At 44.7% G+C, this 54,530-nt stretch carries 61 protein-coding genes (1 of these 61 cut by a window edge); 28 read left to right on the plus strand and 33 right to left on the minus strand.

Annotation, left to right across the window (positions count from 1 at the left end; all coding sequences use genetic code 11):
• Positions 1–74 precede the first annotated feature (74 nt).
• Entirely contained in the window at positions 75–1,193 is a 1,119-nt protein-coding gene (gene malK, locus ATB76_RS01770) for a maltose/maltodextrin ABC transporter ATP-binding protein MalK (RefSeq protein WP_038867207.1), read from the minus strand.
• 670 nt (positions 1,194–1,863) lie between these two features.
• Between malK and malE the strand changes: the two genes are divergently transcribed.
• The 3 genes from malE (at position 1,864) to malG (ending at position 5,600) form a co-directional block, all read left to right on the plus strand.
• Positions 1,864–3,042: a maltose/maltodextrin ABC transporter substrate-binding protein MalE gene (malE, locus tag ATB76_RS01780; protein WP_038877780.1), complete on the plus strand. Its 1,179-nt coding sequence runs from the start codon at positions 1,864–1,866 to the stop codon at positions 3,040–3,042.
• A gap of 80 nt (positions 3,043–3,122) precedes the next feature.
• Positions 3,123–4,697: a maltose ABC transporter permease MalF gene (gene malF / locus ATB76_RS01785; RefSeq protein ID WP_061034480.1), complete on the plus strand. Its 1,575-nt coding sequence runs from the start codon at positions 3,123–3,125 to the stop codon at positions 4,695–4,697.
• Positions 4,698–4,709: 12 nt separating this feature from the next.
• Positions 4,710–5,600 carry a maltose ABC transporter permease MalG gene (gene malG / locus ATB76_RS01790; RefSeq protein WP_020194055.1) on the plus strand — a complete coding sequence of 297 codons (891 nt, stop codon included), beginning with the start codon at positions 4,710–4,712 and terminating at the stop codon, positions 5,598–5,600.
• Positions 5,601–5,974: 374 nt separating this feature from the next.
• On the opposite strand, the gene ATB76_RS01795 is transcribed toward malG, so the two are convergent.
• From ATB76_RS01795 to ATB76_RS01805, 3 genes are all read right to left on the minus strand, one after another.
• Positions 5,975–6,220 carry a hypothetical protein gene (locus ATB76_RS01795; protein WP_038867219.1) on the minus strand — a complete coding sequence of 82 codons (246 nt, stop codon included), beginning with the start codon at positions 6,218–6,220 and terminating at the stop codon, positions 5,975–5,977.
• 159 nt (positions 6,221–6,379) lie between these two features.
• Positions 6,380–6,865, minus strand: coding sequence for an acyl-CoA thioesterase (locus ATB76_RS01800; RefSeq protein WP_038867221.1), 486 nt, complete (start codon positions 6,863–6,865; stop codon positions 6,380–6,382).
• Between the two features lie 166 nt (positions 6,866–7,031).
• Positions 7,032–7,937 (minus strand): DMT family transporter, encoded by a 906-nt coding sequence (locus ATB76_RS01805; RefSeq protein ID WP_061034481.1) that lies wholly within the window; start codon positions 7,935–7,937, stop codon positions 7,032–7,034.
• Between the two features lie 98 nt (positions 7,938–8,035).
• On the opposite strand from ATB76_RS01805, the gene ATB76_RS01810 reads away from it, so the two are divergent.
• Positions 8,036–8,824, plus strand: a complete 789-nt coding sequence (locus tag ATB76_RS01810) for a helix-turn-helix transcriptional regulator (protein WP_005441149.1) — start codon at positions 8,036–8,038, stop codon at positions 8,822–8,824.
• Here the strand turns inward: ATB76_RS01810 and ATB76_RS01815 are convergent.
• Complete coding sequence (locus ATB76_RS01815; RefSeq protein ID WP_061034482.1) at positions 8,819–9,736, minus strand: M14 family metallocarboxypeptidase; 918 nt, start codon at positions 9,734–9,736, stop codon at positions 8,819–8,821. The genes ATB76_RS01810 and ATB76_RS01815 overlap by 6 nt on opposite strands.
• 173 nt (positions 9,737–9,909) lie before the next feature.
• Between ATB76_RS01815 and ATB76_RS01820 the strand changes: the two genes are divergently transcribed.
• Positions 9,910–10,818, plus strand: a complete 909-nt coding sequence (locus ATB76_RS01820; RefSeq protein ID WP_042600134.1) for a DUF808 domain-containing protein — start codon at positions 9,910–9,912, stop codon at positions 10,816–10,818.
• A gap of 105 nt (positions 10,819–10,923) precedes the next feature.
• Here ATB76_RS01820 and pyrC read toward each other — a convergent pair whose 3' ends face one another.
• Positions 10,924–11,952: a dihydroorotase gene (gene pyrC, locus ATB76_RS01825; RefSeq protein WP_061034483.1), complete on the minus strand. Its 1,029-nt coding sequence runs from the start codon at positions 11,950–11,952 to the stop codon at positions 10,924–10,926.
• Positions 11,953–12,107: 155 nt separating this feature from the next.
• Positions 12,108–12,272 (minus strand): YqaE/Pmp3 family membrane protein, encoded by a 165-nt coding sequence (locus tag ATB76_RS27030; RefSeq protein WP_005453437.1) that lies wholly within the window; start codon positions 12,270–12,272, stop codon positions 12,108–12,110.
• A 272-nt stretch (positions 12,273–12,544) separates the two neighbouring features.
• Here ATB76_RS27030 and ATB76_RS01830 point away from each other — a divergent pair, with 272 nt between their 5' ends.
• Positions 12,545–14,362, plus strand: a complete 1,818-nt coding sequence (locus ATB76_RS01830; protein WP_042600138.1) for a hybrid-cluster NAD(P)-dependent oxidoreductase — start codon at positions 12,545–12,547, stop codon at positions 14,360–14,362.
• A gap of 111 nt (positions 14,363–14,473) precedes the next feature.
• Here ATB76_RS01830 and nadE read toward each other — a convergent pair whose 3' ends face one another.
• Positions 14,474–15,304 carry an ammonia-dependent NAD(+) synthetase gene (gene nadE, locus ATB76_RS01835; RefSeq protein WP_042600139.1) on the minus strand — a complete coding sequence of 277 codons (831 nt, stop codon included), beginning with the start codon at positions 15,302–15,304 and terminating at the stop codon, positions 14,474–14,476.
• Positions 15,305–15,514: 210 nt separating this feature from the next.
• Between nadE and ATB76_RS01840 the strand changes: the two genes are divergently transcribed.
• Positions 15,515–16,048, plus strand: a complete 534-nt coding sequence (locus ATB76_RS01840) for a nicotinate-nicotinamide nucleotide adenylyltransferase (RefSeq protein WP_038867237.1) — start codon at positions 15,515–15,517, stop codon at positions 16,046–16,048.
• A gap of 14 nt (positions 16,049–16,062) precedes the next feature.
• Positions 16,063–16,548 carry a hypothetical protein gene (locus tag ATB76_RS01845; RefSeq protein WP_038867242.1) on the plus strand — a complete coding sequence of 162 codons (486 nt, stop codon included), beginning with the start codon at positions 16,063–16,065 and terminating at the stop codon, positions 16,546–16,548.
• A gap of 67 nt (positions 16,549–16,615) precedes the next feature.
• Here the strand turns inward: ATB76_RS01845 and ATB76_RS01850 are convergent, their stop codons facing one another.
• Entirely contained in the window at positions 16,616–17,224 is a 609-nt protein-coding gene (locus ATB76_RS01850) for an AraC family ligand binding domain-containing protein (protein WP_039975031.1), read from the minus strand.
• A 192-nt stretch (positions 17,225–17,416) separates the two neighbouring features.
• On the opposite strand from ATB76_RS01850, the gene ATB76_RS01855 reads away from it, so the two are divergent.
• Positions 17,417–18,523 carry a 1-acyl-sn-glycerol-3-phosphate acyltransferase gene (locus tag ATB76_RS01855; protein ID WP_042600140.1) on the plus strand — a complete coding sequence of 369 codons (1,107 nt, stop codon included), beginning with the start codon at positions 17,417–17,419 and terminating at the stop codon, positions 18,521–18,523.
• Between the two features lie 104 nt (positions 18,524–18,627).
• On the opposite strand, the gene ATB76_RS01860 is transcribed toward ATB76_RS01855, so the two are convergent.
• Positions 18,628–19,227, minus strand: coding sequence for a hypothetical protein (locus ATB76_RS01860; protein ID WP_038867245.1), 600 nt, complete (start codon positions 19,225–19,227; stop codon positions 18,628–18,630).
• 146 nt (positions 19,228–19,373) lie between these two features.
• On the opposite strand from ATB76_RS01860, the gene ATB76_RS01865 reads away from it, so the two are divergent.
• A complete protein-coding gene (locus ATB76_RS01865) occupies positions 19,374–19,646 on the plus strand; it encodes a YnjH family protein (protein ID WP_039975029.1) in 273 nt (90 codons plus the stop codon).
• A 76-nt stretch (positions 19,647–19,722) separates the two neighbouring features.
• Here ATB76_RS01865 and ATB76_RS01870 read toward each other — a convergent pair whose 3' ends face one another.
• Positions 19,723–20,022 (minus strand): YfcZ/YiiS family protein, encoded by a 300-nt coding sequence (locus tag ATB76_RS01870; protein WP_039975028.1) that lies wholly within the window; start codon positions 20,020–20,022, stop codon positions 19,723–19,725.
• A gap of 528 nt (positions 20,023–20,550) precedes the next feature.
• Here ATB76_RS01870 and ATB76_RS01875 point away from each other — a divergent pair.
• Positions 20,551–21,012: a TetR/AcrR family transcriptional regulator gene (locus tag ATB76_RS01875; protein ID WP_038867249.1), complete on the plus strand. Its 462-nt coding sequence runs from the start codon at positions 20,551–20,553 to the stop codon at positions 21,010–21,012.
• An 87-nt stretch (positions 21,013–21,099) separates the two neighbouring features.
• Here the strand turns inward: ATB76_RS01875 and ATB76_RS01880 are convergent, their stop codons facing one another.
• From ATB76_RS01880 to ATB76_RS01905, 6 genes are read right to left on the minus strand one after another with little or no spacing between them, the layout of a single operon-like run.
• Entirely contained in the window at positions 21,100–21,882 is a 783-nt protein-coding gene (locus ATB76_RS01880; RefSeq protein WP_042600143.1) for a heme ABC transporter ATP-binding protein, read from the minus strand.
• The gene (locus ATB76_RS01885; RefSeq protein WP_061034484.1) at positions 21,882–22,919 is read right to left on the minus strand and encodes an iron ABC transporter permease; all 1,038 of its coding nucleotides are present in this window, start codon (positions 22,917–22,919) and stop codon (positions 21,882–21,884) included. Before ATB76_RS01885 ends, ATB76_RS01880 begins: the two co-directional genes overlap by 1 nt.
• A gap of 9 nt (positions 22,920–22,928) precedes the next feature.
• Positions 22,929–23,798, minus strand: a complete 870-nt coding sequence (locus ATB76_RS01890; RefSeq protein ID WP_042600144.1) for an ABC transporter substrate-binding protein — start codon at positions 23,796–23,798, stop codon at positions 22,929–22,931.
• Between the two features lie 27 nt (positions 23,799–23,825).
• The gene (locus tag ATB76_RS01895) at positions 23,826–24,239 is read right to left on the minus strand and encodes a biopolymer transporter ExbD (RefSeq protein WP_042600145.1); all 414 of its coding nucleotides are present in this window, start codon (positions 24,237–24,239) and stop codon (positions 23,826–23,828) included.
• Positions 24,236–24,934, minus strand: a complete 699-nt coding sequence (locus ATB76_RS01900) for a MotA/TolQ/ExbB proton channel family protein (RefSeq protein WP_042600147.1) — start codon at positions 24,932–24,934, stop codon at positions 24,236–24,238. Before ATB76_RS01900 ends, ATB76_RS01895 begins: the two co-directional genes overlap by 4 nt.
• Entirely contained in the window at positions 24,934–25,686 is a 753-nt protein-coding gene (locus ATB76_RS01905) for an energy transducer TonB (RefSeq protein ID WP_061034485.1), read from the minus strand. The genes ATB76_RS01900 and ATB76_RS01905 overlap by 1 nt, the downstream gene beginning before the upstream one ends.
• Positions 25,687–25,854: 168 nt before the next feature.
• Between ATB76_RS01905 and hutW the strand changes: the two genes are divergently transcribed.
• The 5 genes from hutW to ATB76_RS01930 all read left to right on the plus strand — a co-directional run bounded on the left by hutW (position 25,855) and on the right by ATB76_RS01930 (position 29,563).
• The gene (gene hutW / locus ATB76_RS01910; RefSeq protein WP_061034486.1) at positions 25,855–27,225 is read left to right on the plus strand and encodes a heme anaerobic degradation radical SAM methyltransferase ChuW/HutW; all 1,371 of its coding nucleotides are present in this window, start codon (positions 25,855–25,857) and stop codon (positions 27,223–27,225) included.
• Positions 27,226–27,247: 22 nt separating this feature from the next.
• Positions 27,248–27,751, plus strand: coding sequence for a heme utilization cystosolic carrier protein HutX (hutX, locus tag ATB76_RS01915; protein ID WP_038867262.1), 504 nt, complete (start codon positions 27,248–27,250; stop codon positions 27,749–27,751).
• A 106-nt stretch (positions 27,752–27,857) separates the two neighbouring features.
• Entirely contained in the window at positions 27,858–28,388 is a 531-nt protein-coding gene (gene hutZ, locus ATB76_RS01920) for a heme utilization protein HutZ (RefSeq protein WP_005441121.1), read from the plus strand.
• An 86-nt stretch (positions 28,389–28,474) separates the two neighbouring features.
• Complete coding sequence (locus ATB76_RS01925; RefSeq protein ID WP_061034487.1) at positions 28,475–29,011, plus strand: ATP:cob(I)alamin adenosyltransferase; 537 nt, start codon at positions 28,475–28,477, stop codon at positions 29,009–29,011.
• A gap of 141 nt (positions 29,012–29,152) precedes the next feature.
• Positions 29,153–29,563: a hypothetical protein gene (locus tag ATB76_RS01930; RefSeq protein ID WP_061034488.1), complete on the plus strand. Its 411-nt coding sequence runs from the start codon at positions 29,153–29,155 to the stop codon at positions 29,561–29,563.
• Positions 29,564–29,569: 6 nt separating this feature from the next.
• Here the strand turns inward: ATB76_RS01930 and ATB76_RS01935 are convergent, their stop codons facing one another.
• Complete coding sequence (locus ATB76_RS01935; protein ID WP_039975021.1) at positions 29,570–30,484, minus strand: chemotaxis protein; 915 nt, start codon at positions 30,482–30,484, stop codon at positions 29,570–29,572.
• Positions 30,485–30,753: 269 nt separating this feature from the next.
• On the opposite strand from ATB76_RS01935, the gene ppiC reads away from it, so the two are divergent.
• Both ppiC and ATB76_RS01945 read left to right on the plus strand, forming a co-directional pair.
• Positions 30,754–31,032, plus strand: coding sequence for a peptidylprolyl isomerase PpiC (gene ppiC / locus ATB76_RS01940; RefSeq protein WP_039975020.1), 279 nt, complete (start codon positions 30,754–30,756; stop codon positions 31,030–31,032).
• Between the two features lie 487 nt (positions 31,033–31,519).
• The gene (locus tag ATB76_RS01945; protein WP_061034489.1) at positions 31,520–32,869 is read left to right on the plus strand and encodes an alpha-amylase family protein; all 1,350 of its coding nucleotides are present in this window, start codon (positions 31,520–31,522) and stop codon (positions 32,867–32,869) included.
• A gap of 66 nt (positions 32,870–32,935) precedes the next feature.
• Here the strand turns inward: ATB76_RS01945 and ATB76_RS01950 are convergent, their stop codons facing one another.
• Complete coding sequence (locus ATB76_RS01950) at positions 32,936–33,925, minus strand: zinc-binding dehydrogenase (protein ID WP_061034490.1); 990 nt, start codon at positions 33,923–33,925, stop codon at positions 32,936–32,938.
• A 74-nt stretch (positions 33,926–33,999) separates the two neighbouring features.
• Positions 34,000–34,503, minus strand: coding sequence for a lactoylglutathione lyase family protein (locus ATB76_RS01955; protein ID WP_005441115.1), 504 nt, complete (start codon positions 34,501–34,503; stop codon positions 34,000–34,002).
• Between the two features lie 235 nt (positions 34,504–34,738).
• On the opposite strand from ATB76_RS01955, the gene ATB76_RS01960 reads away from it, so the two are divergent.
• Entirely contained in the window at positions 34,739–35,518 is a 780-nt protein-coding gene (locus ATB76_RS01960) for an SDR family oxidoreductase (protein WP_061034491.1), read from the plus strand.
• Between the two features lie 9 nt (positions 35,519–35,527).
• The gene (locus ATB76_RS01965) at positions 35,528–36,526 is read left to right on the plus strand and encodes an AraC family transcriptional regulator (RefSeq protein WP_081094883.1); all 999 of its coding nucleotides are present in this window, start codon (positions 35,528–35,530) and stop codon (positions 36,524–36,526) included.
• Positions 36,527–36,616: 90 nt separating this feature from the next.
• Here the strand turns inward: ATB76_RS01965 and ATB76_RS01970 are convergent, their stop codons facing one another.
• A complete protein-coding gene (locus ATB76_RS01970) occupies positions 36,617–37,732 on the minus strand; it encodes a linear amide C-N hydrolase (protein ID WP_038867275.1) in 1,116 nt (371 codons plus the stop codon).
• 85 nt (positions 37,733–37,817) lie between these two features.
• Between ATB76_RS01970 and ATB76_RS01975 the strand changes: the two genes are divergently transcribed.
• Positions 37,818–38,711: a LysR family transcriptional regulator gene (locus ATB76_RS01975; RefSeq protein ID WP_038867278.1), complete on the plus strand. Its 894-nt coding sequence runs from the start codon at positions 37,818–37,820 to the stop codon at positions 38,709–38,711.
• A gap of 34 nt (positions 38,712–38,745) precedes the next feature.
• Here the strand turns inward: ATB76_RS01975 and ATB76_RS01980 are convergent, their stop codons facing one another.
• From ATB76_RS01980 to ATB76_RS01990, 3 genes are all read right to left on the minus strand, one after another.
• Complete coding sequence (locus ATB76_RS01980; RefSeq protein ID WP_061034492.1) at positions 38,746–39,189, minus strand: GNAT family N-acetyltransferase; 444 nt, start codon at positions 39,187–39,189, stop codon at positions 38,746–38,748.
• Positions 39,190–39,364: 175 nt separating this feature from the next.
• A complete protein-coding gene (gene sigZ / locus ATB76_RS01985) occupies positions 39,365–39,925 on the minus strand; it encodes an RNA polymerase sigma factor SigZ (RefSeq protein WP_061034493.1) in 561 nt (186 codons plus the stop codon).
• Positions 39,912–40,205: a metalloregulator ArsR/SmtB family transcription factor gene (locus ATB76_RS01990; RefSeq protein ID WP_005433559.1), complete on the minus strand. Its 294-nt coding sequence runs from the start codon at positions 40,203–40,205 to the stop codon at positions 39,912–39,914. Before ATB76_RS01990 ends, sigZ begins: the two co-directional genes overlap by 14 nt.
• 251 nt (positions 40,206–40,456) lie before the next feature.
• Here ATB76_RS01990 and ATB76_RS01995 point away from each other — a divergent pair, with 251 nt between their 5' ends.
• Positions 40,457–41,593 (plus strand): permease, encoded by a 1,137-nt coding sequence (locus ATB76_RS01995; RefSeq protein WP_038893537.1) that lies wholly within the window; start codon positions 40,457–40,459, stop codon positions 41,591–41,593.
• Positions 41,594–41,669: 76 nt separating this feature from the next.
• Here the strand turns inward: ATB76_RS01995 and ATB76_RS02000 are convergent, their stop codons facing one another.
• Positions 41,670–42,041 (minus strand): nuclear transport factor 2 family protein, encoded by a 372-nt coding sequence (locus ATB76_RS02000; RefSeq protein ID WP_061034494.1) that lies wholly within the window; start codon positions 42,039–42,041, stop codon positions 41,670–41,672.
• A 117-nt stretch (positions 42,042–42,158) separates the two neighbouring features.
• Here ATB76_RS02000 and ATB76_RS02005 point away from each other — a divergent pair, with 117 nt between their 5' ends.
• A complete protein-coding gene (locus ATB76_RS02005; protein ID WP_061034495.1) occupies positions 42,159–43,025 on the plus strand; it encodes a LysR family transcriptional regulator in 867 nt (288 codons plus the stop codon).
• Positions 43,026–43,177: 152 nt separating this feature from the next.
• On the plus strand, positions 43,178–43,471 hold the full coding sequence (locus ATB76_RS02010; protein WP_042600164.1) for a hypothetical protein: 294 nt from the start codon (positions 43,178–43,180) through the stop codon (positions 43,469–43,471).
• 51 nt (positions 43,472–43,522) lie between these two features.
• Here ATB76_RS02010 and ATB76_RS02015 read toward each other — a convergent pair whose 3' ends face one another.
• A complete protein-coding gene (locus ATB76_RS02015) occupies positions 43,523–45,481 on the minus strand; it encodes a monovalent cation:proton antiporter-2 (CPA2) family protein (RefSeq protein ID WP_061034496.1) in 1,959 nt (652 codons plus the stop codon).
• Complete coding sequence (locus ATB76_RS02020; protein ID WP_042604930.1) at positions 45,478–46,095, minus strand: NAD(P)H-dependent oxidoreductase; 618 nt, start codon at positions 46,093–46,095, stop codon at positions 45,478–45,480. Before ATB76_RS02020 ends, ATB76_RS02015 begins: the two co-directional genes overlap by 4 nt.
• Before the next feature lie 664 nt (positions 46,096–46,759).
• Here ATB76_RS02020 and ATB76_RS02025 point away from each other — a divergent pair.
• The 3 genes from ATB76_RS02025 (at position 46,760) to ATB76_RS02035 (ending at position 49,575) form a co-directional block, all read left to right on the plus strand.
• Positions 46,760–47,695, plus strand: a complete 936-nt coding sequence (locus tag ATB76_RS02025; RefSeq protein WP_038877812.1) for a LysR family transcriptional regulator — start codon at positions 46,760–46,762, stop codon at positions 47,693–47,695.
• A gap of 185 nt (positions 47,696–47,880) precedes the next feature.
• Positions 47,881–48,837, plus strand: coding sequence for a hypothetical protein (locus ATB76_RS02030; RefSeq protein WP_038877717.1), 957 nt, complete (start codon positions 47,881–47,883; stop codon positions 48,835–48,837).
• An 87-nt stretch (positions 48,838–48,924) separates the two neighbouring features.
• Complete coding sequence (locus ATB76_RS02035) at positions 48,925–49,575, plus strand: hypothetical protein (protein ID WP_061034497.1); 651 nt, start codon at positions 48,925–48,927, stop codon at positions 49,573–49,575.
• A gap of 113 nt (positions 49,576–49,688) precedes the next feature.
• Here the strand turns inward: ATB76_RS02035 and ATB76_RS02040 are convergent, their stop codons facing one another.
• The 5 genes from ATB76_RS02040 to ATB76_RS02055 all read right to left on the minus strand — a co-directional run bounded on the left by ATB76_RS02040 (position 49,689) and on the right by ATB76_RS02055 (position 53,213).
• On the minus strand, positions 49,689–50,120 hold the full coding sequence (locus ATB76_RS02040) for a YccF domain-containing protein (RefSeq protein WP_009704819.1): 432 nt from the start codon (positions 50,118–50,120) through the stop codon (positions 49,689–49,691).
• A gap of 193 nt (positions 50,121–50,313) precedes the next feature.
• Positions 50,314–51,528, minus strand: a complete 1,215-nt coding sequence (locus ATB76_RS02045; RefSeq protein ID WP_061034498.1) for an MFS transporter — start codon at positions 51,526–51,528, stop codon at positions 50,314–50,316.
• Between the two features lie 12 nt (positions 51,529–51,540).
• Positions 51,541–51,693: a hypothetical protein gene (locus ATB76_RS28025; protein WP_005535284.1), complete on the minus strand. Its 153-nt coding sequence runs from the start codon at positions 51,691–51,693 to the stop codon at positions 51,541–51,543.
• 172 nt (positions 51,694–51,865) lie between these two features.
• Entirely contained in the window at positions 51,866–52,588 is a 723-nt protein-coding gene (locus ATB76_RS02050) for a hypothetical protein (protein ID WP_061034499.1), read from the minus strand.
• Between the two features lie 106 nt (positions 52,589–52,694).
• Positions 52,695–53,213 (minus strand): cysteine hydrolase family protein, encoded by a 519-nt coding sequence (locus tag ATB76_RS02055; protein WP_038867299.1) that lies wholly within the window; start codon positions 53,211–53,213, stop codon positions 52,695–52,697.
• A gap of 120 nt (positions 53,214–53,333) precedes the next feature.
• Here ATB76_RS02055 and ATB76_RS02060 point away from each other — a divergent pair, with 120 nt between their 5' ends.
• Positions 53,334–54,257, plus strand: a complete 924-nt coding sequence (locus ATB76_RS02060; RefSeq protein WP_061034500.1) for a helix-turn-helix domain-containing protein — start codon at positions 53,334–53,336, stop codon at positions 54,255–54,257.
• On the opposite strand, the gene ATB76_RS02065 is transcribed toward ATB76_RS02060, so the two are convergent.
• Positions 54,258–54,530: the end of a Gfo/Idh/MocA family oxidoreductase gene (locus ATB76_RS02065; protein ID WP_061034501.1), read on the minus strand. Its footprint extends 660 nt past the window's final position; only the last 273 of its 933 coding nucleotides appear in the window; the start codon falls outside the window, past its right edge; it ends in the stop codon at positions 54,258–54,260.

The raw sequence follows: 54,530 nt of genomic DNA on the forward strand, positions 1-54,530 counted from the left end.
AATACGATAGTTTTGAAATAAAAAAATCCCTCTCGAATGAGAGGGATTGTTAGCAAGCAAAGGTTAAAGAGATTTTATTCTACGTCTACGCCATTTTCTTTATGTAGGCGACGACACGCGCGACCATCACTGTGGAACAAGTGGCATCGATGCGCTGGGATACCGATTTCAAGCTTGTCACCCGTATCAACTGGTAACGTGTCTGGCTGGCGATAGATAACATCTGCGTCAGCACCTTCAAGGTTCAAGTAAACTTGAGTCTCATTACCAAGTTTTTCAACAATCATCACTTCGCCGTGAATTGCTGCGTCAGCTTCTGTTGCTTCAATGAGGTGCTCTGGACGAATACCTAGTGACATACGGTCACCACGGTTAACTGTTGTGCCATCGACTGGAATCCAGAACGACACACCATTAGAAAGTTGTACTTTTACGCGCTCTGCTTCGGCTTCTTCAATGAATACACTCATGAAGTTCATTTTTGGTGAGCCGATGAAGCCAGCGACAAAGCGGTTTTGTGGGTAGTGGTAAAGCTCCAGAGGTTTACCAACCTGAGAAACGTAACCGCCATCAAGAACCACGATTTTATCTGCCATTGTCATTGCTTCTACCTGATCGTGTGTTACGTAGATCATGGTACAGCCTAGTTGGCGTTGTAGCTTAGTGATTTGCGCACGCATGTTTACACGAAGCGCGGCGTCTAGGTTTGATAGTGGCTCATCAAGAAGGAATACGTTTGGCTGAGAAACAAGCGTACGGCCGATGGCGACACGTTGACGTTGACCACCAGATAGTGCTTTTGGTTGACGCTCCAACAAGTGACCCAGCTGAAGAATTTCCGCTGCGTGCTCAACACGCTTGTCGATTTCCGCTTTGTCTGCTTTTGCCAGCTTAAGACCAAACGACATGTTGTCGTATAGATTTAGGTGTGGGTAAAGAGCGTAAGACTGGAATACCATACCAACACCACGTTTGGATGGTTCTACGTCGTTCATGCGCTCGTCACCAATATACAAATCACCTGATGTAATGTCTTCAAGACCGGCAATACAACGTAGAAGGGTAGATTTACCACAACCTGATGGACCAACGAAAACCACGAATTCGCCTTCGTGGATTTCTAGATCTACGTTTTTAGAAATCAGTACGTCGCCATACGCTTTACAAACATTTTTTAACGTGACACTCGCCATGTAGCTCGTCCTCGATCAATTTTTATTTTTCACCGCTCATCATTATATGAATTTTCTAGCGAGCAGTAACAGTAGGAATCGGTAAGTTATTGGGATTGGTAAGAAAAACAGGGTAACGCTCCAAAATGTCCTGAACAGGAGCGTTACCCACCATAGCCAAATACGAGTTTCTCTCCCCCACATTATTCGTGTTGTCTCCCCCGTGAAATAATTACCACAAACAACACCAATAATGACAATTCCGCTCGTATGGCAATGCAAAACCAGCAAATCTTTTAACCTATAGGGTAGGTACTGCTGGGAAAGGGTTCTTACCATCCACTCTTGGATGACTGCAGTTTCTAAGATTGTGCTCATTGCTACATCCTCCTAGTGGAAATAATTGTAGGGGGAGTAGGCGGGGAGGAGGCAAAAAGGAGGAGTAGAGGGAGAGTTGGGCGGAAATCACATTATTGCGTGACCTAAAGTTGAAACCGATCACAGGAAGTATTCATTTTGTGATTTGAGTCTCTAACCCTTGGCGATTCAGATCACGAAAATACGTCATAATTGCAAGGGCGTAGGGATTAGGAGGATGAGACATATGGGATTATTTCAGATGATATATGTCGAAATACGGCTGAACCTCAATGGACTAGCCCTACATCAAAAATATAAAAAGGATACGAACATGAAAAAATTAAGCGCTGCAGCACTAGGTACTCTTGTTGCTCTGGGCTCTTTCGGTGCAAACGCTGCCATCGAAGAAGGACAACTTACTATCTGGATCAACGGTGATAAAGGCTACAACGGCCTTGCAGAGGTTGGTAAGAAGTTTGAAGAAGACACTGGTATCAAAGTAACAGTGGCTCACCCAGACGGCCTACAAGACAAGTTTCCTCAAACTGCAGCGACAGGTGATGGTCCTGATATCGTATTCTGGGCTCACGACCGTTTCGGTGGTTATGCAGAAGCTGGTCTACTTGCTGAAATCAAACCTTCTCAAGAGGTTCAAGAAGGCATCGTTGATTTCGCATGGGATGCAGTTCGTTACGACGGCAAACTGATCGGCTACCCTGTAGCGGTTGAGTCTCTATCTCTTATCTACAACAAAGACCTTGTTCCAAACCCACCTAAAACATGGGAAGAGGTTGCAGCATTAGATGCGAAACTTAAGAAAGATGGCAAGTCTGCAATCATGTGGAACCTAAAAGAACCGTACTTCACATGGCCACTAATGGCGGCTGATGGCGGTTACGCATTCAAGTACACTTCAACTGGCTACGATGTTAAAGATGCTGGTATTGCGAACGAAGGCGTGAAAGACGCAATGAACTTCGTGAAAGGTCTTGTAGACAAAGGTGTTATCTCTGCAGATATGGATTACTCAGTATCTGAGTCTGCGTTCAACCAAGGCACTGCGGCAATGACTATCAATGGCCCATGGTCATGGGGCAACATCGAGAAGTCTGGTGTGAACTACGGCGTAACAACACTACCTAAATTCCAAGGTCAATCTTCTAAGCCATTCGTTGGTGTTTTAACTGCTGGTATCAGCACTGCATCACCTAACAAAGACCTAGCAGTAGAGTTCATCGAGAACTACCTACTAACTAACGACGGTCTACGTATGGTTAACAACGATAAGCCACTAGGCGCGGTTGCTCTAAACTCATTCCAAAAAGAGCTAGATTCAGATACTCGTATCGCTGCAACAATGGACAATGCGATGAACGGCGAAATCATGCCAAACATCCCACAAATGAACGCATTCTGGGGTGCTGCTAAGAACGCTATCATCAACGTTGTTGACGGTCGTCAAACTGTAGATGCTGCTCTAGCAGATGCAGAAAAACAAATGACTAAATAATTCAGTAATACCCTTTTTAAGGAGGGGGCAACCTCTCCTTACTTTTCTACTTTTATCCTATATTCGCTAGCAGGTTCCCTATGCAGTCAGTTCAAGGTACAAATGCTATGACAGCACCAGAAGCCAGCCTTCCGAGCAGCAAAAAAGTGTTTATCAAGTGGGCACTATTAGGCACAGTCGGCATTATCAATGGCTACGCAACAATCCTTATGTATTCTCGTGGTGAGATTGCGTTTGCACTCCTTACGCTCATTCTTACCGGTTTAGCGCTATTTATTTTTGGTAGTAAAAAGACCTACGCTCATCGTTATATCTACCCAGGTATTGCGGGGATGATCTTATTCATCCTTTTCCCTTTGGCTTATACCATAGGTCTCGCATTCACTAACTACAGCGCAAAAAACCAACTCTCTTTTGACCGTGCGCAGACCGTTTTAATGGACAGAACGTACCAAAGTGGTGATAGCTACCCGTTCACTCTGTACAAAACTGAGCAGGGTCATCAAATTGTAGTGAAGAAAGGTGAGGCGCTTTTAGCAACACTAACCTTTGAATTGCAAGGCTTCTCTGCGACAGACTTAGATTTAGCGCCAATCACAGAAGCGACGGGCGATAAAGAACCGATTAAAACGATCGTTAAAAACCGTAGCGCTTTGAGTGGTGTTGATCTACACCTGCCAAACGGCGATGACATCCGTATGAGCGGTCTTCGTAAGTTTGCGGCTGTTGTTCCGCTTTACACGCTGCAAGACGATGGTGAGACGCTATACAACAATCGTACCCAAGAGACACTACGTCCAAATATGGATGTGGGTTACTACCAACCAGTAGACGAAAATGGTCAGTTTGTTGGTAACACGGTTTCTCCAGGTTTCGTAGTAAACATCGGTACGCACAACTTTGAACGTGTTTGGAAAGATGATGGTATCAAAGAGCCGTTCATCAGCATCTTTATCTGGACGATTGTTTTCTCTGCGTTGACCGTTGTTTGTACACTGGTTATCGGTCTAGTACTTGCAAGTGTCGTTCAGTGGGAAGCCTTGAAAGGCCGCTCTGCATACCGATTACTGCTTATTCTTCCGTATGCGGTACCAGCGTTTATCTCTATCTTGATCTTTAAAGGTCTCTTCAACCAGAGCTTTGGTGAGATCAACATGTTGTTAGAAGGGTTGTTTGGTATTAGCCCTGCGTGGTTCTCTGACCCATTCATGGCGAAAACCATGATCCTAGTGGTTAACACATGGTTAGGTTTCCCTTACATGATGATTCTTTGCATGGGTCTACTAAAAGCCATTCCTGAAGACCTCTATGAAGCATCAGCTATTGATGGCGCAAACTTCATCACCAACTTTACTCGCATCACGCTACCGATGATGCTTAAGCCACTAACGCCATTGCTGATCGCTAGCTTCGCGTTTAACTTCAACAACTTTGTACTTATCCAGCTATTAACGGGTGGTGGTCCTAACATGATTGGCACATCGGAGCCGGCAGGTTACACGGACTTACTTGTAAGCTACACGTACCGCATTGCATTTGAAGGCGCTGGCGGTCAAGACTTCGGTCTAGCAAGTGCGGTTGCAACGCTTATCTTCCTATTGGTTGGCGCGCTAGCACTATTGAACCTACGTGTTACTAAAGTAGCTCAGGATTAAGGAGACAGAACAATGGCAATGGTACAAGGCAAGTCATTAAAATATCGTGTTTGGGCTACGCATATCGCAATGTGGGCGTTCTTAGCGCTGATTATCTTCCCTCTACTGATGATCATCGCGATCTCATTCCGTGAAGGTAACTTTGCAACAGGTAGCCTTATCCCAGACAACCCGACGCTAGACCACTGGAAATTAGCGCTAGGCATATCAGTCACAAACGCAGATGGGTCGGTTACACCGCCGCCATTCCCAGTCATGACTTGGCTGTGGAACTCAGTAAAAGTTGGTGGTATTTCAGCTATCTTGATTGTGGCTCTGTCGACCACTTCAGCGTACGCGTTTGCTCGTATGAAGTTCAAAGGTAAGAACACTATCCTGAAAGCGATGATGATCTTCCAAATGTTCCCAGCAGTATTGGCATTGGTTGCACTATACGCATTGTTTGACAAACTAGGTCAGTACATCCCGTTCCTAGGCTTGAACACGCATGGTGGTTTGATCTTCGCTTACTTAGGCGGTATCGCTCTTCACGTATGGACAATCAAAGGCTACTTTGAAAGCATCGATTCTTCATTAGAAGAAGCAGCAGCGCTCGATGGTGCAACGCCTTGGCAGGCATTCCGTCTGGTACTACTTCCACTGTCAGTGCCAATTCTTGCGGTAGTGTTTATCTTGTCATTTATCATGGTGATAGGCGAAGTTCCGGTAGCATCACTACTGCTATCTGATGTAAACTCGTACACTCTTGCGGTTGGTATGCAGCAGTACTTGTACCCTCAGAACTACTTATGGGGCGACTTTGCAGCAGCAGCAGTGCTTTCAGCTGTACCAATCACAGCGGTATTCTTACTGGCGCAACGCTGGCTTGTTGGTGGTCTAACGGCTGGTGGTGTGAAAGGTTAATCTTGGTTGGTCACTAAGATACAAAAGAATAACTAGAAAAGGGCGACCATTAGGTCGCCCTTATATTTAGCAATCGATATTACACTTTTGGTTTGGCCGCCGATCAGTAATATCTCGCTTTAATTGGCGTTACGCATAGCTGGCTGTTAGCTTAGTTCCTTACGCTTTAATCACTAACAGTTTCTTGTAACCATAACCTGAGTCTTGACTCAGGTTTTTTTATGCCCGTCGTTCACGAGGTTTATTTTCTTAATGCAGGTAGAGATTAGCGGCTTTGCAATGGATTACACAGTTGAGCCGGAATGCCATGCGTATCACTTCACATAAATAATCTGTGGGTATTTTCGAAAGGGCGATCAGGGAGTTGGGAGAGATTAAAGCTCTCGGCTTGAAGGAGCGCAACCTACGTACTGAAGCAAGGTATATAAGCTCTCTTGTTGCAGCGCAACGCGACGAAATAAATCAGCAAAAGTAGAATCACCACCAAAGCAAGCTTGAATGTAATGATTAATCTCTGTTTCGTTATATCCTTCGACATACATCGTTCTTACCCACTGGTATTCAACGGCTTTCAAATTAGTGAGTGTGTCTTCGCTTAATGTGGTCTCTTTCAATCTCAAGATCCAAACTCTATCCAATAGCAAAATTGTGCTTGGATTTAAGCAAATCAAAGTGAAAGATTTATGACAATTTGACGCTTGTGTGAAGCGAATGACACAACCATGACATTGCTTCACACAGCAAGGGGGCAAACGCTTACTTTTGTTGAGCGACGTGAGTTATTTGAGATACTTAACGTGCGCTTCCATCTCTTCGCCAATTTGCTTACGCATGTTCATCAAGCGAATAGCCGATTGTTCTAGTGCTTTGTCTTCATCCGACTCAGGAATCCACTTCGGTACATCGGTTGGTTTTCCGTCTTCATCGACCGCAACCATGATAACGATACAATGCGTCGTTAGGCGGTTTTTTAACTCTTTGGGATCGCAGGCTTGTACATCGATAGCAATGTGCATTGAACTGCGTCCTGTGTAGATAACTTTGGCACTGACTTCGACTAAGTTACCGACATGAATCGGCGCGACAAATCGAATACCACCCGCATACGCTGTGATGCAGTACTTGCCACTCCAAGCCGCGCTGCACGCGTAAGCGGCCAAGTCGATCCATTTCATTACGGCGCCACCGTGCACTTTACCACCGAAGTTTACGTCTCCGGGTTCAGCAAGAAAACGAAGGGTAATATCTCTTTGACCACTGCTCATCTGTCATTCCTTTATTGTTGTCGTTGTTATTAGACTCAATGTATCAGCAAGGAATTCATTCTGGAATAGGAGACGCAACAAAATATTAACTTTTCTGTCAGCCTGAGCAGTAAAAGGTGCGGAGCACAAAAAAGCCACGGAAGATACCGTGGCTTGAGGGATTGAATTACGATGTCGCAGGCGGTAAATCTGGGCTTGGCGATTGCACCTTCTTTCGAATCTTAACCTGCGACAAGATAACGCCAGAGATAACCAGCATGCCACCAATGATATGGTACACATGGATTTCTTCACCGAGCATAGTCGAAGCCAAAGCTACCGAGACCACAGGCATCAGGTTCATGAACATGGCACTAGAATCCGCGCCAATCAAATCGATGGCTTTCACCCACATCAATGGGGCAAAGATAGACGCCGCAATACCCGCGTAAGCAATGAGAGGTAGTGCGCTTTGGCTTGGAAGTAACTGGTCGCTGCTAAGCCAAAGTGGGGTAAGCATTATCAGCGTGAAAAAGCCCTGCATGTAAACCAGAGTCATACTGTTGAATGGCATTTTCCAACGCTTAAGTAACACGCAGTAAATCGCGTAACAAAGGGCAGCAAGAAGCATCAAGCTGTCACCTTGTGTCATATCTTGATGTAGGAAGTAGGTAATATCGCCATGACCAAGCATAAACGCCAAACCGCCAAGCGAAATCACGCCGCCCGCCACGCTCAACATAGAAATTGACTTACCTAACAAGGGTACGCTCAGAAAAACACTGATAAGAGGAACAAGAGAAGTGATTAGCGCCATATTGGAAGCCGTGGTAGTCAAGCCTGCGTAGTAGCCTAACGATTGGTTTAACACCATTCCGAGCAGAGCAAGGCAAGCTAGCTTCGTCATGTAAGGACGAATGACATGACGTTGGCGGATTACGGCAGGTAAGCAAAATGGTGTTAGAAGCACCATAGCGACAAACCAACGATAGAAACTCATTGCACTCGGTTCAATGGCACTTGCTGCCATTTTATTTACGATGGAATTCCCACCCCAAATCATGACAGTAAAAAACGGAAGCAAATAAACCATGAGAACCTCATCGCACAATAATTAATGGCGCTAGTCTGACAGGTCTTTATAATGAAAAGTATCTCTGGAAAGACATCGTAAGCGATAGGAAGACAATTTTGAAAAAGACCACTAGGAATCTTCATCCTTCATTATCAATTGAGCAGGCACCATCAGATGTGTTTATGAATTTTGAAGCCTTTCTGTCGAATACTGAGACTCGGATTCATAGTCACCCTTGGGGACAAGTGCAGTTGATAAGTGGCGGCATTCTAGAAATGGATGCAGAAGACACACGCTTTTTAGCACCACCACATCTGGCTATTTGGGTGCCGGCTGGAATTCGTCATACCAGCTATAACCGTAAGCCATTGGAATACTGCTCTTTAAATATCGCACCAGAGCTAACGCAGCACTTCCCGTCTAAAACCAGTCTGATCAAGGTAACGCCAATAGTGTCTGCAATTGTGGAAGACTTTCGTCAGCGCGACATTAACGTGGCAAAGAGTGAAGAAGACAAACGCATCGTACAGGTACTGCTTGATCAGTTAGCGAAGCAAGAGGTTGAGCATCACTTCTTGCCAACCACAGATAACAAATATCTGGAACCCATTCTTAAAGCCGTTGAAGAAGCGCCAACGGATGAAATTAGTTTGGGGGAGTGGGCGGAAAAGGTGCATACTACTGAACGAACGCTAGCTCGTCATTGCCAAAGTGAGTTAGGGATGAGTTTTACTGAATGGCGATTACGAGTTCGTTATCTGCACTCAATGGAGCTATTAAGAAAAGGGCAAACGGTAAAAGAGGTGGCGTTGACGTTGGGCTATAACCAAGCCAGTCCATTTATTGCCATGTTCAAGAAATACTCCGGCATTACACCGGAGCAATATAAGAACCGCTTGTTATAGCTGAGCGAGCACGTAGTCTAAACCGCCTACAACTGCTGCAACTTGAGCATCGTTACACTCCTCATCAGTCACTTTCGGGCTGTCTGGGTAAACTTCGGTTGTGGTGCCGTAAGTGCAGTTGGTTACGCCGCCACACAAACCCAGTTTCACCATTGGGTAATTAATGACGCCAAATTGCACCACTGGCGAGCCAATGATTTCGCCTTTATCGTCAGCAGGTGCAATGTGCGTTACCTTAGCTACTGACTCGATGACCGCTTTTTGGAACTCAGGTTGCGGGTTTTCTGTATCACCGACCGTGTAGAAACCGTCTGGGATCATGCCTTCGATGTATTCAAGGCCATCACGCGCCGCAAGTGCAGGGCGGAATTCAGTTTCATCAGAATCGGTGGTTTCGTGCAGGTCGATGTGCATTAGAACATCACCCAAGGTCGCAACCAGCTTCATCAAGTTTGCTGATTCTTCCGCATGGCTATCTGCATAGAAAGAGCGGTTTGGGTCGATCGCATTTGGGTTCCAGCGGTTAATCACTTCGTAACCCCAAGGGCTAACACATGGCGCAACGACAATGTTGAAGTGTTCTGCATAACGTTCTGCTTGTGTATCAACAAACTTCAGTGCGCCATGAACGCCACTTGTTTCGTAGCCGTGCACGCCGCCGGTGACTAAAACAACAGGTTTTGCTGCATCCCAGTTACGAGTCTTGATACAAAATAGAGGGAAGCGTGCCTCGTCGTAAGAAAGTGCGCCGTATTGCTCAACATCAAAACGCTCGCGAAGGGCATCAATTTTTGTCACGACTTCTTCTTGGTAGCTACGTTTTACGTCACGTTGCTCACACCAAGCTTTGCGTTCTGCTTCGCCCCATGGCTGATCTGGGGTACCGATTGGGTAAGTATATCCGCTTTTCATCTATACTTTTCTTTTGTGTGCTTGAAAGGTAAGACAAGACTAGTCCTGTCTCAAAGCCACATCAACACAAAACACAATTTGTGACCTTATTCTTTGCAGAATCATAACTTTGCTGAGTGATTTAATGGTGTTACATTTTGTTACTTATTCAATTCCATAAAAGAGATAAATAAATGGCTGGAGCAAGTTTACTGACACTGTTGGATGACATTGCAGCTGTATTGGATGATGTCGCATTGATGTCAAAGGTAGCGGCGAAAAAGACCGCTGGTGTATTGGGCGACGATTTGGCGCTAAACGCGCAGCAAGTATCGGGTGTTGCTGCCGAACGAGAAATTCCAGTGGTATGGGCGGTCGCGAAAGGTTCATTTAAAAACAAGTTGATACTAGTGCCTGCGGCGTTGCTTATTAGTGCGTTTATTCCTTGGTTGATCATGCCATTACTCTTGATCGGTGGTTTGTTTCTCTGTTTTGAAGGCGCAGAGAAGATCTTAGAGAAACTGTTCCCTCACGCTCATCAGCATGAAGATCACGCGGAAGAGTCCTCTGATACGGGGGAATCCGTGGAAGAGTATGAGAAGAGAAAAGTGGCGGGCGCGATCCGTACTGACTTTATTTTGTCTGCTGAAATCATCGTGATTGCGTTAGGTACGGTCACAGGAACAAGTATCGTGACGCAGATTTTGGTAGTAAGCCTGATTGCGATCTTGATGACCATTGGTGTCTACGGTTTAGTGGCTGGCATTGTTAAGCTCGATGATTTGGGCTTCTATCTAGAGCGTAAATCCAATGGCGAAGGTCTGAAAGCCAAACTCGGTGGGGCGTTAGTAGCGTTCGCACCGAAATTGATGAAGATGCTTGCGATTGTTGGTACTGCTGCGATGTTCTTGGTCGGCGGCGGTATTGTTGTTCATAACGTCCCTGCAATTCATCATCTGATTGAACCTATCATTATGGACTTCCGTGGTCACACGATTGCAACGGCGATCGTACCGACACTGCTTAACGGTGTGATTGGTGTCATTGCTGGTTTGATTGTGGTTGCTGCTTGGACGGTTGTTGAGAAGGTTCGCGGTAAATAAGCGCGAGTTCAGTTTGTTGAGGCTGTATTAGAGCCAAAAGAAAAGGGTCATGCCTTTTCATATCGAATATGGTGGCATGACCCTTTTCTCATTTCTTGAGGGTGATTATTTCACTTCCCATTCAATTTTTTCATTTGCACGGATTGGCACAACGATGTCGCTGCCAAATGGCATCGTTTCTGGTACATCCCACGCTGCTTTTTCTAGCTTGACTGTATCTGTGTTACGAGCGATGCCGTAAAAATCAGGGCCATTCAAGCTTGCGAATGCTTCTAGATTTTCTAGCTTGCCTTCGTTCTCAAAGACTTCAGCGTAAAGCTCTAGCGCTGCGTGTGCAGTGTAAGACCCAGCACAACCACAAGCCGACTCTTTTGCGCCTTTTGCGTGTGGCGCTGAATCCGTACCTAGGAAGAATTTCTTGCTGCCGCTTGTTGCTGCTTCGATAAGCGCTTGTTGGTGGGTATTGCGCTTAAGAATTGGTAGGCAGTAGAAGTGTGGCTTAATGCCGCCGACTAGCATGTGGTTACGGTTGAACAGCAGGTGGTGAGCGGTGATAGTTGCTGCAACGTTATCAGAAGCGTTGTTGACGAAATTAGCCGCATCCGCAGTCGTGATGTGCTCAAGAACGATTTTTAGGTTAGGGAAGTCGTTGACGATAGGAGCAAGAACCGTGTCTAGGAATTCCTTCTCACGGTCAAAAATATCAACGTGGTTGTGAGTCACTTCACCATGAACCAAAAGCAGCATGCCAACTTCTTCCATCGCTTCAAAAACGTGGTAGATGTTCTTTGCGTCGGTTACACCAGAATCAGAGTTGGTAGTTGCGCCTGCAGGGTAAAGCTTTGCTGCAACGATTTTCCCTGTCGCTTTAGCTTTGCGGATTTCGTCTGGCGTGGTGTTGTCTGTTAGGTACAGCGCCATAAGAGGTTCGAATTGCTCACCGTGTTGTTCAGCAAGGATGCGATCACGGTAGGCTAGCGCCATTTCAGTATTAGTCACTGGTGGGACGGTGTTTGGCATGATCAGTGCGCGGCCGTTATAACGGCTAATATCGCGAACGGTATCTTTTAGAACTTCACCATCGCGTAAGTGAACGTGCCAGTCGTCAGGACGAGTAATAGTCAGTGTTGTCATTAATTGCTCCCACCATTAATAAAGTTGTGATTGGAGCCTAAACGCTGCATTTACCTCAAGAGCAAACGCTTGCGCTTAGGCGACAGGATGATAGTGGAATTGCACTTTCATTTCATCCCATTTTTCACATTTCTTTACGATAGGAGCTCAGGTGGTTACTTCATCGTCAACCAAAGTGCGTGAATCGTACCTGGTAGGAAGAAGAAGAACGTCAGGATAAGGTTGATGAAGAAGTCTTTCTCTAGACCTTTTTCCATGTAAACCGCCACTGGTGGAAGGAAGATACAAAGTAGAATTAGAATCAGTTTATTAGTATCCATGGTCTATGCTCCGGATAGGTTATTTAAAGGTGTCAAAAAGTTGGCGAATTATGTGCACTATATCACTTTTTGGCAATCCTGTTTCGTCAGGAATATGCAAATTTATGGGACTCTGTTCATAAAATGAGACGCATAAGTCGGTATTCCAACGATGTTGATTGCCACGCACTGAAGATACCTCAGACAAATTGATGTTTTATAGGCACTTGGGTCATCAAACGTATGAGGATATGATAGTCCAATAATTAAAAAGTATCGTTAGGAAGAAAGCCATGTCGCAGTCAGTTTTGTCTCAAATCAATGTGTTCCCAGTAAAGTCGGTGGGTGGTGTTGCCCTTTCATCAGCTTGGGTTGAGAAGCAAGGCCTCAGTTTTGATCGTCGATTTATGATCGCGACGTCTGATGGTTCAATGGTTACGGCAAGAAAATTCCCGCAAATGGTGACCATTAAGTCAGCGTTATTGCCCGATGGTGTGGTGTTTACTAGCCTTGGTGAAGAGCCACTAAAGATTCGCTATCAAGATTTCAAAATGCAGGAAGCACCTGCAACGGTTTGGAAAGACAGTTTTACTGCATACACCACCACTGACGAAGCGGATGATTGGTTTAGTAAAGTGTTAGGTCTTCGTGTTGAGTTACTTTTTACTGGTGAGCAGTCCAATCGTGTAAGAGAGAAGTTGGGTCACAACGTTAGCTTTGCCGATGGTTATCCAGTGCTTGTTATCAGTGAAGCGTCACTGGAAGAGTTAAATCGCAGAAGCTCTGAGCAGCACTCAATGGATCAATTCCGAACCAACCTAGTGGTATCTGACACCAAGCCATTTGAAGAAGACTCATGGAAACGTATTCGCATTGGTGAAGTCGAATTTGAATCTGTAAAACCTTGTGAGCGTTGCATCTTAACCACCGTTAACACTCAACGCGGTACATTCCGAGAAAGCAAAGAGCCACTCAAAACACTGCAAGAGTTCCGCGCGAATGAGCGTGGCGGTGTATTCTTTGGCCAAAACCTTGTTGCTCTTAATGAAGGCATTATTCGTTCTGGTGACAAAGTCGAAGTGCTGGAATACAAAGAGCCAGAGTTCTATCCGGATAACTCTCCTCATCGAATGACGCTCACTTGTGTTGAACGAGAAGAGATTGCGCGCGACTTCGTAACCTTATGGCTTGAGCCAAGTAAAGGTCAGTTACCAACGTACTTACCAGGTCAGCATTTACCTATCGAAGTGGATATAGAAGGTAAGAAAGTAGGGCGTCGTTATACGTTGTCATCGAGCCCTTCTCGCCTCGGGCGCTACGCAATTTCGGTTAAGCGTGTTTCTGGTGGGCGTGTGTCTAATTCACTGCTTGATAATCTGCAAGTTGGAGATGTGCTGGAAGCGGAAACGCCAGATGGTCAATTTCATCTAAAAGAGCATTCTGTTCAGCCTCTATTGCTGTTGTCTGCTGGTAGCGGTGTAACACCAATGCTGTCGATGGTTCGTTACTTGGCTGATCACAACCAACTCGATGATGTGGTGTTCTACCATCAGTGCAGCAGCGAGATTGATATCCCATGTAAAGATGAGCTCGATGCACTAAAACGTCAGCATCCGGGATTAGATGTGAAGATTTGCTTAACTCAACCCGCAGTGGACTGGTTTGGTCTTAAGGGGCGAATCAGCTTATCCCATATAAAACAGATCAAAGATGTTGAGAAGCGGCAAGTGTTCGTTTGTGGCCCTGATGGTTTTATGCAAAAGGCGAAAAACCTTCTGCTCAAAAAAGGGCTACCGGAAGATAACTATCATCAAGAAGCATTTGGCGTTGCGGCTACTACAGCCAAACCAGAGAAAAGTGTTGAGATTGAATTCAACGGCTTTAAGTTGATGGGTAACAACCAACAAACGCTACTTGAGCAAGTAGAGAATGCAGGCAAAAACATTAGCAACAGCTGTCGAGCGGGCTTGTGTGGCGCTTGTAAGGTTCAATTAGAATCAGGGCTAGTCGATCACCCAGATGTACCTGCTATCAGCGCAGAGGAACGTGCGATGGGTAAAGTGTTGGCATGTTGCGCTATTCCGCAGACGGACGTGACAATCACAGACTAATTGCCATAAAGACGGATCGCAACCAGTAAAAAAACGCCGCTAACGTAGCGGCGTTTTTTATCTATCTCAGAGCGGTTTCAGAAACGAGTCGCTCAGAAATAAAATTGCAATTTAGTCGTAGATCGTTGGGATCGGCTGACGTTTGTGCTGCGTGGCCTTGTAAATTGACACCAGACGGTCACTCACTTGTTCCGAAACAGGTTTGCCTTCTAAGAAGTCGTCAATCTGTTCGTAAGAGAGATTCAGTGCGTTTTCATCTGCTTTTTGAGGATCAAGTTCTTCTAAATCTGCAGTCGGTACTTTCTTTACTAGTTGTTCCGGTGCACTCAGCGTTGCCGCGACTTCGCGTACTTGACGTTTGCTCAAGCCGAATAGTGGTGCCATATCACAAGCGCCATCACCAAACTTAGTGTAAAAACCGGTAATGTTCTCAGCCGAGTGGTCAGTGCCTAAAACTAGGCCGCCTACGTAACCTGCGATTTCATATTGAGCAGCCATGCGGGCACGTGCTTTTACGTTACCTTTTACAAAGTCGACTTTTGCAGCGTCAGTTGGCAGAAGGCCAGTACCTTCCAATGCAACATGAGATGCAGAGTGAAGACCATCTACGCCCGCTTTTATGTTTACAGATACAGAATGAGTTGGTTGGATAAAGGCAAGAGCAAGTTGTGCTTCGTCTTCATCCTTTTGCTCACCGTAAGGTAAACGAACGGCGATAAACTGGTAGCTATTGTCGCCAGCTTCTTCGTTCAGTTGGTCCACAGCCAGTTGAGCCAAACGACCACATGTCGTTGAGTCAACGCCACCGCTGATGCCAAGAACAAGAGACTTACAGCCTGCTTCTTGCAATTTACGCTTGATAAAAGCGACACGGCGCTCGATTTCGAAATGCGGGTCGATTGATGGGAGAACTCGCATTTCATCGCGGATGGATTGTTCCATTTCGGGTTCCTTTTCCTGCAAATACATCAGACACTAAATTAGTCGGAATGTGTTCATACTTAGGCCTACGTTTATTGTTCACAATTGGCGGGAAAGCGTTCAATTGATGTTCATAAACGTCGCATTAGTGTCAAAAAACTCTAAAGATTAGTAGTATCATACCGAATTCATCGGATTAGAAAACTCTCTTCAACCAGGTAATCACCGGATATGAAAAAAATCGCCGTTTTTGGTAGCGCATTTAACCCACCAAGCTTAGGGCATAAAAGCGTGATCGAATCCTTAAGTCACTTCGACCTCGTGCTTCTGGAGCCTAGCATTGCACATGCTTGGGGCAAAAATATGTTGGACTATCCAATCCGGTGCAAGTTGGTCGATGCCTTTATTAAAGACATGGGGCTTTCCAACGTTCAACGTTCAGACTTAGAGCAAAGTTTGTACCAACCTGGACAAAGTGTGACGACTTTTGCGTTATTAGAAAAAATTCAAGAAATCCACACGCAAGCCGATATAACTTTTGTCATTGGTCCTGACAATTTCTTCAAATTTGCTAAATTTTACAAAGCAGAAGAAATTACGGAACGTTGGACTGTGATGGCGTGCCCTGAGAAAGTTAAAATCAGAAGCACAGACATACGAGATGCTTTACTCGCTGATAAAGACATCAGTGCATTTACAACATCAACAGTCCGTGACATTTTACAAAGCGAACGCTTATACAAAGAAACGTTATCTGGTAACTAAGAGGTCAGATTTTCATGGTCAGAATAGTGGTATTTAGTGCATGCACGTTGCTTGTTGTTACACAAGCCAGCTTCGCGTGTAACTATTTGTCTGATCGTTCTGTTGTATTCGCTGATAACACCATGCCCATTTGTGAAGACATTTTTGATAGCGTCGGTGTGCTCAGTGTGGATACGCTCAATTGGTATGAGGCGGAAGAAAGACCGCTTGATGAGCCCACAGAAAACTACTGGGATGAGTGGGCGATTAAGTCGGAAGACACGCCATTGCTGACTCAAAGCTTGGAAAGTAACTATTTTGGCTTGGGTGTCTGGATGCCAGAAGAGTTGAGAGACGATGAAAGCAAAATGACAACCGAAGAATGGCTGAAGAGTCATGGGTTAATGTTCAGTATCGGTTTTGGGGACAAAAGTGATGGTGAACCAAGAATGCGCTTCGATTATCGTTGGCACGAATACTACGATGCTGACTGGATGATGCAGATAGAAGTCCCGTTCTAAATAACACTTCTTAATCAAAAAGGGCGTACATCATGTACGCCCTTTTTGATTCTAAGTTGGTAGTTGGTTACAGTGCTTCCCCAAACACTAAAAAGCACAACTGTTCGTATTCTTCTTCATTACCTGCAAACAAACGCTCGACGATGTCCATTTGCTTTTTGCCAGACAGTTTCATTTTACGAGCTTCTCTTAGTGTTAGCACCAAACACAACTCGATTGAAATTGGTGATTCGCAACCAGGTTTCCATTGATTGATCAAGCTTGTGAGGTGTGAGCCCGTCAGTTTTGGCTTCAATTCCAACGCCTCATATTTGGCGACTGTCAACAAATCCAGTTGTTTTTCACTGCGTGGTTCGGTGGTTACCAGTTTATCCATTAGCGCTTTTAATAGAGCGGAAGGTTTTACAAAGCCGGCTTGTTGAGCAAACTCATCGTTCAAACGCACAGAAAAATCACAACGAGTAGTGCGAGTATTTGGTAAAAAGGTGAGGGAGCTCAAACATCCCTGAGGAATCCAAAAATACTGACCTGGTTCGATGGCATACTCTTGTTTACCCAATTTTATGATCGCCAAACCCTCGACTACTAACAGTAGCGTGTGTTTTAGCGCTTTCTTACGCGCAGCAACATTGAGAAAAGGGTAATTTGCGTCGTGAAATTCAATTGCGTAGTTCATTGTGAATACCAGAGTTCTTGGGGCGCTAAGGTTAACGTTAAACCCTTAGAATGCCAACCGAATAACAGAATTTTTTGCGAATAGAAATTGTAAAACGACTGGTATGACCATGTTAAAAGTATGGATTGAAATGCTGCTACTTGGCAAAACAATGCGTAAAATGTGCCAGCTTTTTTTGAAATGAATTGAATAATGACAGCCAATACCGATCCTTATATTGAAATTCGTCCATACAATGACGAAGAGATTCCAGCTGCGCTGGACCGCCTTATCCAAGACGATGAGTTTATCAGCGCGATTTTAGAGCACCGTTTCGCAAATAAAGCGAACTGGTTCAAAACACTCATGAGCCCGATTATCCGCGTCTACTTAAAAGCGAAGTGGAGCAAGCTTGACTCCGTAGAAGCGATTCAACTTGAAGTTAAGAAGTACCTTCAAGATACGTTGAATACGACGACGGATGGTGTGACCTTTTCCGGCTTGGACAAGCTAGATAAAGAAACTTCTTATTTATTTGTGTCTAACCACCGCGATATCGCTATGGATCCTGCGCTTGTTAATTACGGTTTGCATCAGACCGATCATCGCACTGTGCGCATTGCTATTGGTGACAACTTGCTTAAGAAGCCTTGTGCGACAGAACTCATGAAGCTTAACAAGAGTTTCATTGTAAAACGTTCGGCAAAAGGCCCGAGAGAGATGATGAAAACGCTGGGTCAATTATCTGGCTATATCAAGCACTCTCTTGATACGGGTAACTCAATTTGGATTGCCCAAAAAGAGGGGCGAGCAAAGGATGGGAATGATTTTACCGATCCTGCAATCCTTAAGATGTTCCACGTAGAAGGGCGCAAGCAAAAAATCAGCTTTGGCGAATACACTCGCTCGCTGAAAATCGTTCCAGTTTCTATTTCTTATCAGAATGACCCATGTGACCTTGCTAAGGCAAAAGAGCTGTACGAGAAAGCAGAAAACGGTAGCTACGAGAAGGGTGAGTTTGAAGATATCGAGAGTATTATCCAAGGTATCGTAGGCTACAAAGGCAAAGTTCATGTTGCGTTTGGTGATGTGGTTGATCAAGAGTTCGAAACACCTGAAGAACTTGCAAATGAAATTGATCGTCAAATCCATAACAATTACCGAGTGTTCCCGATGAACTTGCTTGCAGCGGGTCGAGAAGATGACACGATCACCGAATTGGTTAAGTCTCAGTTAGCAGAAAAGCTTGAGCAACTGCCAGCTGGCGCACATAGCTATTTAGTCGCAAGCTATGCAAATCCAGTCAATAACCAAGAATAGCCGGGCTTTAGAGATATGATTGCTCAGCGTTAACATTGTGAGGAACGGGTAGGATCTTTAGCCGATGTGTTATTTGATTTTTCGCTCGTTCTTCTCATTCTGTTCTAAGGTGCAACGGCGCCACCTAAGGTCAAGTTCGTTGGCCACTTTGATATACGATTCCCACCTAAGAAAATGTTGCCATTGACTGTCATGGTCTCTGGGAATTCGGTGAGTTTTGAACCACTGATATACAAATTCCCCTCTACGACAAGGCCTTCAGGTAATTGAGTTAGCGGTGTTCTAATCACACTCAAGTCCCCCTTCACTCGCAGTCGAGTCGGTAAGCTTTGCAAAGGGGTATCTGTCAAATTTAGGTAACCCCCAAGCTTCACTCCTCGTGGCCAACGTTCGATTTTGCTGCCCAATAGATTTGCATACCCTTTGATCTTAGTCCCTGACCTAATGGTTTTAAGCGAGCTGTTGGTGGCCTCCAAGCTACCCCCTACGTCAAGCCCTCTAGGAAGTTTGGTAATCGGGGTTTGTGAGATATTCAAATTACCTTTAACGATGAACCCGTCGGGCAACTGAGAATAAGGTTTGTTGCGTAGGTCAACATTGCCGTAGTTGTCTGTATGGCCAAATTTGGAGTAGTAATCGAGCTCGTATGCAGCAGGGTTCGTACTTATGGCCATTAAGGTAAGAAAGAGAGGGAATACACGCATTATCGCTACTTCAACAAAAATTTACGAGAAAAGAATAACGTAAAGCGAGTAGGGCTTCTAGAGCGAGAGATATAAAGAATATGAGATGCTGCCAAGAACCAAAAATGGCTTCTTGTTAGTATGTTACCAAGATAAAGGGGAGAGCCATGGATAAAAAACCGATAGCTTGCATCACCATAAGTATTGTCAGCGTATTACTTTCTGGCTCGGTGATGGCGAAATCTTACAGTACGCCTGAGGCCAAAGCACTGGTTGTGGCAGACGGTAAATTAGGGCAGCGGGTTTGTTACTACGATGATAAAGCCTACACGACTGGAGCGGTATTGAGTGTTGACGGTGTTTTATTGGTCTGTACTGATGAAAATGACTTTGAAACGAATGGCGCGTTAAAGTGGGTGGTATTTAAGCAAGAAAAGTAATGTCACTTATTACAAGAGCGCTAAAAACACAAAAGCGAGCAGAGTGCTCGCTTTTTTACTCTTATAACTTTGATTTTTAACGCGCTAGAGAGCGAGTTTTCAGTTCAAAGATTAGCTTTTCAGCGCTAACTTCAAACTTGAAGCGAGCGGTGAGCTCTTTTGATTCTTCAGTGAGTTCAGAAACGTTGTATTCAACGCCGGCACACACTGTTGTCGCCATTTCGATGTATTTCGCCAACTCAGCTTCTAGTGCTGCTTTAGTTTCTGCGAAAATCGTTACGTCAGCAACATCGTCGCCTTCTTTGATGATAAAACCCATTTCACCAGCGCAACCGCAAGCTTCACAAACTTGGCTTTCTTCTAATTCGACACTCATAACGAATCCTCTTGTAAATACTGTGGGTATTCTATCAGGTATTTGATCTCTATCTACAAAAATGAATGATTTTGGATAAAAAAGGCACAGTATGTTATGTTGTTAACAAGGGGTTAATTAAATTCATTAGAACTTCCTTAATAAAATTAATGTGATATGTATCAATATTTAAAATCAATTAACCTAGATATTCGTGAGATTTTTGTCAGGTGAGTTGAACTGGGGTTCAATTTATAAGACTATTTCCGGATTAATTATTTTTACATAATTATCATTCTTAGCCTGAGAATAGTTTCGATGAATGATTTGGTGCAAGGTTTTGATGGAGTGGACTTTTCGCCATATTTTGAGTCACATGTATTGACAGAAATATCACTGTAAATTGCACGTTACGCAGTGCATTTTAGTTATGATTGACCCTCTAATTTGATGTTAGGGGCGTACAGTACATAATGCTGAGGATGATTTTCATTCTGGCCCTCATTTAATTGTGAGTTAGATGGATTTACAAAGAGAAGAGCTTAAAATATGCCAAAGCGTAGTAAAGAAGATACCGAAATCACTATCCAGAAAATCATGGATGCCGTTGTTGATCAGCTTCTAAGACTTGGTTATGACAAAATGTCTTACACCACGTTAAGTCAACAGACAGGTGTATCGCGTACAGGTATTAGCCACCATTTCCCTAAGAAAACGGATTTTACCGCCGCGTTAGACGGTCGTATTTTCAAAATGTTCGTAGAGCATCTAGAATTTGATAAAGGTCTAGAAGCGTTTTCGAAGAGCTGGATTAAAGCTCTAGAAGATACTGAATTCTTAGCGATCTTGCGTCTATTGTTCCACCATATCGTCACTTCAGAAAGTGCACATGAGTTTGCAGCAAACGGTATTGACCGTTTGTACAAAATGGCTGAGAGTCAATTCGGTGCTGGTAGTGACAAAGAGTTAGAGTGGTTAATTGGTCGTTCGTTGATTCAGATGAGCAAATAAAACCAGAATAAAGAAAGCCCCGCATTATGCGAGGCTTTTTCTTATTTAATATATTGAACCGGACAATCTGTTCGTTAAGACTGCTATTTAAGCCGCTGCATGGACTTGTGGGAAATCCAAGGTCGGGTGCTTAGTGACGATAGAACGATAGCCATAGACTTGCTCAATGCGTTCTGGTGTCAAAGCGTTCCACGGGTTGTCATCACAAACCAGTTTGCCATCATGAAGTAAAACCAATCTATCAGCGTACTGTGACGCCAGATTTAAATCATGTAATACAACCACAACGGCCGCATTGTTTGCTTTGGCTGCTTCACGTGCGATCTTGAGCGTGTTGTGCTGGTGGGCAAGATCGAGTGCTGAAGTCGGCTCATCTAGCATCAGTATTTTTTTGTCGCCAGCTTGATGAAGCTGAGTTAATACTCGCGCAAGATGTAAGCGCTGCTTTTCACCACCAGAAAGAGCAGGGTAGAGGCTATCTGCAAGGTGAGATACGTCAGTCTGCTCCATGTACTGCAAAGCTAATTGTGTGGTTTCTTTGTTAGTTATCGACAACGGAATTGCGCCTAACTCTACAACTTCTCGAGCTAAGAACGGAAAAGTTAACGTGCTGTGTTGTGGTAACATCGCAATGTGTTTTGCGCTTTCAGCGGGCTCCCAATCGTTTTTTTGTTTGCCAAAGTACTCAATGTCATGTTGAGAAGGGAGCTCGCCGCATAGGAGTTTTAACAACGTGCTTTTACCAGCGCCATTTGGTCCAAGTAAGGCGGTAACTTCTCCTGCTCGAATATCAATACTGATGTCATCAAGTACGATTCGGCTGCCATACCTCATGGAGATATTTCTGCCTGACATAACCGTTGGATTCATTACAGGATCTTCCCTTTTTGTTGGAACAATAAGTAGATAAAGAACGGCGCACCAATAAGTGCAGTTACGATACCTACCGGCAGTTCAGCTGGAGTAACAACAACTCGTGCGAACATGTCCGCAGCGGTTAATAGCAAGGCTCCCATTAGTGCTGAGATTGGTAGTAAGGTTCTATGGTCAGGCCCAGCTAACATTCTTCCTAAATGAGGAATGACGAGGCCGATAAAGCCGATGGCACCACAAATACTCACCGTAATACCAACGCCGACAGCAGAAAGTAATATCAACTGACGCTTAAGCTTTTGCACGGGTACACCCAAGTGCCTTGCTTCGGATTCACCTAATAGCAGCGCGTTAAGTGACATTGCTTTTTTCTGGAACCAAAAAAGAAGAATCACGAGCGTCACTGCTGCTAGACCAATACCAGACCAGTTTGCTCCTGCTAAAGATCCCATCGACCAAAGCGCAAGGTCGCGAAGCATTTGGTCATCGGCGATAAAGTTCATAAAACCAATAGCGGCACCAGAAAGGGCACTGATTGCAACACCAGCCAAGAGCATAATGGTCACGGAAGTGCCAAATTTGTTCGTTCCGAGCCAATAAACCAATACGGTTGTAATTGCACCACCAAGAAAAGCAAAGAAAGGCAGCGCGGCTAAGTTCATTAGCTGAGGGTAGTTTTGGCTAAAATCCGCAAAGACTACAATAGCGAAAGCCCCGCCAAGAGCGGCTCCTGAAGAAACACCAATGATGCCTGGTTCAGCAAGAGGGTTTCGGAAAAGTCCTTGCATAACCACACCACAAATCGCAAGGATGGCACCAATGAACATGCATAGGATAGTGCGTGGTAAGCGTATTTCGTTAATGACTAGTTGGATGTGAGGAGCAAGGTCAGACCCTGCTCCGCTCAGGCTTCGTAGGCTGTCTGCGAAGCTGATATTCATGGGACCTACTGTGATTGAAGCTACAGCTATAAAGGCTAATATACCGGATAAAGCAAGTAGAATAGTAGATAAAGGGATACGTCTTAACAGCATTGAATCTCTCTACGGGTATAGTAACTCGTTTAGGCGTTTTGCTTCAGATAGGCTTTTTAGACCCAAACCACCGACTAATGCGTGACCATCAATCGTAACGATGTTCTTAGTCATACCTGCTGGCGTTGCAGCAAGTAGTGGCATCGCTTTTAAAATTGCATCAGCGCCACCCATAGTCTGGTAACTACGGCCACTCACTAAGATAACGTCTGGTTGCATTTCAACCATAGCTTCTGTTGATAGCGGCTTGTATGAAGACAGTTTACTTGCCGCTGGGTTCTCACCGCCGGCGAGAGTAATAATGGCATCTGGTGTCGTTTCTGAACCTGCAACGTTTGCGGCACGACCTTCATGAATCAGCAAGAAAAGGACTTTCTTTTTCTCCGCTTTTTCTGGTTGGTTGCCTTCTAGGGCTTGAATTTGTGCTTCAACTTCTTTCTTTAGTGTTGTGGCTTCAGTTTCACGATGCATGATGCCAGCAATTTGGTCGATACGATGAATCAAACCATCAACGTTTGCTTCTGTGTTTACGACCTCAACGTCGACACCTGCTGATTTTAACTGGTCAAGCGTTGTATTCGGGCCCATTTCATCAGAACCAATCACTTTTGTTGGGCTTAGAGCTAATAAGCCTTCCGCGGATAGACGACGGTGATAACCTACTTTAGGTAACTCCATTTCTTTAGGAAGCTGACTCGTCACGTCAACGGCGACTAGGCTTTCTTTTGCATCAAGGGCGATCAGGAGTTCAGTTACCGCACTACCTGCACTGACAACTCGTTCCGTTGAAGGGGCTTCGTTAGCAAATAGGTTCGCACTTGCAAGCATAGTCACTGCTACGGTTAAGGCGGTACGAACTGGCAATAGTGTTTTGTTCATGAGTTTATTCTCTGTCTTATGTTCTTTTTATTGCGACTCTTCAGTTAACAACTGAGTCGCCTGAATTCCGTTTTCTTGTAAAAAGCCAAGAAGCTTAACGAGGGATTGAATATCAGCGGTTTTTTCTGCGCCAATCACAATAGGTTTGTCGGTTGATTTGCTCTCTTCGAGTAAGGCAAGAGTAAAGTTTTCCCAGTCGATATACGTTTTCCCATTGATAGCCCAAAAAGGTTCTTCTTTGAGGATGTTGACCGTAATGGATTGTTTATCAACTTCGGCAACGGCCTGAGAATCTGTACTTGGTAAACTGACATCCAGAGAGTCGAGCTTGACTGCCGCAGTCAACATCAAGAACACCATTACAATAAAGATAATATCCAGTAACGGGGTTAGGTCCGGTGATAAACCATGGCTGTTATTGTCTTGAGGTGCTTTAATCATGAGCTTCTCGCCTCAACATGATCAGCAACCGTTGCGATTTCTTTGTTGTTTTCTGGAGAAACGTGTTGCAAAGAAATGCCTTCTAACCAGAGGTTTACATAGTTCAGTGTGTGCTCAAGCTTAGCGATAACGCGATCAGCCCAAAGACCAATCAGTTGTGCGCCAGAAATTGCGGGCAATGCAATGATCAAACCCGCTGCGGTCGTGCGCATTGCCAGACCTAGGCCATCAGCCAGATCGTTTGGCGTGATGTTACCTGTAGAAGACGCAATGCCTTTAAACATATCGATCAGGCCAAGAACGGTACCTAACAGCCCGATTAGAGGACTGATCACACCAATGAGTGTCAAAAGGCGCAGACCGGAATGTAATTGATGACGCTTTTCTTGCAACCAGATTCCTGCCGCGTCTTCACGAAGTGACTTAGAGAAAGAATGGTGAGCAAGTAACATCGCGACACCACGATAAAGAAGAGGTCGCTTGCCAGAAAGATCGTCTGCAAGTGCTTCGATATCTTTGCTGTTTGTTGGGTCTAGGGTTTTGAGCTTTTGACGAATTGCTCTTTTGCCTACTCCAAGACTAACAAATACTTGGAAAAGTCTTTCCGCAATGATCATGACTGTTAAAGCAGAACAAATAATTAAAGGCCAAGTCATAAGACCAAATTGGGTTTGTAAATGTTGTAGCTGTTCCATTATCCATCCAACTTAAAACGAACTGGGATTTGAACGCGGTGAGCAACTTGTTGCCCGCCAGAAATATGTGGTGAGAATTCCCATTGCTTTATCGCACGTAGCGCTGAAGCATCGAGCATTTCGGCACCGGAAGATTCAATAAGAACTTGTTTAACTTGATTGCCATTTGCATCAAGCCAAATTTCGTACAGTGCAACACCTTGAATGCCACGCTTACGAGCTGAACGAGGGTAGCGAGGCTGAACTGGTTGGGAGACAAAAGTTGGCTTATCGACTAGTACTGGCTCTGAAGTCGCACCTTTTGATTTATTTGTTGGTGCGGCTTTTTGCTCTTGTACTGGTTCTTTTGCGACTTTCTTCTCTACTTTTTCTTTTGGTTCCGGATCTTTTTTAGCCACTGGTTTCGTTGGTTGTGGCTTTTTAGGTGGCTTGATTGGTTCAGGTTCCTTTTTTACCGGTGGTTTTTTCTTTACAGCTTCTTTTTTAACGACGGGTTTTTCGATCGGCTTTTTAACTGGTTCTGGCTTAGGTTCCGGTTGCTTCTTGGTTTCAGTTTGCTTCTTCTCGACTTCCTCTTGAGGAGCCGGTTGCGCTTTAACAGGTTTAGGAGCCGAGACCAAATTCAGGCTTACTGTGCTTGCCGGATTTCCTGCAGGCATCGCAAAAACTTTTGTCTCTTGAGAGACAAAAAGAAGCGCTGCATGAATCGCAAGTGAGGCGCCTCCGGCAATGACATATCTTTGTAGGTTCACGGGTAAATCTCGGTGTTGCTAATAATTATCAAGTTGGGACTGATTATCACTTACAAAGGAAATAAGATCAATTATCAATTGCATTATCATTACGCGCAAATTATGATCTTTGCAGTTTTTTTGAAATGAGCCTCAATCCTTTGTGTGGTGGGCTTTAAGTGAGTAAATATGAGCGTCGATATTTATAAATTTGACGAATCAATCCTTGGGAGTGATAGCCCGGATCCATTGCGCTTTGCTTTTGTGAAAAAGCACTCTGCGCATGCAGGTGGTAGTAGCATGCCAGTGCCACCGCCACAACAAGGAGATATTCTTTCAAGGATTACGTCTGAAACGACGGTAAAGAACAATAAGCGTTGCTTGTACATTCACGTTCCATTTTGTCGTGTGCGTTGTACTTTCTGTAACTTCTTCCAAAATGCTGCCAGCCGTAAGTTAGTCGATGAATACTTTGATGCTCTGATGAAAGAGCTAAAAGAGAAAGCGGCGATGCCGTGGACGCAAAGTGGCATCTTCCATGCGGTTTACATCGGCGGTGGTACGCCTACTAACTTATCTGCAGACCAAGTTCGTATTCTAGGTCAGGCCATCCACGACTATTTCCCTCTCGCAGCTGACTGCGAAATTACACTTGAAGGTCGTATCAACCGATTCTCAGACGAGTTATATCAAGGTGCGCTAGATGGTGGATTCAACCGTTTCTCATTTGGCGTCCAGAGCTTTAATACCAAAGTTCGTCGTAGCGCTAAACGTCTAGATGACCGTGAAGATGTACTTCAGCGAGTAAGTGAGTTGGCGAAAGAAGACAAGATCCCTGTCATCATCGATTTGCTTTACGGCCTGCCTTATCAAACAAAAGATGTTTTAGAGCAAGATCTTAAGGACTTTTTGTCTACAGGCGCTCATGGCTTGGACCTTTATCAGTTAGTGGTTGGTGGTACAGCGCCAATGCTCAATTTAGTTGAAAAAGGCAAAATGCCGCCACCAGCAACGACACCGGAAAAAGCGGGCATGTACGAGCTTGGTGCTAAGTTTATGGCGGAGCACCACATGAAACAGCTTAGTGTTAACCATTGGGCAATTGATAACCGTGAACGCAGCTTATACAACAGCTTAGCGAAGACCTATGCAGAAGTACTGCCTATTGGTTGTGGCGCGGGCGGTAATATCGGTGGTTACGGCATGATGCAGCACCGCACGCTAGACACTTACGTTAAAGCTGTAAATGAAGGGCAGAGCACCATCGCAATGATGATGAAGCAAAGCCCACTTGAGCCGCTATTCGCAGCGCTGAAGTCTGGCTTTGATCGAGGCATTGTTCAGGCGAGCAAGTTGCCAACATTTATGGGTGAAGACACCTTTAATTTCCTGATGCCACTATTCAAAGTTTGGCATGACAAGGGCTTAGTTGAGCTACAAGAGCGCAGTTTAGTACTGACGTTAGCAGGTAGCTTCTGGGCTGTGTCTCTGGCTCAGGCATGTATTCAAGTACTGACTTCTGAAATGAACGAAAACGTACCAAAAGTATCTAACAATTAATCTGAAAGAAATGGAAAAAACAATGGAATCAATTAAGCAACAGGTCGAAGCCCTACTAGAACAAGAGCCGCAACTACTTCCAGCAGCAATGGCTGAGCGCCTTGGTGTATCAGAGTTTGACGTGGTAGCAGCACTTCCTCAAGAGATGGTTGCAGTAGCTCCCGGTGAGCAAGCACAAAGCATCTTAGAAGGTCTTGTTGGTTTTGGCCCAGTAACAACTATCGTTCATTCTTTTGGTTCTATCTTTGAAGTAAAAGCGCCGTTCCCGAAAGGTAAAGTTGCTCGCGGTTACTACAACCTTATGGGTAAAGAAGGTGAACTTCATGGTCACCTAAAACTGGATAACGTGAAAAACATCGCGCTAGTCAGCAAACCTTTCATGGGGCGCGAGAGCCATTATTTTGGTTTCTTCTCTGAGTGTGGCAGCAACATCTTTAAGATTTACCTAGGCCGCAACGAGAAGCGTGAGCTAATCGAAGATCAAGTAACAGCATTCCGTGCAATGCAAGCAGAGTTCAACAAGTAGTCTCGAATGAGCATGACACTGCACTAATTCGTTAGCGCAGTGTCATTTATTAAAGAATAACCGAGTTAAAACTCGGAACAACAAACAAGTAAAGTTAGGTATCAAAATGGATCAGCAAGTTAAACAAGAGCGTTTACAAGGTCGTCTAGGACCAGAAATCAAGGAATTTCGTCAGGAGCGTCGTACCATTCAATTAGCAACCGTTGATGCGGAAGGCCGTCCAAACGTAAGTTACGCACCATACGTTCAAAACCAGGAAGGTTACTTCGTTCTTATTTCTCAGATTGCTCGTCACGCACGCAACCTACTAGAGAATCCAAACGTATCTTTGATGATGATTGAAGACGAAGATTCGTCGAAGCAGTTGTTCGCTCGTAAGCGTCTAACGTTTGATGCGGTTGCAACCGTTGTTGAGCGTGATACTGAAATGTGGCAACAAGTTGTTGGCCAAATGAAAGACCGTTTTGGTGAGATCATTGATGGTCTGAGCCAACTAGAAGACTTCGTTCTGTTCAACCTAAAAGCAGAACAAGGTCTATTCGTGAAAGGCTTTGGTCAAGCTTACCAAGTATCAGGCGATGATCTGGTTGATTTCGTTCACCTTCAAGAAGGTCACAAGAAAATCGAAAACGCATAAGCTGGTTTTCTAACTAATGAATACCGAAAGGGAGTTAGGTTATACTGACTCCCTTTTTTATTAGAGCAAAAGCACAGAGAAAGAGCATGAGACCAGTAAGCAAGGAACTTGGCGAGATTTGTTACCCATTCATCTATGAAGATAGCCCAGTATGTGACTTTGAAATCACTGCTGATGAGTTGTGTAGCCGAATTGGGCTGGTTCTATCGATGGAACTCGATGACTTTAGCCGGGACATACTGACTCGAATGCAGCCAAACGTATACCATGTGAATGGCTCTATCCGCGGAAAACTCGCGATTACAGAAGCGAAAGTGGATGAGCTAAAAGCCGATTACGATGCAATCAAGGCTCGTATCGATGGCGGCTTTAAAGGGTTTGTGCTTCCTGGCGGCCACCCAACGTCAAGCCAATTGCATCTGTGTCGTTGCCAAGCAAAGAAGGTGGTTCGTGCATTGGTTGCCGTTGAACATTCAGGTAAGAAACAACCCGCTCCGATTTTGTTCCGCTATTCAAACCTGCTCGCGAATGTGCTCTACAGTTTGGCGTCTTACATCAACCACACTTATCAAGTCGAAGAAACTGAGTTTGTGTCTCGCAGCTACACAATGCCAAGTAAATAGGCAAAATATCACCTAATAGTCTGAATTTAATGACTTTAAGCTAGCCGTCGCAGAGTTCTCATTCGAGTGCTGTAATTGCCTTTACCCATCTTTCTGTCTTTGTTTGAATAACGATTAAAATTGATTCAGAGGAAGGAAGCGATGGGTTTAGTTGTTGGGGGGCCTTTATTGATTTGGCTATTTTGCGCGCTATTGTCTATCAGAGCGGGGTTTGTGTTGTTTGCAGGGCAGCATTTTTCGAGTGTTCTGATTGCTATAGCGTTAGCGGTGGGTGTGACAGCTTCTATAGTTTTCTACAACTGGTATTCGATTGCGAAAAGGGAGGAGGTTTACTTTTTCTCCCTTTCAATGGAATTGTTGTGTCGACCCGCATTGATTATGCTGGCGGTTATCGCGATAGGACTGTATTTCTTCGGCGGAGGGTTATTGCTCAATAGTCACATCAAAATGTTCGTTTTTGTTGCACTGTTTTCATGTTCGGTAGCAAGTATCACGAGTTTGTTGACTGCCGAAAAAGTTATTGATGTATACCAGATCAAGCAAACTTATTAGATATGATTAAGAAGCTATCGCTTTTGCTTCCAGCTCTTTTGCACCGCGCAGCATCGCTTCAATCAATTCCCCAGCGTTGAATTTCTCTAATGCCTCGTGAGCGCCAACTTGGTGAGCTCGATCAACACAAATCTCGCTTGATAGAGACGTGTGAAGAATGCGGTAAGAGTTATTCAGCGCAGAATCATTTTGAACTTCAAACGCAAGTTCATAACCATCCAGCCCTGGCATTTCAATGTCACTCACTAAAAGGTCAATTGGGCGGTTCGCTTCTGCATCTCGCTTCATCAAGTCAAGTGCGTCTGAGCCGTTTTTACAGATTTGATACGGGATGTTGATGCGGTCTAGCGCGTCGCTCAATTGCTTGCGAGCGATAGAAGAGTCGTCCACCAAAAGGATATTCAAGGCTTTCAAACGCTCGCGCTCGATGTCTGTAAGCATTGGAATCTTGGTATTCTCGTATTGCGGGTAGATCTTCGATAGTAGAAGTTCCACATCCAACATTTGGACGATCTTCTCTTCATAGCGAGTAATACCCGTTACAAAGATATTATGACCCGCACTTGATGGCGGTGTTTCGATAGATTTCCAATCACATTCAATGATTTTCTCGATACTTCGCACCATAAATGCCACCACGGTACGTAGACAGTCCGTCACGATCAAATAGCAATTATTGTATTCTTCTTCTTGGATAGGACGGAATCCAATCGCTGCCGCCATATCAATGACCGGCACCGTCAAATCACGAATTGTCACAGTGCCAATTACATGATGGTGTGAATAAGGAATTTTGGTGGTCGGCATATAAGGAACAATTTCACGGACTTTAAGTGTGCCAATTGCGAAGTTCTGTTGCAGGGTGAGTTTAAACACCAACATACCTTGAGATTGGTTCGCTTTACTTGCGACTTTTGCCATGAAAATAACCTTATCAATATAACTGATTTATCGAACTAATCTAATCTTATAAGGCGACAGCTTCAACCGTAGAGCATAGAAAAGTGAGCTTTTTAGGAAATAGAGCAAGTTAGGTGAGAAATCGAGCAGAAGAACGAATAAGTTTTCATCAATTTGTAAGGTGGTGCTTGTCATCTTTAGATGAAGATAGCGTCTGAGTAACAGAAATAATTGGCGATGATGGGACGTTTCGGTAAACTTGCGCCATCAGAAGATTGAGAGACAGACATATGGCAAATACTGCAGCTGCTTTGCACATCCTTGTAAAGCATAAAGAGCAAGCTGAAGACATTATCCAGCAACTGAAAAAAGGCGCGAAGTTTCAGGCTTTGGCAAAGAAATATTCAACTTGCCCATCTGGTAAACGTGGTGGCGACCTAGGTGAGTTTCGCCGCGGTCAAATGGTGCCACAGTTCGACAAAGTTTGTTTTTCTGGTGAGGTTCTTACTCCACACTTAGTCAAAACCAAATTCGGTTGGCACGTTGTGAAGGTGTTATACCGCACTTAAAAAATAGCGCGTTTATCGCGCTATTTTTGTATGTAGCGTTCTTTATTTGTGCTCCTCTCATCATCTTTTCGAGTCTTTCTCTCCTTTCCTGTCAATTTATAAACCGCACCAACTGTGACGTGAGCGGCAGTTTCGCTTTCTTAAATATTTGTTACATATCGAATTATTGCCCCATATTCACATTCTTACTGAGAAAAGGCGTAATAGTGAGAGTAGGCGCGATCAGAATGGTTTATCTGCAAAATGCTTATAAAACAGGTGTTTAAATCGGTATCCTTGCGATCTTTGTTTTGGTTTTGGCGTTCGAATACTTTTAAACGGACGTTTAAACCTTAACTGGGGATGAGCTACGCCTTGTTTTTCCACCTAGCAGAAACGCAAAAGGGGTGAGGGAGGTTCGCTAATAGTTCTTATAATTTTGGCTATTGGATTCGCTCACGAAGAATACGAGTAATAATGGGTGAGCGAACGCGACGAGGAGAGAAACATGAGTGGCTTACAGGAAACACAATCAACAGGTGCAAATGTTATCTTGCACGCTTTTGATTGGAAGTATGCTGACATTGCCCAACGCGCAGCAGAGATCAGCGAGCTAGGTTATGGCTCGGTATTGGTTTCTCCGCCGATGAAAAGCGCACAAGACGAACGCTGGTGGCAGCGTTACCAACCTCAAGATTATCGTGTTATCGACAATGCGCTCGGTAATACCACAGATTTTAAAAACATGGTTGAAGCACTCGACCGTGTGGGCATATTGGTTTACGCCGATGTCGTCTTTAATCACATGGCGAACGAAGCCCATTTACGCTCGGATTTACAATATCCACGCCAAGCCGTGATGGGCGATTACCAGCAAAATGCAAGGAAGTATCAAGATCTGATTCTATTCGGTGACTTGTCAGAACCGTTGTTTGATGAGAATGACTTCGTTGAAGCTTTTGGCATTAAAGATTGGAAAGACAAGTGGGAAGTTCAAAATGGTCGAATCTCGGGCGGTCCAACCGATCCTGGGTTGCCGACTTTACGTGTGTGCAAGCATGTTGTTGAGCAGCAACGTACTTACCTGAAAGCGCTTAAGGCTTTAGGCGTGAAAGGTTTCCGTATTGATGCCGCAAAGCACATGACTCTTGAGCATTTAAAGCAAGTGTGGACTGATGACATTACTCAAGACGTTCATATCTTTGGTGAAATCATCACAGATGGTGGCGCGACAGAAGAAGAATATGAATTGTTCCTTGAACCGTACTTAAAAGAAACGCGTTTGGGGGCCTACGACTTCCCGTTGTTCTCAACCATTTTTAAGGCATTTTCGAAGAAAGGCAGTTTTAAATCTTTGATCGACCCGTACTGTTTTGGTCAGGCTTTATCTAACCGTCGAGCTATTACTTTCGCGATTACTCATGATATTCCAAACAATGATGTGTTCTTGGATTTAGTCATGGATGAAGAGAACGAATGGCTAGCGTATGCCTACATTCTGGGACGCGATGGTGGTGTTCCGCTTATCTACACGGATCTGGATACCAGTGGCATCAAGGGCGTGGACGGTAAACCAAGATGGCAGAATGCGTGGAAGGACGCACGTATGGCAAAGATGGTGGCATTCCATAATCTTGTTCATGGCGAACCAATGACGGTACTGGAAGGTAACGACGATATGTTGGTACTTCAGCGCGGCGAGAAGGGCATCTTGGTACTCAACAAATCTGCGCGAGCGCAATCACTGCAACTGACAGTGAACAAGGCTCTGGTTGATATGATGACCGGAGAACAAGTGCCTAACGGTGAAGAGGTTAAAGTGGCGGCGAAATCAGCAATGTTGTTGGTGACAAACTAAGTGTTGGATAGGAAGCGCAAGCTATTTTCCAAGCTTGCGCTTCATCATTATGCTGTCGCTTAAGCACTAATCGTTTATTGTCGCGACAACTTTTCCAACCGTACGTTGCTGACGAATTGCTATTAATGCTTGAGGGACGTCTTTTAGCTCCACCAATTCCAACTTAGGTATTGTGATCTCACCGCGTTCTAGCATGTGAGAAAACTCACTCCCGGCTTTTACCAAAGAATGAAAACCTATCTCACCGTGAACATGGCCAGATCCTAAGCTTAACTGATGGAAAGTTAGCCCTTGCAGGAAAGCGCCTGGGTATTCGGTTGCTCGGGTTGTTCTTACTAGCTCTACCAGTTCGCCTTCAAACCCCAGCACAGAGGCACACAAGATGTCGTTGTCACCACCAACGCAATCCAAAGATACTTCTACGCCTAAGCCTTCAGTGATAGACATGACGTGTTCTCGAACATCTTCTAGTTTGTAGTCAATGACATGTGTTGCGCCTAACGATCGAACAAATTCATGGTTGAGCGCTGAACTGGTTGTGATGATGGTTTTTACGCCAAAGAAGCGTGCCAGCTGAATAGCAAAACAGCCAACGCCTCCCGATCCTCCAGCAATAAAGATGCTTTTACGAGTTGAGATGTTTAGCTTGTCGACAAGAGCTCGATAAGCCGTCCAGCCAGCACAAGGTGTTGCGGCAGCGATTTCTGGTTCAACATTTGGGTGAGCAACCAACGTGCGTGAGTCGTGAATCGCGTATTCGGCGAAACCACCGCTCATTCGACGCATGTTGCCATGATAGAGAACGCGATCACCTACCTGCCAACCCGATACCTTGTCACCGATGGCAACGATTTCCCCCGAAACATCGAGGCCACCAACGAAAGTATCGTCCATGCCATCGACCATCTCGTGCCAAAGGTTGACCTTTGCATCGACAGGGTTGAGCCCAACGGCATGAACTTTTACTAACACATCTAATCCACTCGCAATCGCTGGAGTGTCGATGTCGATATAGGTGAAGGTATCTTGATCTTTTTGGTAAGTGACCGCTTTCATTCTTTTCCCCAAAGGGCACTTGCCCGAAAAATAAAAATCCAACGGCGCAATCACCGTTGGATAGCTTTGATGATTTATTGGTATGCGCCTGCTGAGTAAGTTAACTCGTAGCTGTGGCTGTAGATTTCTAGGATGTTGCCGAACGGATCTTCCATGTAGATCATGCGATAAGGTTTTTCGCCTGGGTAGTAGTAACGGGGTTCTTTCATGCGTTTCTTACCACCTGCCGCAACGATCTTTTCAGCCAGACCTTCGACATCTGGATCTTGGACGCAGAAATGGAAAATCCCAGTTTTCCAGTATTCAAAGTTATCTTCAGGATTTTCTTGGTTCTTGAATTGGAACAGTTCGACACCAATTCGATCCCCTGTTGATAGGTGAGCGATACGAAACCGCTCCCAGCCTGCGCCAAAGACATCAGTACACATTTCACCGATCGCACTGTCGTCTTCGACGATTTCAGTTGGCTCCATAATCAGATACCAACCCAGAACTTCGGTATAGAATTTTACGGCTGCTTCTAAATCGGGTACGGAAATACCAATGTGAGAAAACGTTCTTGGATATGGGATAGACATAACCTTTGCCTCTTCTGTGTGTTCATCCTGTTCAAAGCATATTAGCTAGTTCAATCTTTATCCAAAAATTATCATTTGTTCTCATTGTAATAAATTTATGTAATCAACGGTCTTTAATCAGGCTGGCACGATCGGCAAGTAATATGTCATCTTCTGCCAGTGTGTGGCGCGATTGGATTGCATAAACTTTATCCATACCAACAACGACGTTAGCTCATACTAAGAGGACAAGCACATGACAAATACAGCATTAATTACAGGCGCATCAGGTGGTATCGGTGAAGAATTAGCGCGTATACACGCCGAGAAGGGGGGAGACTTAGTGCTTGTTGCCCGCTCTAAAGACAAGCTAGAGGCACTGGCATTAGAGCTTCGCGATAAACACAAGGTTCAGGTTGCTGTGATTGCAGAGGATTTGACTCAGGCTGATTCTGCTGCGCGTGTGTTTGAGCAAACCGAAGCGCAAGGCTTGCAAATTGATGTGCTGATTAACAATGCTGGCTTTGGTGGTCACGGAAAATTCCATGAACGCGAATTGGTGGCAGACCAAGCCATGATGCAACTTAATATGGTGACGTTAACCAACCTGACGCACCTGTACCTGCAAGGCATGGTGGCGCGCAATCGCGGTAAGATTTTAAATGTGTCATCAACGGCGTCGTTTATGCCGGGTCCATTACAGGCCGTGTACTACGCAACCAAGGCTTATGTTACTTCGCTTACTCAAGCGATAGCGGAAGAGCTTAGAGACACCAATGTAAAGGCTACAGCGTTGTGTCCGGGTGCCGTAGCGACGGGTTTTGTTGCTGCCGGCGATTTGCAAGGTGTGGAAGTGTTTAAGAATGCCAAATCTCCTCGTTCTGTTGCAGAGTGTGGTTACAATGCGATGGAACAGGGTAAGTTGGTGGCCTTCAACGAAGGTGGTTTGAAGTTCATGCTTGAATGGATTGTGCCTTTCCTACCAAGAAAATTGGTGCTAAAAATATCGCGTCAAACCATGGAAAAAAGTGCTTAGGAATCAAATATGATCAAGCGAGCGAGTCAATTCACGGTGCCTCAGAGTTGGAAAGTGCTGCTTAACGATATGGATATTGATCCGCAACTGGTGCTGGTATACGCCAAGTTACCTGCCGACCTGTTCAATCGAGAAAAGGCAACGCTTAGCCCAAATGAGTACTTTCAGCTTTGGGTCGGAGTTGAACAAGCGTCTGGTGAGCGCGAGATGCCGTTGCTCCTTGCTGAACATATGTCGGTTGAGGGTTTTGACGCCCCAATTTTTGCCGCTATTTGCAGCCCGAACTTGAACACCGCACTCAAACGGATTCAGCAATATAAGCCGTTGATTGGACCTATGGTAATGACGTTAGACGTTACCGATAAAGAAACAAAACTCAGTATCAGTTGTTATGGCCAACGACAAGCGCTGCCTAAATCTTTGGCTTTGACAGAAGTGGTGTTCTTTACCCAGTTAGCACGTTTAGCGACGAGAAAGCGGATTCAACCGCTACAAGTTACTTTACCTGAGCTTCCCAACAACCTTGAGGAATACCAAGCTTACTTTGGTTGCCCGTTGGTCAAAGGTGATGGCGTAGAGGTGCGATTTAAAGCGGAAGACGCAGTGCATCCGTTCGTGACTTCAAATGCGCAAATGTGGGGCTTTTTCGAACAAGGGTTGAACCAAAAGCTAAAAGATCTTGATGCCAGTGCCTCAACAGTAGAACGTGTTCGAGCAGTCTTGGTCGAGTCATTACCCGCGGGGAACAGTGCTATTGAAATGGTCGCGGACAAACTGGCAATGAGTAAACGTACATTGCAGCGCAAGCTCACGGCAGAAGCTGAAAGTTATCAATCCGTGCTGCAAATGGTACGGGCGGAGCTTGCCGAACACTATTTAGAGAAGTCTCAAATGTCACTGGGTGAAATCTCCTTCCTACTGGGATTTCAAGAAGCGAACTCATTTATTCGGGCTTACAGCGCTTGGAAGGGAATATCTCCCGGGCATTATCGAGACCAGTGTCATTAAGCACAAAATGAATAGAAAGGAAAAGCGCCGAACATGTCGGCGCCTTTGGTAGATGTTTGTCCAAACACCTTTCAAGTTCTGCTGTTTAAGCTATTTCACTAAGTGTTGACCCATGACACCATCGCCTTTTTCTAAGCGAGATGAAATGTCACCAAACAGATCCGGTAAATCGGCTTTGATGGTGTAGTTATGTCCGTCATTCAACTTGTTAAAGTCCACTGAGTACTGCGTGTAACTGTCGTCATACTGGTAACGCACGTTCATCACTTTTTGGTCTAGGTTGTACACCAAACCATAGATGGTTGCATAGCCACGCATTTCGCCATTTACTGGGCGGTTTGCCGCATCCAATGGGATTTTGTAGGTCACACTGTCGAGTTTCGCAATGCCATTGGTGTAGCTGCTAGGCTCTTTAAGCTGGTCCTTCATGTAGCTGTTCCAGATAAAGCGTTGAGCAGAATTAATGTTACCCGGGATAGGGAACTCACCATTCACATCACTCTTCGCTTTGGGTTGCGCTTCTTGCCAGTTTTTCAAGTGTTGCGCGTACTCTGGGCTGTTAGTCATCACGTCATATTGTTTGCCATGATGCACTTGCCAAGCGCCGTCGATGTATTCCAACACAGCAGAGTCACCACTTGCGTCTTCTAATGAATAATGTCCCTTCATTTCTATGCCATTGTGGCTGAACTGTTGGATTTGGATTGAATCTAGATTCTTTAATGCTTCATCAACGGATGCAAAGCTATCAATCAAATAGGCGACAAAGCGCGAGTTTTCGATTTGTTGTTTGCCAGCTTGTGGTGCCCCTGGGTTTTCTTCATCCAAGAACAGGGCATTCGCCGCAAAGCCTTTCTCGTTAAAGCCATCAATAATGCCCACGCCGTAAATGCTCACACCGATAGAAGCGTATTTCGATGTCCACGTAAGCGCATCGTCTTTATCGTAGCCGCGGTAGGTTTGGCCTGCGTGACGAACATCAATGGTTGGTTGATTGGCTTCCATCCAATCCATAGTACGAGAGACAAATACACCGTGGTCTTGAGTCTCCCAAACCAAACGTGAACACGCATTTGCTGCGGTAGAGATGCTGCCAACTGCCATTGCAACTGATGCTGCTAGAAGTACTTTTTTGCTAAAACCTTTCATTGAATTGCCCTCGTAACGTTTCAATACGAGGTCATTATTACGTTTAATATTCACCATGTAATCTCAGTTATGTTGCAGATTTTGCAACAAGACAGTTTAGATTGAGCTAAGATAAACAGGTTTATTGTTTGAGGACCTTCCAATGCCCAGAGCCAGTTTTGACCAACTTACTGCATTTGTCGCTGTCGCAGAGCATGGATCATTTAGCCAAGCCGCAAGGGTAATCGGGAAAGACAGAGCGACGCTGCATCACCAAGTCAGCGATCTCGAAATTGATTGGGATGTGATCTTGTTTGAACGTAAAGGAAGAACACCAGTCTTGACGGAAGTAGGAACGACGTTACTTACCCAAGCCAAGCATATTCTTTATCAAATGCAGTCTTTAGAGCTTTCTTGCGACAGCTACTCTCAAGGGGATGTTCCGGAGATAACGATTTGTCACGACATGTCGGTACCGTGTGATGCCATCGCGGACATCGATCTGTCTTTGCGTAAGCAATACAAGAGTACAGCGATTCATTGGTTACATCGCAGCCGAGATGAAGCGTTAGAAATGCTTATGGCGAAACAAGCGGATTTCGCGGTGGTACTCAACAGTGGTAAAGCGTTCCCAACAGAAGGGATGTCTTTTATTAACTTGGGTTATCCAAGGTTTACCTTCTATGCGCATCAGAAAAGTCCGATAGCGCAGAAACCTGTGGTGACTCTGCAGGATCTCGCGTCACATCATCAATACATTGCAGAGAATTTCAGCACCAGCGCACTTGGTAATCAACAGGTGATGTCACCAAACATTTCTCGAATCAGTAACATCGATGTGTTGATGCGATTATTGAAAAATGATGGCTTTGCCTTGCTTCCTCATCATTTAGTGCAAGCTCATGATGAGAAAGGCGAGTTTGTCCCGTTAAACATCGATTTTATGGCAAACGAAGGTCGTGCTGGCTATGTGCTACTAAAGCGAGGCAATACGTTAAGCCCCGTACATCAAAAGCTGGTGGCGTTGGTGACCGAATGGTTTGATAAACAGGTGTAAAAGCCAGAATTCTCCATTTTGGATTCGTACTGGATTAAGAAAGCACTAATCGTAGTGAGATGTCACCATCATCGAGTGCGCCATTCTCTTGAAATCCGAAAGCACGATATAGCTGACCTGCCTGCTGATTGGAGGGTTTATGCATCGTGAGTAAGGTTTTCCCGCCAAGTTGTTTCACTTCTTCAACGAGCAAACTAAGTACTTGCTTTCCATAGCCTTTGTTCTGGTGATCTTTGTCGATCATAAAGCGGAACAGCCAGTAAATGGAGTAATCAAGCGGCTCGTCTTCATGGCAAAACGCAAGCAAACCTATCACCGTCTCTTGTTCATAAATTACTTTCAATCGGTAGTCGGTTTCAAAGCGTGATTGAGCAATCGTAATCGCGTTGGAGGCAAGGTTTTCTTCTTGTTCTGGGTGAAGATTGAGACGAATACAATCTAGATAGTTTTCTTTGGTGAGTTCTCTTAATGAGATCATAAAAACGAGTTTCCTTCTTCCTTAAAGCAGAAGAAGTAAAGCTTACTATTCAGCAAGATAGCAAATGAGAGAGCTGACGAAGAGATAAAGCTGTGATTGAGTTCATGGATAGGCGACTCGATGACGAGCCGCCAAGCTATCGGTGTTCATTGTGAGGTGGGAATTCAGCGAGGGATTAACATCTATCGCAAGAAGTACCGTTTTGGTTGCAATCTGTCATACGACCTTGTTTGTCGAACGAGAAACTACAACATTCTTCAAATAGCTTTTTCAATTCGACACGTCCTCTCTGTACGCGCGATTTGAGGGTTGAGTAGCTGATACCTTGCTCTTCGGCCAACTTCTTCTGGCTCATGCCTTCAAGCTCAATAGAAGAGAGCAGTTGCGATTGCTCATCTGGTAATGCTTGCACAAACGGCGCAATGCACTTTGACAGTTCTTGTTTCAGGTTTGATTCTTGCTCTTCAAACCAAAGATCGTCAGCAACGAGGTCATTATCACGTTGATTTCGAGCGCGTTTACGGTAGAAATCGATGATGGCGTTATTCGCGATTTGGAAGAGCCAAGATTTGACGCTAGATACATCACGAATATCCGCAAGGTTTTGATAAGTCTTAAGTAAGATCTCTTGTTTTAAGTCGTCTACATCATCTTCATTGCTGACTTTAGAGCGCAAAAACGCATGAATAGCGTGTTCGTATTCGCTCCAAATTGATTCGAGGTTAGCAGTTTTCATTGATGCAACACTCGTCACGCAAGAAACCAATAACCGTATCTAAACATTCATACTCAGCAACACAATACAAAGTGCGACCTTCACGACGCTGACTGATTAAGCCGGCTGAGGCTAGGCTCGAAATGTGATGAGAAAGGGTAGAGGCTGGAATACCAAGTTTATCTTGTACGCCACCAACCGCGATTCCTTCATAGCCTGCTTTGACCACCTCTTTATAGATACATAAACGGGTAGGGTGTCCTAGCTCTTTGAGCGCTTTTGCTACAGCTTCGAGTTCCATACTGACCTCTTGGAATGACAGACGATAAATACATTTCGATGATAGTGAAAGTGTGGGTGAATAGCAAACAAGAAAAATCACCTAGTTAATCAATTGATTATTAAGACTTTAAATTATATTTCGATATTTATCGAAATATAATGGTTGACGCGTCGATTTTTAATTCTATAATTCGAGAAAAATAGAAATGAAGAGTTCAGCTTCATTAGGAAATTTACAGTTACTGATGTGACATCAGTAGGAGAATCAATATGAATCCAGAAATCATGACCATGGCTAAGGAAGCGCTTGATATGTTTGCGTTTCTAGCAACCGAACTTATCATCCTATTCCTAGCGATTAGCTACATCGTGGGTGTGTTGCAAGATTTTCTAACGCCAGAAAAAATCCAATCTATCCTGAGCTCGAAAAAGGGTAAAGGTTACTTCATTGCTGCGCTATTAGGTTCGATTACGCCTTTCTGTTCGTGTTCGACCATTCCTTTCTTGAAAGGTCTATTGCGTGCAAGAGCAGGTTTCGGACCTATGATGGTGTTCCTATTTGCAAGTCCACTGCTTAACCCTGTAATCATTGGTTTGTTTGTAGTGACCTTTGGTTGGAAGGTAGCGGTATTCTACTTTGCTATCGCGATGACGGTGTCTGTGGTTGCAGGCTATGTTCTTGAAAAGCTGGGCTTTGAACGTTACGTAAAACCAGAAGCGTACGAAGCAGCAGGCACCTCTTCATGTGGTACATCTTGCGGTGATTCAAGCAAGAAAAAAGAACAAGCGAAACCTGCATCAAGCTGTGGTACCAGCGCTTGTGGTGAACCTGCACCAGTTGCAGCAAAAACATCATGCTGCAGTGAGCCAGCGCCTGTGGTAGCGAAAACATCTTGTTGTGGTGATAGCGCGCCAAAAGCAGAGCCTAAAGTGGAAGTGTCTTGCTGCTCATCAGACGGTAGTGCAACAGCGACCATCGTGGAAGAAAAAGAGCCTAGCCGCTGGGTACGTATTTGGCATTCAACTTGGAAAGACTTTAAACAAGTATTCCCTTACCTAATGATGGGTATTGCGATTGGTTCATTTATCTACGGTTTCATCCCAACGGATCTTATCGCGGAGTACGCAGGTGAAGCGAAGTGGTACGCGATTCCAGTAGCAGCAATTATTGGTATTCCACTGTACATCCGTGCAGAGGCAGTTATTCCACTAAGTGCGGCACTAGTACAAAAAGGTATGGCTCTGGGTTCAGTAATGGCACTTATCATTGGTAGCGCAGGCGCAAGTCTTACAGAAGTGATTTTGTTGAAATCAATCTTTAAGAACCAAATGATTGCAGCCTTCCTATTCGTTATCTTAACGATGGCAATGGGCGCAGGTTACCTATACACCTTCATCTTTGCTTAATGTAATTAAGTAAACTGAAAAACAAAAATCCCCAAGTTTCGGCTTGGGGATTTTTTTATTCTGAAAGACTTAAAGCTTATCGTTCACCAAGCACTTCAAACTCATCGTACGTTAGGCGAGACAAACCATCTTCTTGAATTTCCCATAACTCTTTGTGTACGACACCAAACGCCTTGTTCATCGTCCAATCTGAAGAAAGAATGTAGCCATTTTCGCTGTCTTGTTCCCACTTAGTGTTGGTGTAGTCCACGCTGTTAAAACCTTGGTCCATGATGTTTTGCCAGAATGCTTGGATTGCTTCGCGCCCTTCAAAAGTGCCAAATGGCTTAGCTACCATAATGCAGTCTTCGGCGTATTGTGCTGCACAGCCCCCAGCGTCTTGATTGTTGAAAGCGATTTGCCATGCTGAGATGCCTGCTTGAGCGCGTTCTAAAACTGATTGAGTCATCCTGAATATCCTGTGATTGGTGTTTGTTTATGGAGTAATCATAGGGTTAGAATTGAGATAGAAAAACAAAGTAATAAGAATTGAATGTTCTGTAAAAAAGAACAATAAGGAAGGGCGATGAATAAGCTGCGTTTAATGTCTCTGTTCGTTCATATTGTCGAGTGTGGTTCAATCTCCAAAGCTGCCGATAAATTAGAGCTTTCTAAGTCAGTGTTGAGCTCTGCTTTGAAGCAACTAGAGCAAGAGCTAGATACTTGCTTACTCAAACGTACGACCAGAAAGCAAACTCTGACCTCGACGGGCGAGCGCTTTTACGAGCAGTGCGTCCAAATGACAAAACAAGCAGAGGCCGCGTGGTTAGAAGCCACAGAGTTAAAGCAAGTGCCAACGGGAAGGCTTACCGTCACAGCGCCACATGCACTAATGCGCTCGATAGTGTTGCCAGCTTTAACGAGTGCTTTTGCTGATTACTCTGATGTGCAGTTGAATTTGATCAGTGATGATAAGCATGTAGATATCGTTCAACAGGATATCGATCTTGCCCTACGAGTAGGGGCTTCTGGTGATTCAAACGTTAAGCAGCGCAAAGTAGGGCAGTTTTGTGACGTTTTGTGTCGTGCGAAAGGTGCGCATACTGATTTTGAAAGTGCGCCTTATATTGCTCAACATTGGCAGCTTGAACCTGTGGTCCATGTGTTTGCCTCCAAGGAGCTGGAACATCAAATTAAATATCCAGTGAAGCACCGAGCGAATACCGTCTTTGATGTGGCCAGTCTTTTAGAAATGGGGTTAGGCGTTGGGCTCTTGCCTGATTTTATGTTGGAGTCGAACTCGTTTCTTGAACCAGTTCCCGGTGCGAAAGCGTCAAAGGTGAACCCAATTTATGTATTGCATCCCTACCAAGCTCATGTGCCGATGGCAGTGACATTAGCAATAAAGGCGATTGAATCGCGCATTGAAGAGGTAATTTTATGTAAAAACTGACGGTTATCGGGTCGAACATTCAGAGTTGGTTTGGAATTAGAATTGATGAATTTTTATTCAGGATCAATCTTCATTATTATTTCACCCCACGTTCAAAATGCCTCGTCTACACTGTTTGATGAGTTGTCAGTTGGCAGACCAAGGAGGCAGCCATGATTGCAGTTCATCGAGAGTATTGTTTATCGAATAGCCCAGATTTACACGCCCATGTTGAAGTCAATCCCGTCGGTAAATTGGAAGTTGAAATTATCGAGCTTCATGAACACCACACCACCGAGTTTGATGATCTTTCTTTTGAAAGTAGTGGCACTCAAACGCGTATTTGCGGGAAAGAAGACACCGTTCCGTGGCAGTTCAACCTAGCGAAAACCGACGCATTAGAACTGTCGCATTTAGTGGATGAGGCGAACGAAGAGTATGAGACATTGATGAGTGATCTCATGTAGCTCTGCTTTTTCACCGGCAATAAAAAACCTCCCAGTGGGAGGTTTTCGTGTTTATTGAGCGTCTTCTTTTGGTGGATGCAGCTCTTGGACGTTTTCTTCGTTGAAGTCATCCGCATACCCTTTTGGTGGCGGTGTCCATCCACGTTCTGAACGGGAGAGCTTATCGTGACGATCTTTTTGCATCTCTTCAGCCATCTTTTCTTCAAGATGGATAAACAGTTGACGGAAGTTGTTATCGTAACGCTCTCCTTCAGAATCGTCTGCCCATGCTTCGTATAACATGTCAGACTTTCGGTCTTCCACGCGTTTATAGGTTGCTTTCTGTTGCTCTACATAGAACGGGTGAATGCCCAGTGATTTCATAACATGACCGCCCATCTCCAAAGCTGAATGATAGGTTTCAGATTCAATAATATCTGCGCCTGCTTGACGAAGTAAGTAACTGTGTCCACGGTCAAAGGCGCGCGCAATGATTTTCACCTTCGGATACGTGTGCTTGACGTATTTGACCAGTTCAACACTCGCTTCTTGATTGTCGATGGCTACGACAATCGCGGCAGCGTGCTCAATGCCAGCGGTATGTAGCATATCCGGGCGCATAGCGTCCCCGAAGTAGGCACGAGTACCTATTTGTCGCATGTTGTCGACTTGGCTTGCTTGGTGGTCGAGTACAACCGTTTCCACGCCATTAGATACCAACAAGCGGTTTACGATCTGACCAAAGCGGCCGATACCTGCAATGATGACGGTACCTTGTTCTTCAATGGTGTCACTTTCGCGCTCATTCGATTCACTTTCAAAGCGAGGAAGAATCACTTTATCAAATAGAATGAATAGACCAGGCGTTAGGAACATAGAGATCGCAACAACCAATGCCAGTGTTTGTGAAAGCTCGAATGGGATTACGTGGTTTTGTACCGAGAAGCTTAATAGCACAAAGCCGAATTCACCCGCTTGCGCCAAGCTCAAAGTAAACAACCAACGGTTACTGCCTTTGATACGGAAGATAAACGCAAGTGCGAATAGAATCGCTGCTTTCAGAATCATCACGCCAAGCGTTAGACCGATGATCAAACCAAAGTCGCTGAACAGCACTGAGAAGTCGATGCCAGCACCTACCGTGATAAAGAACAGGCCAAGCAGCAAGCCTTTAAACGGCTCAATATTTGATTCCAGCTCATGGCGGAACTCACTGTTCGCCAGAACCACACCCGCTAAGAACGTACCCAGAGCCGGAGACAGACCCACTAGGCTCATTAATGCCGCAATGCCGATCACCAGCATTAATGCTGTTGCAGTAAAGATTTCACGTAGGCCAGAGCTTGCTACGTAGCGGAACAGTGGACGACTTAGGAAATGTCCGCCAACAACGACGATAGCAACAGAAGCCGTAATCACTAGACCGTAAGCCCAGCCAGGAAGTCCAGCCACTAAGCTAAGTTCTTCATGATGTTCTGCAGCTGCTTGCGCTGCCGATTGCGCTTGTTCTACCAACTCTGGCAGTGCCAATAGCGGAATAAACGCCAGCATTGGAATCACGGCGATATCTTGGAAAAGCAGCACCGAGAACGCGTTCTGGCCACCTTCTGTTTTGGTCAGTCCTTTCTCGCTAAAGGTTTGCAGAACAATCGCGGTGGAAGAAAGCGCGAAGATCAAACCGATCGCTAATGCTATGGTCCACGATTGGCCAAAGTACAGGGCAATTGCCATGATCAATGCGGCAGTACCACCAACTTGTAGGCCACCTAAGCCCATTAAGCGATTGCGCATTGCCCACAGCATTTTAGGTTCAAGTTCCAAACCAACGAGGAACAGCATCATGACCACACCAAACTCAGCAAAGTGTTGAATTGTTGTGGTTTCTTCACCTACGAGGCCGATAATAGGACCAATGACCACACCCGCAATCAAGTAACCTAATACCGAGCCTAAGCCTAGACGTTTTGCTAAAGGAACGGCGACGACAGCAGCAATAAGGTAAACAAAGGCTTGTAAGAATATCCCTGTCATGATGCTTCCTTAATCAGTTGTGGTAATGCACTATTTAACTTGATGAGCGATGCCGCCGCTTTGATATCAAGCGTATCTTTAACCAATGCGTTAAGCAGCGTTTGGTAACGCTCTACATGTTTCGGAATTCTGTCTTCTTCTTGAGCGGTACGGGAACCAAACAATGCAAGTGGAGCAATGTAGTTCATCCCAGTCAGAGCCGACATTTGCTCGATAGGAGCTAATAGCTCACGGATGGTGAAGTGGTTGTAGCCTTCGGCTTTATAGGCCTCTTCTTTACCACCTGCGGATAAGACACAAAGCATGGTTTTGCCATGAAGCTCTGTCCCTTCCGAACCATAAGCAAAGCCGTATTCTAAAACCAGATCTTGCCACTCTTTTAAAATGGCTGGCGTGGAATACCAGTACAGCGGAAATTGAAAAATCACCACATCGTGGTCGCGTAAACGCTGTTGTTCTCGGTCAATATTGATATTGAAGTGCGGGTACTCGGCATAGAGATCGACACAAGTGACACCTTCAATTGTATTAGCTGCTTTAAAAAGGGGAGTATTCACCTCTGAGCGATGCTGGGAAGGATGCGCAAAGAGAATCAATACTTTTTTATTTATCATAGGAATCCTTGCTATGCGTCTAAACCATTTTTGGTATAAGAATGAAAGACTTTTGGTTGCTGTATCAAACTGTAACCCATAAACCTTAACCTATCTACATTACTGATTGAACATTGAAAAGCTAAAATCACTTTCAATGAGATATAAAAAATCTTCAAAGTTCACTGCTTTTTATCTTCCTTAATAAACGCTTGAGCAGCTCCTTTATTAGAGAAAGATGGATGCACTTAACAGAAGTTCTCAATCTACAAATTTGGTGTGGGTTATCTCGTTTAATGTACTAGGTTTTTTACTCTATTTTTTGAGAATCAACGCATAAAAGCGAACACTTGATATCCTCACACCTGCATCAAAGAAGTTATCTAGAAATCTGCATCCGAGTTGATACAGGGATGAGCAAAACGACTTATTTCAAAGCCATGTAAAATGATAAATTTGACGAATGTGATAAGCGAAGAATGCCGCAGATTAACGTTTACTGAGAGCAGGGTGTTCATCGGAACGGCGTATTTCGAATTTTATAAACGCCAACTAGATCTCAATCTTTGTTATTTTTTCGTCATAGAGGCGTAGAGAGTGCAAATAATTCATAGGTTGAGATTGGAAAGTGCACAAATCTGTTCTTATGCTGAATAATAACCTCAAGTTATTATCGATGTGGAATATGGCCAAAGATCTTTTCTCTAATCTCGACCTCAATTTGTTGAGGACGTTTATTATCCTCCATCAAGAACGCAATATGCGTAGAGCCGCTGAGCGTTTGTTTGTCTCGCAGCCGGCTGTAAGTAAAGCACTGCAGCGCTTAAGAGACCATTTCGAAGATGAGCTGTTCGTGAAAACCCATCATGGCTTGCGAGCTACCGAGTACGCGAATGATTTAGCGGAAAGCTTAGCGCCGTTACTTGATGAGATATCGATGACGTTAAATGGTTCAAAGGACTTTAACCCATTAGAGATGAACGGGACGGTCAAGATTGCGTTAGCCCCTTTTATCCTTAGTTCCTATGCAAGCGAAATTTTTCAAGCAATCAGACAGGCGGCACCCAATGTGCAAATTCATTTACTGAACTGGTCGCGCTCTACCATGGATGAAATTATTAAGGATGAAGTTCTGCTTGGTGTGAACTACGAAATCAACCACGCTCCCAAAGAGCTCTTGACGAAAGAAATCGTAAAAGATGCGTTTTGTGCTTATGTTCGAAAAGACCACCCCTTGCAAGGTGATCGCCTACGAGTGTCAGATTGCCAGCATCTTGAGTTTGCGACCGTGATTGCCGCTGACTGGAACTCTAATATCTCATTTTCAGAAAAAATAATGAAGATCAAAGGGGTAGAGCCAAACATTGCGTTTCGCTCGGAACTCCCGTCAGCAATTATTGATGTGGTCGCAAATTCAGATATGGTGTTTCCGGCGTCTAAAACCGTGAATGTCGATAAGTTGTATAAGCTCCGTAGGCTTGATATTGAGCTCGATGGTATGGTGATCGAACCGTCTCTGCTGGCTTACTACCACCACAAGAATCGACATAATGAGATGGTGCACTGGTTGCGCAATATTGTAACGGAGATTATTACCGGACACCTAGAGCGAGAGTCGTAACAATAATAACCCTCAGTTATCACGCCTTATACCTCTGTTTATTAATAACCCGCCGTTAAGTGCGGGTTTCTTTTAAGCAATTAGTACCAAAAAACACTGTTCAATATACTTCTCTTCATCGGGCAGGGAGTCCACAGAACCTGCAAGAGGCAGCCCTGAATTTCGACAAATTAAGAGAGTAAATCATGAAAGTTAAATTACTGAGTGCAGTTATCGCAGCATCTTTTCTAGCTGGTTGTTCATCATCAAGTTCTTCGGACTCCCCTAGTGAGCCAGCAGGTGTGGCATCGGTACAAACCTTCGAAGGTGAACATTTCGATGGAATGGCAATTCAAGGCGACAATGGTGAGTACAACACAGTCGCAATCCGTGGTGTAGAAGGTAACACCGTATTTAATGTCGGTGGTGAACTGTACTTCACCGACGGTGATGTCGTGAAAGATGCTTCAGGTAATGTGGTTGGTAATATCGAAGTTCGCAATAACGAGTTGGTGTTTGTGAATGACAAGGGTTTCGTGCACTTGAGTGTAGAAGATGGTCGATTGGTGGTGGAAGAAGTAAAACCTAAGATTGAACATCCTATTGAAGAAGATGTAGATCCTGACTTTGGAGGCGGTGTTGTTCCGACATATGGTGACATCATTGAACTTGAAGGTGCGGCAGTAATCGTTGGTGATAATGGGAATCATGTATTCATCAGTAAAGATGAAACAGACACTGTAAACATTGTTGTTGGTGATTCAGGTGCTTTTTACACCGTTAATGATAGCGAGATTAGAAATGAAGACGGTGACATTGTAGGTCATACATCAAAAGAAGGGGATAACTACATCGTGCGCTTAGAAGATGGCACAGAGGTGGTATTCCGCAACGAGGATGGTCGTTTATTTGCCGGAGTCACGAACCGTCCAGATATTAGCCACCCAATTGAAGGGGTTCCAATGCATCCGATTGAACTGCCGTCGCCAATTAACCCAATCGAACCAGAAATTAGTCACCCAATCGAAGATGTCACTAATTTGCCTACAAACCAATTAACTAAAGAACAGCGTGCAGAGCTGAAACAAAAGGTTCAATCCCTATCACAAGAGCAACGTCAGGAAATAAAAAGAGCGATTCGCGACCGCGTTGAGCGCTCGTAAACCAAATCGCATAAGGGTAAGTAGCAAGGAGCCGCTTGATTTAAGTGGCTCCTTTTTTCTTTTCGAATCTTTCTGATAGGTATTCCAATGAATAAATCTCTGACGCTGCTTTGCGCGCTCTTTGCCGTGCCGTGTTTTTCTGCTGACTACAAAATGCCAGAGTTTGGTTTAGACGTGTCCAATACAGATGATGAATGGATTGTGACTGCTTCAGGGTACTTACAAGCAACGGAAGAATGGAACATTTCTGCTGAAGTGGATTCTACGGGGTATTTAGAATTGGGGACGGGATATGGCGTGATGCTCGGACAGTTCTATACAGAAGCATTTGTGAGCTATGGCCGTGCAGATCTGTTCGATGTGTATGATGCGGGAGTATTTACCGGAACCGCATTAGGGGATGATTGGATGGTTTTCGCCAACAGCTCTCATGAGTGGAGAACCAGCTCAATCGGTAAGTCATTCCCATTATTGGAAAAGACAGAAAGAGAGTGGAAAAACACCGTTGGTGCAAGCTATACACCGATTGATTTTATCCGGCTTGGTTATTCGTATAACTACGATAAAAAACTCACAGAAGGCGGTCATCGAACCAATCACGAAGTACGTATTACTTTAAAACCAAAATGGGTAGAGCCTTATGTGAAGTACACATTTGGTGAGCATCGAGTTTCGCCGGGCTCGACCAAGATAAGTGAAGAGAACAGCGTAGAACTAGGTATTAATTTTAACTTTTAACTAAGGTGGGAGTATGAACTTTCAATCAATTATTCTTGAGTATGCAGTGGCGATTATGGGCTTACTTTTGACAGGAATAACCCTCTAAGCAGGATGCTCAGAGGGCGACAAAATTAACGGTTGATGTTGTAGCGAGCCATTGCCGCTTCTTCTGTTGTCACGACTGTTTTACCAATCGGAGCCAGAGAGATAACCGCCAGTTTCAGGTGTTGAAGTGCGAACGGAATACCAATGATGGTTACGAAGCATGCTACGGCAGAAAGTATATGACCGATTGCCAACCAAATACCTGCAAATACAAACCAAATCACGTTACCAATCACGCCAAGCGGGCTAGTACCGATGTCCATTTCATTGGTCAGTTCATCTCGTGAAACCGCTTCTTTGCCGAATGGGAAGAACGAGAAGTTACCCATCACGAAACAAGCGCGTCCCCATGGAATGCCGATGATGCTGATGAAAGCCAGTAGTCCGAAGAACCACCATAGCAAACCCATGAATACGCCACCGAATACAAACCAGATGATGTTGCCGAGTGTTCTCATTTAAAACCCTTTTTGATTTATAGCGTTGTGTTAAGTATGTCACACGAATCTTAACAGAGGATGAATGGACGCACTTTATCTTAAATAAGCAATCATTGATGAGAATGCCTATTCGATTGAGGAAATACAGAAAGCTTGTTGCAGGGAGAAAAGAGAAAAGGCTCCCAACGACAACGTTAAGAGCCTTCTTAGATTACGCGGTTGCCAAGTTCAAACGTGGTAACGGTTTGTCATTGATCGGCAGGTGAATAAGAGCCGCGATAAATGCCAACACAACCGTTGACCACCAGATTGGATCGTAAGAGCCGTAGTAATCGTAAATGCGACCACCAACCCAAGCCCCCAAGAAGCTGCCTACTTGGTGAGTGAAGAATACTAAGCCGTACAAGGTTGAAAGGTAACGAGCACCAAAAATCTGGCGTACTAAGCCTGAAGTCAGTGGCACCGTGCCTAACCAACAGAAGCCGATAGCACCACCAAAGATGGCTGCAGTGTGTTCGGTGACAGGAAAAGTCACAAAAGCACCAATCACCACCGTGCGCATCAAGTACAGGGCAGACATAACGTGACGCTTGTTAAAGCGATCAGCCATCACACCCCAGAAGTAAGAGCCAAAGATGTTGAAGATGCCAACATACGCCAGTGCCATCGCTGCTGTCGAAGCCGGTAAATCTTTATCTGCCAAGTAACTTGGTAAATGAGTGGCGATAAACATGACATGGAAGCCACACACGAAGAAACCGGCGTGGATCAACCAGTAACCTTTGTGTGCGAAAGCTTCTTTTAACGCTTCTTTCAGAGTTTGCGTATCTTCTTGAGCATTTGCTGCGTTGTTGGCTTGTGGTTTTGCTGTTCTCATGAACAACGCAAACATCACCATAAAGCTACACAACACGGCAAACACCTGAAGCGCACCTTGCCAACCAAAGTCACTTAATAACGCTTGTGCACCGGGGATCATCGCAAACATGCCGAATGAGCCTGCTGCTGTTGTTAAACCAAATGCTTTTGCAGCGTGTTGGGCAGGGACAACTTTCGCCACTGCGCCTAGCACGATCACATAACTGGTCGCGCTTAAGCCGAAGCCAACTAGCACACCCAGCGACAAATACATCATGGTTGGCTCAATCGCGATGGAAGTTAGGTAAAGACCTAAAGCGTAAGAAATGGCACCTAAAATGATTATACGCTTTGCGCCCCAACGGTCTGACGCCATACCAACGAATGGTTGGAACACACCAAACAACAGGTTTTGCAAGGCAATAGCAAAGCTAAAGAACTCGCGGCCCGTTTGGAAGTGGTCTGAAATTGGCATCATGAAAATGCCGAACGATTGTCTGATCCCTAGACAGATAATCAAAATCCCTATTCCAAGCCAAACAAGAATTGGAAATCGGAAAATACTCATAATTTGCTCTTATTAATGGTGATGGTGGTGATGAGAGTGATCCTGGTGTTCGCCGTCGCCAGTGGTTTGATGACAACCGCTGTTGATGGCTTGCTCTGCCAATATTTCCAATAACTTAGGTGAGTTATGGACGATGATTAATGACAGGCCCAACATGACGGACATTCTCAGCACCTGAGCGAAAATGGTTTGAGAAAAAAGCATGCATTGTGCGCTCAAGTAGAAAAAAGAGCGCGAAGTGTAGAGATAAGTCTGTGATGACACAAATGATAAAAAGTGAAGTGAGGTATGCGTTTTATGCATACCTTATTGAGTGTCCAAAATACCAACAATTGGCTTAAAAAACAGGGTCTAAAACAGACAGCACTCGACAGTTTCCCAATGGATCAAATATCACCATGATGGCTCTGGTTTCGGTAGAAACATTGCACGTGTCTATCACCGTTGTAGTGCCTGTTTCTCTGATTTCAATCGGAACATTTGCGGTATTCGCACCCACAATGATCTGGCTCGACAGGGTTCTTTTGCTCAGATTAAAGATCCGTTGGGACCCATCCACCCAAACATCACTGTTGATACCGCCTTGGAGTTGGCTAGCATCCATAACGAATACGGAGACTTGAGTATTGGTTGTACTGCTCGTGTCGGGCTTGTCTTGGAAGACGAGGTCATAAAATCCTGTGTTAGCGTCACCAAAAGCAAAGATTACTTGAGGATTAGAGACAACAATTGAACGTGTCTCACTGACTAAGGTTTGCTGGCTATTGGTTTCAATCAAATCAAACGTGATATCAAAAGTACTGGCGTTTTCTTGAATCAACAGCAAGCCTGTTTCTGTCGCGCCATAAAGTGGCAGATTGGAATAAATATCTTCTTGCAGGCTGCCATAATTGGCTTGAACACCGATATCTGAAACACCGCTCGGGTTTTGGTTGACGAAGTTAACGGTCTGAAAGTTGAGCGCTCTTACCGCAATCTCTGGATCTGAGGAGTCGCTCCCTCCACAGCCGGAGAGTGCGCTCGATAAGGTGATAATTGATAAAACTGACATCCACTTCATTGTGCTGTCCCTATAGAGTTAATGAGAGTCAGTGCCAACCAACAGAATCCGACGCGTGGCGCATCGGGTCATTCTAATTAAGACAGTATAGTGGATGCTCGCTGGCTTACAGTTTTTGTTCTGCCGTTACTAGTGGGACGCGAGTTGATACAGCGTGCAGTGCGATGTTGTGGATCATTTCATCGACCGTTGTACAGCAGTCCATAAGAATTGATACCTCGTATTTTTCTGCCGCTTTAGAAATCGCAGTATGAGTGACACAGTTTTGCGTCATCATGCCAGTTACTAATAGCTCTGTTACCCCGTGTTTTTGGAGTACTTCTTCAAGGTTTGTTTGTTCAAAGCCGTCCGCAAAGTGTTTGATGACCACATCGGCCTTTGGCGCTAGCGCTAAAATCTCAGGGTGAATGTCTGCGCCTTCAGAACCTTCATTAAAGAAAGGCGCAATACCCATTGCTGGGTCGGCGATGTGCTGAATATGAATGACAGGAATATTTTTCTCATTCGCTTTAGCAATGGCGCTCTTGATGTTGTTTAGTGTTGCTTCTGTATTCCATAGAGGAAACTTACCGTTAGGGAAGTAGTCGTTTTGTAGATCGATAACAAGAAGTGCTGCTTGGCTCATGGTGTTTTCCTTTTGTTTTCAGTGGATGTGCTGCTTTGGTATGGGAGCTATTATGCGTGCTTTCTTTTGTCTTGCTTAGTGTCTAAAATGACAAAAAATAGGTCAAAAACGACAATTGGAATGAACAAGATAAACATTGCTATTGTGAACTATCCGGGGGCTTCAAAAGCGTCAGTCTATGGTTTGCAGGAGTTGTTTGAGATGGCAAACCGCGCTTCGATTGAGCTGGATGTTGAATGCCGCTTTCATGCGGACATCATCGATTGGAAAGAAGGCGTTATTCGAGCCGATGATTTCACGGTCGTCATACTGCCGCCAAGCGGTGCGGAGCAATATTACCTTTCACCAAGTGAGGCGTTAACGTCTTGGTTGTTTGAGCAGCACAAAGCTGGTGCGGTTGTTGCCTCTGCATGTGCAGGTGCGTTTGTTCTCGCTCACGCTGATTTGTTGAATAACAAAGCGTGCACAACACACTGGGGGCTGGCAGGGTTATTCCGAGATAGGTTTCCTAACGTGACGCTTAAGCCTGAATCTATCCTTATCAACGAGGGCAGTATCATTACCGCTGGTGGCATGATGTCTTGGCTTGATTTGGGGTTGGAACTGGTTTCTCAGCTAAGTACACCTGCAGTGATGCGTTTGTTGGGAAAGATGTTGGTGGTCGATACTGGTGCCAGAGAGCAACGTTTTTATCAGCAATTCACGCCTAACTTTCAACATCGTGATAGTGCCGTTCTTAGTGCCCAGCACTACATGGCTGATCATTTCTCACATGTGATTTCAAACCAAGCTCTATCGGAGATCAGTTGTTTAACGGAGCGTACGCTTCAGAGACGTTTTCAAAAAGCGACAGGTTTGAATTTGAATCAGTATCTACAGCATCTTCGTGTGCAAAAGGCGTGTGATTTATTAGAGTCGAGTAACTTAGCCTTTGAAGTCATCGCTTATCAAGTTGGGTATCAAGACGCGAGCGCGTTTCGCAAAGTGTTCATTAAAACCATGGGATTGGCTCCCAAAGCGTTCCGCGCTCGTTTTAGTGCTTAATTATCGACGCACCGACTGTTCAATGTGCTGACAAATCGCTTCGGCAAGTTTGTGGCTAGCGATATTGCGCGCTACGATTTCAGAAGCTATTTTGCCTGACTGGATGACTTCAAACCAGTCCAACAGCATAGAGTGGAAGCCTTTACTGGTCAGCATTGGCGTCCAGTCTTTTAAGCTCAACTTCTGCTCTTGATTGTCTTGCCACAGTTTCCCTTCAACAAACGAATCAAACTCCATTGCTTTGTTTGAATAGCACGCTTGCACACGTTCAGT

It is taken from the genome of Vibrio sp. MOR3, from assembly GCF_001557775.1.
Taxonomy (GTDB): Bacteria; Pseudomonadota; Gammaproteobacteria; order Enterobacterales; family Vibrionaceae; genus Vibrio; species Vibrio jasicida.

What these genes read in the sequence shown, in the direction of transcription:
- malK (WP_038867207.1), bottom strand. Translation starts at nt 1,193, where the DNA reads ATGGCGAGTGTCACGTTAAAAAATGTTTGTAAAGCGTATGGCGACGTA.
- malE (WP_038877780.1), top strand. Translation starts at nt 1,864, where the DNA reads ATGAAAAAATTAAGCGCTGCAGCACTAGGTACTCTTGTTGCTCTGGGC.
- malF (WP_061034480.1), top strand. Translation starts at nt 3,123, where the DNA reads ATGCAGTCAGTTCAAGGTACAAATGCTATGACAGCACCAGAAGCCAGC.
- malG (WP_020194055.1), top strand. Translation starts at nt 4,710, where the DNA reads ATGGCAATGGTACAAGGCAAGTCATTAAAATATCGTGTTTGGGCTACG.
- ATB76_RS01800 (WP_038867221.1), bottom strand. Translation starts at nt 6,865, where the DNA reads ATGAGCAGTGGTCAAAGAGATATTACCCTTCGTTTTCTTGCTGAACCC.
- ATB76_RS01805 (WP_061034481.1), bottom strand. Translation starts at nt 7,937, where the DNA reads ATGGTTTATTTGCTTCCGTTTTTTACTGTCATGATTTGGGGTGGGAAT.
- ATB76_RS01815 (WP_061034482.1), bottom strand. Translation starts at nt 9,736, where the DNA reads ATGAAAAGCGGATATACTTACCCAATCGGTACCCCAGATCAGCCATGG.
- ATB76_RS01820 (WP_042600134.1), top strand. Translation starts at nt 9,910, where the DNA reads ATGGCTGGAGCAAGTTTACTGACACTGTTGGATGACATTGCAGCTGTA.
- pyrC (WP_061034483.1), bottom strand. Translation starts at nt 11,952, where the DNA reads ATGACAACACTGACTATTACTCGTCCTGACGACTGGCACGTTCACTTA.
- ATB76_RS27030 (WP_005453437.1), bottom strand. Translation starts at nt 12,272, where the DNA reads ATGGATACTAATAAACTGATTCTAATTCTACTTTGTATCTTCCTTCCA.
- ATB76_RS01830 (WP_042600138.1), top strand. Translation starts at nt 12,545, where the DNA reads ATGTCGCAGTCAGTTTTGTCTCAAATCAATGTGTTCCCAGTAAAGTCG.
- nadE (WP_042600139.1), bottom strand. Translation starts at nt 15,304, where the DNA reads ATGGAACAATCCATCCGCGATGAAATGCGAGTTCTCCCATCAATCGAC.
- ATB76_RS01840 (WP_038867237.1), top strand. Translation starts at nt 15,515, where the DNA reads ATGAAAAAAATCGCCGTTTTTGGTAGCGCATTTAACCCACCAAGCTTA.
- ATB76_RS01845 (WP_038867242.1), top strand. Translation starts at nt 16,063, where the DNA reads ATGGTCAGAATAGTGGTATTTAGTGCATGCACGTTGCTTGTTGTTACA.
- ATB76_RS01850 (WP_039975031.1), bottom strand. Translation starts at nt 17,224, where the DNA reads ATGAACTACGCAATTGAATTTCACGACGCAAATTACCCTTTTCTCAAT.
- ATB76_RS01855 (WP_042600140.1), top strand. Translation starts at nt 17,417, where the DNA reads ATGACAGCCAATACCGATCCTTATATTGAAATTCGTCCATACAATGAC.
- ATB76_RS01860 (WP_038867245.1), bottom strand. Translation starts at nt 19,227, where the DNA reads ATGCGTGTATTCCCTCTCTTTCTTACCTTAATGGCCATAAGTACGAAC.
- ATB76_RS01865 (WP_039975029.1), top strand. Translation starts at nt 19,374, where the DNA reads ATGGATAAAAAACCGATAGCTTGCATCACCATAAGTATTGTCAGCGTA.
- ATB76_RS01870 (WP_039975028.1), bottom strand. Translation starts at nt 20,022, where the DNA reads ATGAGTGTCGAATTAGAAGAAAGCCAAGTTTGTGAAGCTTGCGGTTGC.
- ATB76_RS01875 (WP_038867249.1), top strand. Translation starts at nt 20,551, where the DNA reads ATGCCAAAGCGTAGTAAAGAAGATACCGAAATCACTATCCAGAAAATC.
- ATB76_RS01880 (WP_042600143.1), bottom strand. Translation starts at nt 21,882, where the DNA reads ATGAATCCAACGGTTATGTCAGGCAGAAATATCTCCATGAGGTATGGC.
- ATB76_RS01885 (WP_061034484.1), bottom strand. Translation starts at nt 22,919, where the DNA reads ATGCTGTTAAGACGTATCCCTTTATCTACTATTCTACTTGCTTTATCC.
- ATB76_RS01890 (WP_042600144.1), bottom strand. Translation starts at nt 23,798, where the DNA reads ATGAACAAAACACTATTGCCAGTTCGTACCGCCTTAACCGTAGCAGTG.
- ATB76_RS01895 (WP_042600145.1), bottom strand. Translation starts at nt 24,239, where the DNA reads ATGATTAAAGCACCTCAAGACAATAACAGCCATGGTTTATCACCGGAC.
- ATB76_RS01900 (WP_042600147.1), bottom strand. Translation starts at nt 24,934, where the DNA reads ATGGAACAGCTACAACATTTACAAACCCAATTTGGTCTTATGACTTGG.
- hutW (WP_061034486.1), top strand. Translation starts at nt 25,855, where the DNA reads ATGAGCGTCGATATTTATAAATTTGACGAATCAATCCTTGGGAGTGAT.
- hutX (WP_038867262.1), top strand. Translation starts at nt 27,248, where the DNA reads ATGGAATCAATTAAGCAACAGGTCGAAGCCCTACTAGAACAAGAGCCG.
- hutZ (WP_005441121.1), top strand. Translation starts at nt 27,858, where the DNA reads ATGGATCAGCAAGTTAAACAAGAGCGTTTACAAGGTCGTCTAGGACCA.
- ATB76_RS01925 (WP_061034487.1), top strand. Translation starts at nt 28,475, where the DNA reads ATGAGACCAGTAAGCAAGGAACTTGGCGAGATTTGTTACCCATTCATC.
- ATB76_RS01930 (WP_061034488.1), top strand. Translation starts at nt 29,153, where the DNA reads ATGGGTTTAGTTGTTGGGGGGCCTTTATTGATTTGGCTATTTTGCGCG.
- ATB76_RS01935 (WP_039975021.1), bottom strand. Translation starts at nt 30,484, where the DNA reads ATGGCAAAAGTCGCAAGTAAAGCGAACCAATCTCAAGGTATGTTGGTG.
- ppiC (WP_039975020.1), top strand. Translation starts at nt 30,754, where the DNA reads ATGGCAAATACTGCAGCTGCTTTGCACATCCTTGTAAAGCATAAAGAG.
- ATB76_RS01945 (WP_061034489.1), top strand. Translation starts at nt 31,520, where the DNA reads ATGAGTGGCTTACAGGAAACACAATCAACAGGTGCAAATGTTATCTTG.
- ATB76_RS01950 (WP_061034490.1), bottom strand. Translation starts at nt 33,925, where the DNA reads ATGAAAGCGGTCACTTACCAAAAAGATCAAGATACCTTCACCTATATC.
- ATB76_RS01955 (WP_005441115.1), bottom strand. Translation starts at nt 34,503, where the DNA reads ATGTCTATCCCATATCCAAGAACGTTTTCTCACATTGGTATTTCCGTA.
- ATB76_RS01960 (WP_061034491.1), top strand. Translation starts at nt 34,739, where the DNA reads ATGACAAATACAGCATTAATTACAGGCGCATCAGGTGGTATCGGTGAA.
- ATB76_RS01965 (WP_081094883.1), top strand. Translation starts at nt 35,528, where the DNA reads ATGATCAAGCGAGCGAGTCAATTCACGGTGCCTCAGAGTTGGAAAGTG.
- ATB76_RS01970 (WP_038867275.1), bottom strand. Translation starts at nt 37,732, where the DNA reads ATGGTGAATATTAAACGTAATAATGACCTCGTATTGAAACGTTACGAG.
- ATB76_RS01975 (WP_038867278.1), top strand. Translation starts at nt 37,818, where the DNA reads ATGCCCAGAGCCAGTTTTGACCAACTTACTGCATTTGTCGCTGTCGCA.
- ATB76_RS01980 (WP_061034492.1), bottom strand. Translation starts at nt 39,189, where the DNA reads ATGATCTCATTAAGAGAACTCACCAAAGAAAACTATCTAGATTGTATT.
- sigZ (WP_061034493.1), bottom strand. Translation starts at nt 39,925, where the DNA reads ATGAAAACTGCTAACCTCGAATCAATTTGGAGCGAATACGAACACGCT.
- ATB76_RS01990 (WP_005433559.1), bottom strand. Translation starts at nt 40,205, where the DNA reads ATGGAACTCGAAGCTGTAGCAAAAGCGCTCAAAGAGCTAGGACACCCT.
- ATB76_RS01995 (WP_038893537.1), top strand. Translation starts at nt 40,457, where the DNA reads ATGAATCCAGAAATCATGACCATGGCTAAGGAAGCGCTTGATATGTTT.
- ATB76_RS02000 (WP_061034494.1), bottom strand. Translation starts at nt 42,041, where the DNA reads ATGACTCAATCAGTTTTAGAACGCGCTCAAGCAGGCATCTCAGCATGG.
- ATB76_RS02005 (WP_061034495.1), top strand. Translation starts at nt 42,159, where the DNA reads ATGAATAAGCTGCGTTTAATGTCTCTGTTCGTTCATATTGTCGAGTGT.
- ATB76_RS02010 (WP_042600164.1), top strand. Translation starts at nt 43,178, where the DNA reads ATGATTGCAGTTCATCGAGAGTATTGTTTATCGAATAGCCCAGATTTA.
- ATB76_RS02015 (WP_061034496.1), bottom strand. Translation starts at nt 45,481, where the DNA reads ATGACAGGGATATTCTTACAAGCCTTTGTTTACCTTATTGCTGCTGTC.
- ATB76_RS02020 (WP_042604930.1), bottom strand. Translation starts at nt 46,095, where the DNA reads ATGATAAATAAAAAAGTATTGATTCTCTTTGCGCATCCTTCCCAGCAT.
- ATB76_RS02025 (WP_038877812.1), top strand. Translation starts at nt 46,760, where the DNA reads ATGGCCAAAGATCTTTTCTCTAATCTCGACCTCAATTTGTTGAGGACG.
- ATB76_RS02030 (WP_038877717.1), top strand. Translation starts at nt 47,881, where the DNA reads ATGAAAGTTAAATTACTGAGTGCAGTTATCGCAGCATCTTTTCTAGCT.
- ATB76_RS02035 (WP_061034497.1), top strand. Translation starts at nt 48,925, where the DNA reads ATGAATAAATCTCTGACGCTGCTTTGCGCGCTCTTTGCCGTGCCGTGT.
- ATB76_RS02040 (WP_009704819.1), bottom strand. Translation starts at nt 50,120, where the DNA reads ATGAGAACACTCGGCAACATCATCTGGTTTGTATTCGGTGGCGTATTC.
- ATB76_RS02045 (WP_061034498.1), bottom strand. Translation starts at nt 51,528, where the DNA reads ATGAGTATTTTCCGATTTCCAATTCTTGTTTGGCTTGGAATAGGGATT.
- ATB76_RS28025 (WP_005535284.1), bottom strand. Translation starts at nt 51,693, where the DNA reads ATGTCCGTCATGTTGGGCCTGTCATTAATCATCGTCCATAACTCACCT.
- ATB76_RS02050 (WP_061034499.1), bottom strand. Translation starts at nt 52,588, where the DNA reads ATGAAGTGGATGTCAGTTTTATCAATTATCACCTTATCGAGCGCACTC.
- ATB76_RS02055 (WP_038867299.1), bottom strand. Translation starts at nt 53,213, where the DNA reads ATGAGCCAAGCAGCACTTCTTGTTATCGATCTACAAAACGACTACTTC.
- ATB76_RS02060 (WP_061034500.1), top strand. Translation starts at nt 53,334, where the DNA reads ATGAACAAGATAAACATTGCTATTGTGAACTATCCGGGGGCTTCAAAA.